Source organism: Paraburkholderia sp. UYCP14C, assembly GCF_004197395.1.
Lineage (GTDB): Bacteria > Pseudomonadota > Gammaproteobacteria > Burkholderiales > Burkholderiaceae > Paraburkholderia.
This window is the reverse complement of the sequence record NZ_SELS01000006.1, coordinates 224,931-281,396: the sequence shown is the minus strand read 5'-3', so window position 1 is coordinate 281,396 and position 56,466 is coordinate 224,931. Positions and strand designations below refer to the sequence as shown.

At 61.7% G+C, this 56,466-nt stretch carries 41 protein-coding genes, 1 tRNA gene and 7 pseudogenes (1 of these 49 cut by a window edge); 30 read left to right on the top strand and 19 right to left on the bottom strand.

Going from position 1 to position 56,466, the window contains the following annotated elements; all coding sequences use genetic code 11:
• Nucleotides 1-532: 532 nt before the first annotated feature.
• Together EVC45_RS08330 and EVC45_RS08325 are read left to right on the top strand one after the other, a co-directional pair.
• Nucleotides 533-838 (top strand): hypothetical protein, encoded by a 306-nt coding sequence (locus tag EVC45_RS08330; protein ID WP_129957520.1) that lies wholly within the window; start codon nt 533-535, stop codon nt 836-838.
• A 488-nt stretch (nt 839-1,326) separates the two neighbouring features.
• The gene (locus EVC45_RS08325; protein WP_129957519.1) at nt 1,327-2,196 is read left to right on the top strand and encodes an SHOCT domain-containing protein; all 870 of its coding nucleotides are present in this window, start codon (nt 1,327-1,329) and stop codon (nt 2,194-2,196) included.
• Nucleotides 2,197-2,486: 290 nt separating this feature from the next.
• Here the strand turns inward: EVC45_RS08325 and EVC45_RS08320 are convergent, their stop codons facing one another.
• Nucleotides 2,487-4,877: a PAS domain S-box protein gene (locus EVC45_RS08320; RefSeq protein WP_129957526.1), complete on the bottom strand. Its 2,391-nt coding sequence runs from the start codon at nt 4,875-4,877 to the stop codon at nt 2,487-2,489.
• 706 nt (nt 4,878-5,583) lie between these two features.
• Nucleotides 5,584-5,964 carry a response regulator transcription factor gene (locus EVC45_RS08315; RefSeq protein WP_129957518.1) on the bottom strand — a complete coding sequence of 127 codons (381 nt, stop codon included), beginning with the start codon at nt 5,962-5,964 and terminating at the stop codon, nt 5,584-5,586.
• A 128-nt stretch (nt 5,965-6,092) separates the two neighbouring features.
• On the opposite strand from EVC45_RS08315, the pseudogene EVC45_RS08310 reads away from it, so the two are divergent.
• Nucleotides 6,093-7,222: pseudogene (locus EVC45_RS08310) on the top strand (ATP-binding protein).
• Between the two features lie 538 nt (nt 7,223-7,760).
• Nucleotides 7,761-8,546 carry a DUF6675 family protein gene (locus tag EVC45_RS08305; RefSeq protein WP_129957517.1) on the top strand — a complete coding sequence of 262 codons (786 nt, stop codon included), beginning with the start codon at nt 7,761-7,763 and terminating at the stop codon, nt 8,544-8,546.
• A 677-nt stretch (nt 8,547-9,223) separates the two neighbouring features.
• On the opposite strand, the gene EVC45_RS08300 is transcribed toward EVC45_RS08305, so the two are convergent.
• From EVC45_RS08300 to EVC45_RS08290, 3 genes are all read right to left on the bottom strand, one after another.
• The gene (locus EVC45_RS08300) at nt 9,224-9,703 is read right to left on the bottom strand and encodes a DUF1348 family protein (RefSeq protein WP_010808884.1); all 480 of its coding nucleotides are present in this window, start codon (nt 9,701-9,703) and stop codon (nt 9,224-9,226) included.
• Nucleotides 9,704-9,849: 146 nt separating this feature from the next.
• On the bottom strand, nt 9,850-10,320 hold the full coding sequence (gene cynS, locus EVC45_RS08295) for a cyanase (protein ID WP_129957516.1): 471 nt from the start codon (nt 10,318-10,320) through the stop codon (nt 9,850-9,852).
• A gap of 63 nt (nt 10,321-10,383) precedes the next feature.
• On the bottom strand, nt 10,384-11,043 hold the full coding sequence (locus EVC45_RS08290) for a carbonic anhydrase (RefSeq protein WP_036661880.1): 660 nt from the start codon (nt 11,041-11,043) through the stop codon (nt 10,384-10,386).
• Nucleotides 11,044-11,195: 152 nt separating this feature from the next.
• On the opposite strand from EVC45_RS08290, the gene cynR reads away from it, so the two are divergent.
• The gene (cynR, locus tag EVC45_RS08285; protein WP_129957515.1) at nt 11,196-12,086 is read left to right on the top strand and encodes a transcriptional regulator CynR; all 891 of its coding nucleotides are present in this window, start codon (nt 11,196-11,198) and stop codon (nt 12,084-12,086) included.
• Here the strand turns inward: cynR and EVC45_RS46625 are convergent.
• A pseudogene (locus tag EVC45_RS46625) lies at nt 12,052-12,417 on the bottom strand (sigma 54-interacting transcriptional regulator); the annotation flags it as partial. The gene cynR and the pseudogene EVC45_RS46625 sit on opposite strands and share 35 nt — an antisense overlap.
• Here EVC45_RS46625 and EVC45_RS46620 point away from each other — a divergent pair.
• From EVC45_RS46620 to EVC45_RS46615, 5 genes and pseudogenes are all read left to right on the top strand, one after another.
• A pseudogene (locus tag EVC45_RS46620) lies at nt 12,418-12,534 on the top strand (helix-turn-helix domain-containing protein); the annotation flags it as partial.
• A 298-nt stretch (nt 12,535-12,832) separates the two neighbouring features.
• Nucleotides 12,833-13,156 (top strand): DUF4148 domain-containing protein, encoded by a 324-nt coding sequence (locus tag EVC45_RS08275; RefSeq protein ID WP_129957514.1) that lies wholly within the window; start codon nt 12,833-12,835, stop codon nt 13,154-13,156.
• A gap of 212 nt (nt 13,157-13,368) precedes the next feature.
• Nucleotides 13,369-13,617: a hypothetical protein gene (locus EVC45_RS08270; RefSeq protein ID WP_129957513.1), complete on the top strand. Its 249-nt coding sequence runs from the start codon at nt 13,369-13,371 to the stop codon at nt 13,615-13,617.
• A gap of 127 nt (nt 13,618-13,744) precedes the next feature.
• Nucleotides 13,745-14,224, top strand: coding sequence for a DUF1348 family protein (locus EVC45_RS08265; RefSeq protein WP_018437280.1), 480 nt, complete (start codon nt 13,745-13,747; stop codon nt 14,222-14,224).
• Nucleotides 14,225-14,425: 201 nt separating this feature from the next.
• A pseudogene (locus tag EVC45_RS46615) lies at nt 14,426-14,591 on the top strand (IS5/IS1182 family transposase); the annotation flags it as partial.
• A 457-nt stretch (nt 14,592-15,048) separates the two neighbouring features.
• Here EVC45_RS46615 and EVC45_RS08260 read toward each other — a convergent pair.
• Nucleotides 15,049-16,860 (bottom strand): annotated as a pseudogene (locus EVC45_RS08260) (ABC transporter transmembrane domain-containing protein).
• A gap of 273 nt (nt 16,861-17,133) precedes the next feature.
• Between EVC45_RS08260 and EVC45_RS08255 the strand changes: the two are divergent.
• The gene (locus EVC45_RS08255) at nt 17,134-18,003 is read left to right on the top strand and encodes an SHOCT domain-containing protein (RefSeq protein ID WP_129957512.1); all 870 of its coding nucleotides are present in this window, start codon (nt 17,134-17,136) and stop codon (nt 18,001-18,003) included.
• Between the two features lie 428 nt (nt 18,004-18,431).
• Here EVC45_RS08255 and chrA read toward each other — a convergent pair whose 3' ends face one another.
• Entirely contained in the window at nt 18,432-19,667 is a 1,236-nt protein-coding gene (gene chrA, locus EVC45_RS08250) for a chromate efflux transporter (protein ID WP_129957511.1), read from the bottom strand.
• A gap of 329 nt (nt 19,668-19,996) precedes the next feature.
• On the opposite strand from chrA, the gene EVC45_RS08245 reads away from it, so the two are divergent.
• The 5 genes from EVC45_RS08245 (at nt 19,997) to EVC45_RS08225 (ending at nt 23,048) form a co-directional block, all read left to right on the top strand.
• Nucleotides 19,997-20,563 (top strand): hypothetical protein, encoded by a 567-nt coding sequence (locus EVC45_RS08245; protein ID WP_129957510.1) that lies wholly within the window; start codon nt 19,997-19,999, stop codon nt 20,561-20,563.
• Nucleotides 20,564-20,565: 2 nt separating this feature from the next.
• A complete protein-coding gene (locus EVC45_RS08240; RefSeq protein WP_373683003.1) occupies nt 20,566-20,991 on the top strand; it encodes a hypothetical protein in 426 nt (141 codons plus the stop codon).
• 544 nt (nt 20,992-21,535) lie between these two features.
• On the top strand, nt 21,536-21,916 hold the full coding sequence (locus EVC45_RS08235) for a hypothetical protein (RefSeq protein WP_129957508.1): 381 nt from the start codon (nt 21,536-21,538) through the stop codon (nt 21,914-21,916).
• A gap of 4 nt (nt 21,917-21,920) precedes the next feature.
• Nucleotides 21,921-22,361, top strand: coding sequence for an ester cyclase (locus tag EVC45_RS08230; protein WP_129957507.1), 441 nt, complete (start codon nt 21,921-21,923; stop codon nt 22,359-22,361).
• Between the two features lie 351 nt (nt 22,362-22,712).
• The gene (locus EVC45_RS08225; RefSeq protein ID WP_129957506.1) at nt 22,713-23,048 is read left to right on the top strand and encodes a cytochrome c; all 336 of its coding nucleotides are present in this window, start codon (nt 22,713-22,715) and stop codon (nt 23,046-23,048) included.
• Nucleotides 23,049-23,227: 179 nt separating this feature from the next.
• On the opposite strand, the pseudogene EVC45_RS46610 reads toward EVC45_RS08225, so the two are convergent.
• Both EVC45_RS46610 and EVC45_RS08220 read right to left on the bottom strand, forming a co-directional pair.
• Nucleotides 23,228-23,305 (bottom strand): annotated as a pseudogene (locus EVC45_RS46610) (integrase); the annotation flags it as partial.
• Between the two features lie 797 nt (nt 23,306-24,102).
• Nucleotides 24,103-24,879: pseudogene (locus EVC45_RS08220) on the bottom strand (transposase); the annotation flags it as partial.
• Between the two features lie 881 nt (nt 24,880-25,760).
• Here EVC45_RS08220 and EVC45_RS08215 point away from each other — a divergent pair.
• The 7 genes from EVC45_RS08215 to EVC45_RS08185 all read left to right on the top strand — a co-directional run bounded on the left by EVC45_RS08215 (nt 25,761) and on the right by EVC45_RS08185 (nt 34,603).
• Complete coding sequence (locus tag EVC45_RS08215; RefSeq protein WP_008918365.1) at nt 25,761-25,856, top strand: potassium-transporting ATPase subunit F; 96 nt, start codon at nt 25,761-25,763, stop codon at nt 25,854-25,856.
• Entirely contained in the window at nt 25,853-27,661 is a 1,809-nt protein-coding gene (gene kdpA / locus EVC45_RS08210; protein WP_129957505.1) for a potassium-transporting ATPase subunit KdpA, read from the top strand. Before EVC45_RS08215 ends, kdpA begins: the two co-directional genes overlap by 4 nt.
• Before the next feature lie 13 nt (nt 27,662-27,674).
• On the top strand, nt 27,675-29,825 hold the full coding sequence (gene kdpB, locus EVC45_RS08205) for a potassium-transporting ATPase subunit KdpB (RefSeq protein WP_129957504.1): 2,151 nt from the start codon (nt 27,675-27,677) through the stop codon (nt 29,823-29,825).
• Nucleotides 29,826-29,870: 45 nt separating this feature from the next.
• Nucleotides 29,871-30,452, top strand: a complete 582-nt coding sequence (kdpC, locus tag EVC45_RS08200) for a potassium-transporting ATPase subunit KdpC (protein ID WP_129957503.1) — start codon at nt 29,871-29,873, stop codon at nt 30,450-30,452.
• A gap of 84 nt (nt 30,453-30,536) precedes the next feature.
• Entirely contained in the window at nt 30,537-33,365 is a 2,829-nt protein-coding gene (locus EVC45_RS08195; RefSeq protein WP_129957502.1) for a sensor histidine kinase KdpD, read from the top strand.
• A complete protein-coding gene (locus EVC45_RS08190; RefSeq protein ID WP_129957501.1) occupies nt 33,362-34,054 on the top strand; it encodes a response regulator in 693 nt (230 codons plus the stop codon). The genes EVC45_RS08195 and EVC45_RS08190 overlap by 4 nt, the downstream gene beginning before the upstream one ends.
• A gap of 132 nt (nt 34,055-34,186) precedes the next feature.
• A complete protein-coding gene (locus tag EVC45_RS08185) occupies nt 34,187-34,603 on the top strand; it encodes a universal stress protein (RefSeq protein ID WP_129957500.1) in 417 nt (138 codons plus the stop codon).
• Between the two features lie 22 nt (nt 34,604-34,625).
• On the opposite strand, the gene EVC45_RS08180 is transcribed toward EVC45_RS08185, so the two are convergent.
• Nucleotides 34,626-35,807, bottom strand: a complete 1,182-nt coding sequence (locus tag EVC45_RS08180; protein WP_129957499.1) for a sodium:proton antiporter — start codon at nt 35,805-35,807, stop codon at nt 34,626-34,628.
• Nucleotides 35,808-36,218: 411 nt separating this feature from the next.
• Here EVC45_RS08180 and EVC45_RS08175 point away from each other — a divergent pair, with 411 nt between their 5' ends.
• Complete coding sequence (locus EVC45_RS08175; RefSeq protein ID WP_129957498.1) at nt 36,219-38,141, top strand: potassium transporter Kup; 1,923 nt, start codon at nt 36,219-36,221, stop codon at nt 38,139-38,141.
• Between the two features lie 342 nt (nt 38,142-38,483).
• Here the strand turns inward: EVC45_RS08175 and EVC45_RS08170 are convergent, their stop codons facing one another.
• Both EVC45_RS08170 and EVC45_RS08165 read right to left on the bottom strand, forming a co-directional pair.
• Entirely contained in the window at nt 38,484-39,716 is a 1,233-nt protein-coding gene (locus EVC45_RS08170; protein WP_129957497.1) for an integrase arm-type DNA-binding domain-containing protein, read from the bottom strand.
• Between the two features lie 153 nt (nt 39,717-39,869).
• Nucleotides 39,870-39,956: transfer RNA gene (locus EVC45_RS08165), tRNA-Leu, on the bottom strand.
• A 414-nt stretch (nt 39,957-40,370) separates the two neighbouring features.
• On the opposite strand from EVC45_RS08165, the gene rnr reads away from it, so the two are divergent.
• From rnr to EVC45_RS08140, 6 genes are all read left to right on the top strand, one after another.
• Nucleotides 40,371-42,866 carry a ribonuclease R gene (rnr, locus tag EVC45_RS08160; RefSeq protein WP_129957496.1) on the top strand — a complete coding sequence of 832 codons (2,496 nt, stop codon included), beginning with the start codon at nt 40,371-40,373 and terminating at the stop codon, nt 42,864-42,866.
• A gap of 236 nt (nt 42,867-43,102) precedes the next feature.
• Nucleotides 43,103-43,846, top strand: a complete 744-nt coding sequence (rlmB, locus tag EVC45_RS08155; RefSeq protein WP_129957495.1) for a 23S rRNA (guanosine(2251)-2'-O)-methyltransferase RlmB — start codon at nt 43,103-43,105, stop codon at nt 43,844-43,846.
• A 245-nt stretch (nt 43,847-44,091) separates the two neighbouring features.
• Nucleotides 44,092-44,787 (top strand): ribose-5-phosphate isomerase RpiA, encoded by a 696-nt coding sequence (gene rpiA / locus EVC45_RS08150; RefSeq protein ID WP_129957494.1) that lies wholly within the window; start codon nt 44,092-44,094, stop codon nt 44,785-44,787.
• A gap of 523 nt (nt 44,788-45,310) precedes the next feature.
• A complete protein-coding gene (locus EVC45_RS08145) occupies nt 45,311-46,528 on the top strand; it encodes a glycosyltransferase family 4 protein (protein ID WP_248295057.1) in 1,218 nt (405 codons plus the stop codon).
• Between the two features lie 212 nt (nt 46,529-46,740).
• On the top strand, nt 46,741-47,031 hold the full coding sequence (locus EVC45_RS45555; RefSeq protein ID WP_168991424.1) for a hypothetical protein: 291 nt from the start codon (nt 46,741-46,743) through the stop codon (nt 47,029-47,031).
• 4 nt (nt 47,032-47,035) lie between these two features.
• Entirely contained in the window at nt 47,036-47,458 is a 423-nt protein-coding gene (locus EVC45_RS08140; RefSeq protein ID WP_129957493.1) for a type II toxin-antitoxin system HigA family antitoxin, read from the top strand.
• 422 nt (nt 47,459-47,880) lie between these two features.
• On the opposite strand, the gene EVC45_RS08135 is transcribed toward EVC45_RS08140, so the two are convergent.
• From EVC45_RS08135 to EVC45_RS08110, 6 genes are all read right to left on the bottom strand, one after another.
• Complete coding sequence (locus tag EVC45_RS08135) at nt 47,881-49,266, bottom strand: undecaprenyl-phosphate glucose phosphotransferase (protein WP_129957492.1); 1,386 nt, start codon at nt 49,264-49,266, stop codon at nt 47,881-47,883.
• Between the two features lie 36 nt (nt 49,267-49,302).
• The gene (locus EVC45_RS08130; protein WP_006048767.1) at nt 49,303-50,037 is read right to left on the bottom strand and encodes a Crp/Fnr family transcriptional regulator; all 735 of its coding nucleotides are present in this window, start codon (nt 50,035-50,037) and stop codon (nt 49,303-49,305) included.
• Nucleotides 50,038-50,666: 629 nt separating this feature from the next.
• Nucleotides 50,667-53,366 carry a glycoside hydrolase family 2 protein gene (locus EVC45_RS08125; RefSeq protein WP_129957491.1) on the bottom strand — a complete coding sequence of 900 codons (2,700 nt, stop codon included), beginning with the start codon at nt 53,364-53,366 and terminating at the stop codon, nt 50,667-50,669.
• 29 nt (nt 53,367-53,395) lie between these two features.
• Complete coding sequence (locus tag EVC45_RS08120; protein WP_129957490.1) at nt 53,396-54,469, bottom strand: DUF1839 family protein; 1,074 nt, start codon at nt 54,467-54,469, stop codon at nt 53,396-53,398.
• Complete coding sequence (locus EVC45_RS08115; RefSeq protein WP_129957489.1) at nt 54,466-55,530, bottom strand: amino acid--[acyl-carrier-protein] ligase; 1,065 nt, start codon at nt 55,528-55,530, stop codon at nt 54,466-54,468. The genes EVC45_RS08120 and EVC45_RS08115 overlap by 4 nt, the downstream gene beginning before the upstream one ends.
• Nucleotides 55,531-56,466: the 3' portion of an acyl-CoA dehydrogenase family protein gene (locus EVC45_RS08110; protein WP_129957488.1), read on the bottom strand. Its footprint extends 363 nt past the window's final position; only the last 936 of its 1,299 coding nucleotides appear in the window; the start codon falls outside the window, past its right edge; the stop codon is at nt 55,531-55,533.

Sequence of the window (56,466 nt, the reverse complement as noted above, 5' to 3'; positions counted from 1 at the left end):
CTCTGTCCAACGCAATCGTGCTCCCCACTGGCCTTCACCAACCGGCTGTTCTGTATGTTTTTACACGGCCTCGGCCGAACTGAGTCCGACAGCGTCCGGCCCAGTTCGACCCGGACCGGCCCCTTCGACTGGCTCCTCGTGGTAGTTGCGAGAGTTCAACGGCTGCCGTGTTTGCGGCGTTAAGGCTGTCAAGCGGCAAGGCTTTGCGCTTCCTGGGCGGCGGAGAGGCTAGCATCCGCGCGCGTTCTTCCCGCCTGGCCTCGATCTCCTGTTGCGTTCGGACCTGGCTTCGCGGTTTCGCAGGATCGTGTCTCGAAGTTTGGTCAGAAGTGATGCTCCGACTATTTGGCGGGGTACCAGCCGTGGTCTGCACCACACTGCGTGTACCCTGACATCTCGCCGGCCTCGCAAAAACGGTCGTCTTGAGGGCTGATTATCATCGCCGCACTGGATATCTAGCGTCGGTGAGCGTCCGGTGCTATTGCCGTTCCTGGGCTACTCTGGCTGCACACGTGTCGCTTCGGGAGACCGCATGCAAACCTACAAGCTCGATGGCCACACCTTCACGGCCGAAGACTGCATCGATGGTGTGCTGATCAATCCGGCACTCCCCGACGAGTTTGATGAAACGCCCCATGATGACCGCTCGAATTCCGAACTGCGTCTGTGGTGGGGACGCGCCTATATCGTGATTTCCAAGTGGCCGGGCGGAACGCGCTATGAGACCCGGTGCCTCGATGGCGGAACATCGGATGGCCCAACGAACTGGGGGGCATTTGCCACGCTGGAGCTGGCAGTTCAGTGCGCGAAAAGCGGCTCCCGGCACCATCGAAGCTGAGAAGCGCAGCGCCGGTGGTTGGCCGGTGACTGCATCCGTCTGCAACACATGAAGTACCCGCATCGCCGCCGCGGCTACGCTCAAATTGGTGAACAATCCGCTGATGGCCCACGAACCGGCGGCGCTTTAAATGACGTGGAACGACGCCGCACAGGCGGTAACATGAGCCCAGTCTCGGATCTCTCCGTCTTGTTTAAAAACGTTGGAGCCGGTGCTTAACCCGGGCGTGCTTGCGTTTACCTCGGTCGAGGACGGTAGCGCAATTGACGCTGCCGTCATCGCGCACGACGGAAATTCGCGACCGACTGCGAGAGCGTGACGTGACGCCGCGTAATCTGTCCCCCGATCGTCTCGCGCCGGTGCACTGAACTGTTCCCCAGCCGCGTTGCCTAATTTTCGCGATCCTCGCTGAATTGCCCCGCCGGCACCGAGCGGGGGGCACTGCAGTTTATATAAGCGATGTTGGAAGAAACTATGAGTGTTTCACCATGCAAAACCTCACCCCCGCCGGCCAGGAATTGATCAGAGAAGTAGCCCTGCGACATGGATTCAGCACGGATGCCGTGATGAGCATGCTGGAGTCTGTGATTCGCGGTAACGGCAGCATGGCCCAGTTCAATCACCCCGAATTTGGTGGCTCCGGCCAGTGGATGCAGGGGGGAATGACCATGGTTTCCGACATGTTCAACAATTACCTGAAAGGCCGGGTCGATGGACTCTGCTTCGAGCTTTCCCGCCTGATTGCAAATCAGCCCGATCTTATTCGCAGCGGCAGCTTTAAGTCGCAGGGCCAGGGTACTCAGCAGCAGGGCAACGTCGGCGGCGGCCAGCAACAACAGCAGAGCGCTGGTTACGGTGGCAGCAACCAGCAGCAGACTCCATCCGGACCGGTCGGACCGGTGAGTTTGTTCGTTCCGCCCGCCCCCGGCACCTCTGGCGACTGGTGGCCCGCTGATCTGGGGCGGCCCAACAGCACCGGCGCGCAGAACGACGTCCGCTATGCCTACTTCGCACAGCCCCGGCGCCTGGCGATCGAAGTGAACGGCAAGGTGACGCTTTACGATACGCTCGATCACCAGATCAGCGGCTTCTCACAGCAGCAGTCCCGCGGCGCCTCCCTCACATTCGCGAGCCAGCACGGCTTGGTTGCTGTCGCCAGCCTGCCGGTTGTCTCGGTCGGTGGGGTTCCGCAGCCGGCGTCGCCGCCGGTGCAGGAGGAGCCCGTCAGCACTCAGTCGGTCGCCCGCGAGGCAGACGTGTTCGCCACCATAGAGAAGCTCGCCCAACTGCACGCGAAGGGGATTCTCAGCGATGAGGAGTTTGCCACCAAGAAGGCGGAGTTGCTGAGCCGTTTGTGAACGTCTCGTCATCGCGCAGCGCGACCGGGGCACGATTTCCACTTGGCTGAAACGCCCACACAGGGACGGGCACATCGCCCTGTTGTGCTCAGTAAGAAGCGACTCGACTTGATCCCGTAGCTCCGGAATCGACCCGATGCCGTCTTTCCCGAGCCTTTAGTGAATGTCCGATGTTCGGGTGTAATCAGGCCCCGTGACTGGGGGCTCGTCAGCGGCTGCATCATGACGTCTTTTCTGGCAGTTATTGGACAATCATCGCTGCGTGGTTTGCGTGCGCATAAGCTAGCGTTCTAATCGTCTCGTTTCTGTTTGACCCGTTCGTGCATCGCTGCGATAAGCGATTGCAATTGTTCCGCAGTGAACGGCTTCCGGAGAGAGGCGAAGTCGAATCCGAGCGTTTCAGGGGAAGGAGCTTCACCGCCAGACGCGAACACGATGAGGATGTCCGGGTTGCGTTTAAATGCGGCCTTGGCGAGTTCAATGCCCGACTGTCCGGGTAGTGAGATATCCGTAAGGAGCACATCTGGTTGCCCCGCCATCAATTGCTGCAGTGCCTCGCCTGCTGTGCCGGCCTGTTGGACGTCATAGCCCATGCCGCTTAGCAGTTCGCTTACCGCCTCCCGCGAGGGAGCGTCATCGTCCACAATAAGGATCGAGGCATCTGCTGGTGCACGGGCGGGAGGAGCCATCGTCCGCTCCTTCGACTGCGGAGCCTGTGCATTGCTCGTTTCCCGAAGGGGGGACGGTCCGAGCAGCCGACGGATCTTGGAGGCAAGTTGCACACGGCTGTAGGGCTTGCTAAGAAGATGCACGCCCGGGTCAAGGCGGCCGCCATGCACGATCGCGTTTTGCGTATAGCCTGACGTAAAAAGAACCTTCAGATGCGGCAGCACGCGCGTCGCGATTTTTGCCAGTTCAGTGCTGCGCATCGTGCCCGGCATCACCACATCCGTGAACATCAGGTCCACGTTCACACCGCTTTGAACGATGACGAGCGCGCTTTGTGCATCGTCAGCTTTCAATACCGTATAGCCTAGTTGCCTGAGCGTTTCGACCACCGTCGTCTGCACGCGCCGGTCATCCTCAACGACAAGAATGGTTTCTGACCCGCCGATGCATACAGCGCTTTCCACGGGCTCAACATTGGCAGCGCGCTCTTTTGAGCGGGGCAAATAGATCTTGACGGTAGTCCCGTGTCCCGGTTCACTGTAAATCTTGATATGGCCTCCGCTCTGCTTGACGAAGCCATATGCCATGCTCAGGCCCAGCCCTGTGCCTTGTCCCTCCGGCTTGGTTGTGAAGAAAGGCTCGAATGCTCGTTCTACAATTTCCGGGGGCATGCCCGTGCCGGTGTCAGTGATGGCGAGCAGGACGTATTGCCCCTCGCGAACGTCTGCTGCAAGTGCACCGTAGTGATCGTCGAGCGTTGCGTTCGACAGCTCTAGCGTCAGTCTACCGCCTTCCGGCATGGCGTCGCGCGCGTTGATCGCAAGGTTCAATACGACGTTTTCGAGATGGTTCGGATCAACCAGGGTATTCCATAGGCCGCCGGCAATGACGGTTTGCACATCGATGACTTCGCCCAATGCCTGTCTGAGGAGGTCGTCCATGCTACGCAACATGACGGCCAGGTTCACGACGACCGGCTGCAACGCCTGCCGACGTCCGAACGCAAGCAATTGGGATGCCAGACTTGCCCCATGCTCGACCGCGTCAATTGCCTTGTTCAGACGCTCCTTTGTCCAATGGTCCCGGCTATGCCGGCCCTCAAGCAGTTCGAGGTTGCCGCGCAATATCTGCAGCACATTGTTGAAGTCGTGTGCGACGCCACCTGTCAGCTTACCGAGGGCCTCCATCTTCTGCGACTGGAGCAACGCCGCGCGAGCCTTTTCGAGTTCTTCCTGAGCAGTCCTGCGCTCCGTGACATCGCGCGTAATCTTGGCGAAGCCGATCAGATCTCCTTGCTCATCGCGTATCGCGTCGATGACAACATTGGCCCAGAACCGGCTGCCGTCTTTCCTGACCCGCCATCCCTCAGTCTCGAAGCGCCCCTCCGTCGCGGCGATGTCCAGGTTGCGCTCTGGCAGCCCCTCTGCCGCATCCTCGGCCGTATAGAAACGCCTGAAATGCGAGCCGATAATTTCGGTCGCTTCATATCCCTTGATGCGTGCTGCTCCCAGGTTCCAGTTTGTCACATGTCCTTCCGGTGACAACATGAAGATTGAGTAATCGGTCACGCCTTCCACCAGCAGTCTGAACCGCCGCTCGCTTTCTTTCACTGCTTCATGGGCGAGACGATTGTCTGTCGTATCGCGTAGGATCTTTCCGAAGCCAATGAATGTGCCATCTGCGGTGGTGAGCGCCGTCGTCAAAACACTGGCCCAATAACGCGTGCCGTCCTTGCGCATCCGCCAGCCTTCGGTTTCGTGGTGTCCCTGCTCCCGCGCGGCCTGCAAACCTGCCTCCGGGACACCATTGCGCCGGTCCTCGTCAGTGAAGAACGCGGAAAAATGCCGGCCGATAATTTCCTCAGCGTCGTAGCCCTGGATGTGCCTGGCACCGGGATTCCAGCTGGCAACCACCCCTCGCTCGGTGAGCCTGAAGATCGCATATTCCCAAACGTGCATGACCAGAGACTGCGGCCATAGCGACTCGATTTCGCGGCACTGCTCGTCTTCCATCGCCCACCCCGTCGATCCTGCGTCCGGTAAAGTTGAAGACTGCACCTTCACCACGCACATCCAGTCGGCCATAGCACATTCGGTTGATGCTTCGGCGCTGACCAACCGGCCCTGTCAAGCAATGTTCCCCGACCGCAAACGCGCCGTCTTTCGAATTATGCATCAGGATAAAATGCGCACGCGGGTCGCGCCACGCGCTGTCCCATCGACATCCTTGGCACGGTTCGTTGTCGTGCTGAAATCGCCCTCTGGGCGTAGCAGTAGGCTGGACGCTGCGGCGCTCGCCGGGCACCTGGTGCTTCGAAGACTGTTAGGAAGGAAGTAGTCGAAGCCGAAGGCGGGCATGCCGCGCCTTTATTCGGCAATGAGCTCGTGCCCGCAACACTGAGTACGGCTTTTACACACGACCCTCGAGAGTAAAAAACACATGATCCGAGGCGCCCGGACCTTGCAACGCCATTCATCGGCATGCGCATGACCGCCATGCGGCGGCAACCGGCCACCCGACCTGATATGACGAGCGTCCCTTCCTGGCCGAGAGCACCAGTTCAGCGAACTTCCCGCCGGGAACTGGCGTGGGAGTCTTCAATGACAGCTTTCGGCGAGGGGAGCCGAATGCGTACTGCCGGCCAAGAGCGGTCGGCTGGAAGTGGCCGCGGAAAGCAGTCGTTCAACGCCGCTTTCGATCTCCCAAGACGTTCCCGTTTCAAATGGTTGGGTGGGACGCTATTGCAGCCAGGATGACCGGCAGTTGGGCCGGTTTTACAAAATGGTGATCGAAGCCGGCCGTGAGCGATTCGACCCGTTCGGATCGCTCACACAGTGCGGTCACCGCCAGCAGCAGCGGCCGGGGGATGACGCTCATGCGCCGTATTTCTCTCGCCACCGCCCAACCGTCCATACGCGGCATCTGGATATCGAGCATCACTACGTCAGGACGCCAAGCGCAGTACGCGACGAGCGCATCTATACCGTCCCCAGCCGTCTGGATGGTGAAACCGTACGCCTCGAAGAACAGCATGTAGGCCCCGACCAAAGCCGGGTCGTCGTCCGCGATGAGCAAGCGCCCCGCTTTGGCAGTAGACATTTTGGTTCCTATAGGCTACCCCTATGTGACGCAAGTTACGGACCCGATAAAATCGGAGCAGATATTTGCGCGTGATATAAATTCAGCGAATACCCCATAGGGACTTTTTTCCCGTCTTCGAGGCGAACATGCGATTGGCTGACTTTATCCTGCATGATATGGAAACCATTCTGGTGCAATGGGAGGCGTTTGCCGGCACCCTGTTGCCGGCGGCCGCAAACATGCAAGCGCTTGCTCTGCGGGACCATGCGCAACAGATCCTGCAAGCCGTAGCGAAGGACCTGTCGACGGCCCAGACCCGGGAAGCGCAAGCCGAAAAGTCAATGGGACGAGCCCCCACCCTGAGCGGAGCTCCGGAAACAGCCGCGCAAACGCATGCCCTTCTGCGGGCGCGAAGCGGCTTCAACATCAGGCAACTGGCCGCCGAGTACCGCGCGTTGCGCGCAAGCGTCCTCCGTTTGTGGATGGACGACTGCCAGCCCGACACGCCTCATCTGGATGACATCATCCGCTTCAACGAGGCCATCGATCAGGCGCTCGCCGAATCGGTCGACCTTTTCAGCGAGCAAGTCGACCAGGCTCGCAATCTGTTGCTGGGATGCTCGGGCACGACATGCGCAGCCCGCTTCAGACGATCCAGGTGACAGCCTCATATCTGGCCGCTCTGAATGCGGGGGACCGCGTTTCGGACGCTGCAGGCCGTCTGATACGAAGTGGCGCTCGCATGCAGTCGCTTCTTGATGATCTGTGCGATTTCAATCGGACCAGGCTGGGCCTCGGTATTAATGTCACACCCACCAGCGTTGATCTGGCGGATGTGTTCACCGATGAGTTAGACCAGTTGCGAGCAGTTCATCCGGACAGGCTGATCGAGATGGAGTCGCAGGGCAATGCTCAGGGCGTCTGGGATGGCCCGCGTCTGCAGCAGGTGCTCGGCAATCTGGTTCTCAATGCGCTCAGGTATGGAGCGCCGAACGCGCCGGTATGCGTGGTGGTGACTGGCGACGAAGCGGAGGTGTGTTTCGAGGTCAGGAACAGCGGACCTGCCATCGAGCGGTCGGAGCTGGAACGCATCTTTGATCCCCTCCAGCGCGGCTTGGATCATCGGAACAGACTAGACGGCGAGGGCAGTCTCGGACTGGGTTTGTATATCGCGAGCGAAATCGTCAAGGCCCATCACGGTGCGATCGAGGCGCGGTCCGACCAGACAGAAACCGTATTCGCTGTCCGCCTGCCGCGCCATCAGCAGCGCTCATGATGTGGCACGCACGGATTGACCGTCGGCGTGCCTTGGGTGCGCACGCGGGCGGTCGCTGATCTTGAGCGTGCGGGCGATCACCGTTCATGACCACGAGGCAAAGTCTTTGCGCGTCATCCGTCTCGTTCGCCTCACCGACAGTAACCGTTCGTTGAGCGGAGGTCCCGGACGTCCGGTTTCGCCGAGCACCGGTGGCTGCTTCGGGTCGACAAGAGCCAGTCGCACTCGATTCGAATAGACTCCATATCATGACAGCGCGCCTCACTACTGATCCGCTTCCGCGCCGGCGCCGGACGGCTTTCCGCACGCGTCGAAGGCGGCGGCGAGACCGAGTGGCTGGAGCCGATCAACAGACCCGCGCTGATCGCCCTGCTCGGATCGGCCGCGTTCCTGTCCGTCAGATCGTCACGGTCCTTGACGCGCCACTACGTCGCGCTGAGGCATTTCACATCGGAGCCGCATCGAGCTACGTCGTCAAATTCTCGGTCGAGCCGATGCAGGGAGGCAAGCCCGGATGAACGGTGCGCGTCTACGCGGTATGTATTACCTGAAGGCAGCCGCGCGCTGCGCGCCACTGGCGGTTGCCGCCGGCTTCGCCGTGGCAACCCCGTTGCCAACGCCGCCGTGCGGGACACCGCCGGTGCCGGCCTACGCATCGCTGGGCGCGCAACCCGCGATGGCGATCCTGCGCGCCGAGGAACTCGATGCGGGCGAGTGGCGGCCGTCCTCGTGCACCGGATGGCCTGCCGCGTCACGCTCCCGGGTTGTCGTCGCGCTCGCAGGGCTGGTCCGCGTCGCCGGCGGTTCCGAGACGCTGTTGGCACATGCCGGGGCAGTCTCCACCCTGAGCACCGTGCGCTACTGGTCCACGACCGACAAGAAATGGCGTCCCTTGTTCCTGGATGCCGCAGCGCTGGCCGGACCCGCCGAGGGCGGGGAACGGCGGGGGGATTTCCGCCCGTCGGAACTGCAAGCCGGTCGAACCTTTTACTACTGGGTGGACGACAGCCGCTCCGGACCCTTGGTGTACCGGGTGCGGGTGCTGGAGCACAGTCCGTACCGGGTGACGCTGGCCGAGGAAAATGTGTCGCCGGTCCGTGCGCTCGGACTGACGCTCTTTCAGCCGGCTGCGCTGCAGACGGTGGTGTTCGCACAGCGCCAGGCGAACGATGTCTGGGGGCTGTACATTCTCGTGCGCATCGACCGACAAGCCAGCAGTTTCATTGCGAGCGGGCACGAGGCCTCGACTGCGAACCGGGCGCTGGCACTGTTCCGGCACCTAGCCGGTGTCCCGACCGACGTGGAGCCACCGGCCGTGCGATGATCTGGGTCGTAAGCGCTGATCGGGACCCCACAAGCCGTTCGTCGATGCATCAATCGCCTGCGGCGCCCTGCGCGCTTTCGTGCAGTACGCGGAGGCTGCGGGCGCGGTGTCCGGCCTCGCATTTCGCAGTGTTGTTCGTCTTATGTCGAAAACTGCGAGTAGGAATTCAATCGTCCCATTTGGGAACTGAATTCCACACGTCCGACCACGAGCCGTTCGCGCAAGCGGGGCGTATTGGCCGCTGTTCTCTACCTGTGGCGGCACCCTGCCAACTGCGGCCGATCGTCGATTCCGCAGACTGGCAATTTGAAAGACTGCTTTGCAGCTGATGCTGTTGAAAAAGTCGCTGCGTGGTTTTCTCAGTTCTGTCGCGAGAAAATCGACCTCACAGATCGGCCCACAAACCGCTCGCGCACACCGGTCAAGGGTAAGAGGACCCCTGAAAACCTAGCGAAAAGGACGGACAGTGACTTTTTCAACAGCATCCAGCTCAGACCTGACACCGGACACAGATCATACGTTCACCCAAGAAGGGCAAACGAAAAGTCGCGAATAATTCAACGACATTTAAGTCGCTACATCCCGACGGCGCGCCGGCGCACGCCCAACAATCCGTCATTCGTCGCCACTGGATTGTTGGGCGCTAATGGCTCATCGCGGCTGTAACGATCCGGGCTTCAAAGTCCCAACTCGCTCAGTCCCGGATGATCGTCCGGCCGACGGCCCAAGGGCCAGTGATACTTGCGCTCCGATTCCTTGATCGGCATGTCGTTGATGCACGCATAGCGACGTTGCATGAGACCATCCTCGCCGAACTCCCAGTTCTCGTTGCCGTAGGAGCGGAACCAGTTGCCCGAGTCGTCGTGCCATTCGTACGCGTAGCGCACGGCAATGCGATTGCCGCCGAACGCCCACAGTTCCTTGATCAGACGATACTCGTGTTCCTTCTTCCATTTGCGCTCGAGGAACGCCTGCGCTTCCGCGCGATTGTTCGCGAACTCTGCGCGATTGCGCCATTTCGTGTCGAGCGAATAGGCGAGCGCGACCTTGGCGGCGTCGCGCGAATTCCAACCGTCTTCCGCGAGACGGACTTTCTCGATGGCCGTCTCCAGCGTGAACGGGGGAAGCGGCGGGCGAATTGCTGCGGGTGAAGTCATTTCGGATCTCCTTGTGGGGTACAGCGCGTTGCTGGTGCTCGACGTGGAGCGCGGCCTCGTCATCGTGCAACCCGAGAGGGCAAGGCCGCCCGAAGCAAGCGCGGCACCGGTGCTGAGTAAGAATTTTCGTCTTTGCATCATTGGGTTCAGAACGGCCTGGTCGGCAGATACTTGCCGTTGAGCGTGATGACGGCACGCTCGCCGCCTTCCGGGTCAGGCACCTTCTGGATATCGAGTTTGAAGTTGATCGCGCTGATGATGCCGTCGCCGAATTTCTCGTGAACCAGCGCCTTCAACGTCGAGCCGTACACCTGCACCATTTCGTAGAAGCGGTAGACGGTGGGATCGGTCGGCACGCCACCTGGAATGCTGCCGCGCACGGGAATGGTTTGCAGCAGGCGAACGGCGTCGTCGTCGAGCCCGAGGCGTTCGGCGACGAGCTTCGCCGCATTCTCCGGCAGCGCATGCTGACCGAGTAGCGCGGCTGTCGTGTATGCGAGGCTCAAGCCCGTGCCTTCGTTGATGGCTTCGAAGGTGAGGTTCTTGCGCACCTTCGCGTCGACGATCGTTTCCGTCAATGCTTCGCGTGCGTTCGGTGTGACTTGCGATTGGGTCATGATGTTGCTCCTTGGGTAAAAATCAACCTGGTGAGATCGACAGTCGGTGTGACAAGCCGGGAATCAGAGCGCAGCCACGCACTCGGCGGGCGTCGCGGTGACATCGGGATGCGCAGCGAGCGGCACGAACTGGCGGGTCGCGGCGTCGAGCGCGTCAATCGAGCCGGATTCGATGTCGTAGACCCATCCGTGCAAATTCAGGCGGCCTTGCGCGAGTCCCAGCGCAACTGAGGGGTGGGTCTTGAGGTTGTCGAGCTGGGCGATGACGTTCTCGCGCACCATCGAGTCGACGCGCTCGCGCTCGCCCGCATGTTCACGCGCCTCGTTGACGAGCCTCGCCGAGTCGGCGTAGCGCAGCCAGTTCGCGACAGCGGGCATATGGTCGAGGCACTTGCACGTCGCGACGGCCGTCATCGCGCCGCAGTCCGAGTGGCCGCATATCACCACATCCGTCACACCGAGCGCGGCCACCGCATATTCGACCGTTGCCGACACACCGCCGGGCTCAGGACCGAACGAAGGCACGATGTTGCCGGCATTGCGGATCACGAACAGATCGCCCGGTTCGCGCTGCGTGACCAGTTCGGGAACCATGCGACTATCGGAACAGGAAATGAACAGTGTGCGCGGCGTCTGACTGGTGGCCAGCTTGCGGAACAACTCCCTGCGCGCGGGCATGATGTCCCGCTGAAACTTCAGAAAACCGTCGATGATCTCTTGCATGGTCTGCTCCATTCAATCTGGCGTTCGTTGCCGTGTCGCTCAGTGCGATGCGTTGAACAGAGAATGAACCTGTTCCGTCATAGTGTCCAAGACGGGTTTATGATGCTCACCATAGGCAACACCAATAGTTATTCGAGGACGAGGAATTCGCCATGCTGTTGCGTCATATCCGTTATTTCCTGGCTGTCGCGGAACACCGCAATTTCACGCGCGCCGCCGAGGCGCTGCACGTTTCGCAGCCCACGCTGTCGCAGCAGATACGGCAACTGGAAGAGACGCTGCGCACGCAGCTGCTAGACCGTTCGGGGCGGAACGTGCAACTCACGGATGCGGGCGCGGCGTGGATGCGCTATGCGAAGCTCGCGCTACAGGATCTGGATGCGGGCGTGCGGGCGATACATGACGTCGGGGAACTGAGCCGCGGCAATCTGCGCCTTGCCGTGACGCCGACCTTCACGGCGTATCTCGTGGGGCCCGTGATCGATCGTTTTTATGGCCTGCATCCCGGCATCGCGATCGACATTCAGGAAATCACGCAGGATCAGATCGAAGCGCAGCTCGCCGACGACAGGCTCGACGCCGGCATCGCGTTCGAGCCCGTCCACACTGCGGAAATCGAAAGCGAGCCGTTGTTTCGCGAGACGCTGAGCCTCGTCGTCGGCGGCGGCCATGCGCGCGCGACGCGCCGCAAGCCGCTGTCCGGGCAGGACTTCGCCAACGAATGGCTGGTGCTGCTGAACAAGGCGTTCGCGACGCGGCGTTACATCGACGAATACTGCGCGCAGAACCAGATCCGCCCGCAGGTTGCCATCGAGGTCAGTTCGATCAGTGCGATCGTCGAGATCGTGCGGCGTGGGCAGCTCGCAACCGTACTGCCCGATGGCATCGCGCGCGCGCATACCGAGCTGCACCCCGTGCTGCTCGACCCGCCGCTGCAGGCGCGCACGGCTGTGCTGCTGCAACGCAAGGACGCGTATCGGACGGCGGCGAGCAAGGCCTTCGTCCAGGTGTTGACGGAATCGACGAAGAACTTCCGACGTTGATGGAGATCGCGTACGTGACGCGCAAAGCGAAGTGATCAACACGCAACGCGCGCTCCGTTAACTCCGACACCTGCGATGCCGACACCACCGGCGTGGGTTGTTGCGAAGCGACGTGCCGCCGCCACACGAAGTGCTCGAGCAGCAGCGGCACGTCTTCGCGGCGCTCGCGCAACGGCGGCAGCCCGATCTGCGCAACGTACAGCCGATACAGCAGATCCGCGCGAAAACCGCCTTCGGCGGCCAGCGCCACGAGATCGGTCTTCGATGCCGCGATCACACGGCAATCGACGGGAATCGACTCGTTCGCGCCGAGCCGTTCCAGCGTGCGTTCCAAGACATGCTGAGGCGTCAAAACGGTAACGTCGCCGAGGCGAGCGATGCGCTCGGCATGTCGAAAAATACGCTGTATCACAAGCTGCGTCAGCTGAAGAGCATGACCGTGCGGTGAGACGGTGAGGAGTGGGCGCTCGACTTCGGCCAGGAACTGAATAAGATTGACGCGGCGTTGAAGACAGCCGGGGTTGGCACTAAGCAACTCGAGCACCGGGCCTGGATGCGGCAATCGGGGGACGGAAGTTAGCAACGGCGCATTCCGAGAACTCTGCAGTCTGGTCAGAGAGCGGGCGTTTCAACCCATCACCAGAACTATTAGCTTAGCCTATAAAGAACATAGGATATCGGTCTTAGACCCTATAGCCGGATTGATGCATTCTTGCTCCATCGTCACTGTTTCTTTGGAGAGAATCATGAAATCTCGCTTCCTTGCGGTACTCGTTATCGCTGCATCTGTCACCAGCCCCGTTTTCGCAGGCACTGACACATCCGGATTGACTCGCGCCCAGGTTCACGCGGAACTCGCGCAACTGCGTGCTGTGGGCTACGACCAGTCTCGTGGAGAAGGCCCCAACTACCCCGCCGAGATTCAGGCGGCCGAAGCACGCCTGGCAGCGCAACGCGGGGATGCGAGCTATGGCGGTGTCGCCGAGGCAGGCTCGTCGTCAGCGGGTGTTCCCAAGACTGCTCGTCACGTCGACAACGACGGCATGCAGCCAATCTATTTCGGCCAATAGCCGTCCAACGGCAGCGCGGATACTAGACGCCACGCGATCTGAAGTATCGCGCAAGTCCTGGCACGTCCGCGTGCTTCATTCTCGCCACATTCAGTTGTAACGATTCGCTCGCTAGTTTGCCTGGCGAACGAACCGAACCCGGGCAATCGCGTCGCCCCTCGGATACAGACCGGTCTACATCATATGAAGGTCGGTACTTCACGGAGACTGTCATGAGCCACTCACATTACGAAGTCGCTGTCCTTCATGAAGCTCTGCAGTCGGACGAGTCAAACTTAGCCACATGGCGCTGGTACAGCGATCTGGTCGACCACCAACGACTCGCGCTACGCCTCAAAGGAGACCAGTGGGTCGTCGCGATTGACGGCAGCGACTTTGCGTGCGCCGAGGGCCTGTACGCGGCCGTGCGTTGGGCGCACATCATGACGCACTCTGGCGGTTACATCACCTTTGCGGCGTAAGCGAGCGAAGTCCACCATGTACACGGGGCTAATCGCCAGAACGAGCGATCAAGGACTCGCAGCACTGCTCTTATCCAACCTTCGGCCCGGTCTCGGGTCTTCATCGACCAACCACTGAGGTAATACCATGTCGACTAATACTGAAATCCGTCCGCCGCTCCCTCCTTTCACACGCGAATCCGCCGTCGAGAAAGTGCGCCTGGCCGAGGATGGCTGGAACACCCGCGACGCTGCCAAAGTGTCCCTCGCATATAGCCTGGATACTCGCTGGCGCAACCGTGCTGAATTCGCAAACGGCCGCAATGAAGCCCGAGGGTTCCTTGAGCGCAAATGGTCGAAGGAGCACGAGTATCGTCTCATCAAGGAGCTGTGGGCGTTCACTGGTAACAGGATCGCCGTGCGTTACGCCTACGAATGGCGTGACGACTCTGGTAACTGGTTCCGGTCCTATGGCAACGAGAACTGGGAGTTCCGCGAGGACGGTCTGATGGTGAATCGCTACGCTTGCATCAACGATTTGCCAATCAAGGAAGAAGAGCGGAAGTTCCATTGGCCGCTCGGCCGCCGTCCGGATGATCATCCCGGCTTGTCAGATCTCGGTCTCTAATAGCCAGGCTGATCGTATCGCTTCGATTGGATGCACTCGGGGAAGCAAAGGCAAAGGTGAGACAGCTTCTGCGACGGCCTCCCGAAGCTCGCAATGAGGGAGCAACCCCGCCCCCGCTTGGGGGTTCCTGGTCGTCTCGCTGTCCTTCTCACCTAGTCCGCCCTCAAACGATTGCTGCCCACTCGATGTGGGCAGCAAGTCTTGCAGCCCTTGCTTCTGGAATCCCCTGGGCGTCCTCGTGTGGATACCGGCACGGGCTGAACGGCGTCCTGTTTGCATTGGAAACAGAGATTCCTGATGCGATGAGCTTCCGCAAGAACTAGTCTTCGGCAGCGGGATGGCTTGTTGGCGCAGGCCGTGCGAGTGGTTACCAGGCCGGATGACCGCTCATAGACCCAATTCGCTCTCTCAACTCGAATCCAGGGGATGACCGAGAAGGGTCGTGAAGACTCGTTCATTGGCGTGAGAAGTGTCATTCGCCGACGCCGGGTCGCGAGCGGCAGCAAACCAACCTGCAGCCGACGCACAGCTCCTATCTCCGGGCGTCTCCTATGGCCGACAACTGCGCGTTGAGCATCGGGCGGGTTTCGGAGTGGACCGGTCGTTCGAGCGACCACCGCATGGCTCAGGCGAGCGGCAGAAAGTGGCCGCTGGCCCCTTACCCAACCTCGCCATGTCGACCCGTTTGGGCCATTCAGCCGTGGCTCTTGATAAGCCGCTTGCGGGCCACCATGCACCTGTCGTTCGCGAAGCATGTATCTGTGGCTGGTCGGTCTTTGCGGACGGTTGTGGATCGCGGCCGTTGGGCAATCTCGATTGTGTCTTCACGCGGAGTCGACGTGATCGCGCAAAGCGCCCCGCTGCACCGTCTGCCCTGGCGGCTCGCCGAACTGCAGGGCGGCAAGCTGCGCATAGAGCGGCGAGGCCTGAAGGAGATCGGCGTGACGGCCCTGCGCGACGATGCGGCCTTGTTCCAGCACGACAATGCGGTCGGCTTGTTGTACTGTAGCGAGGCGGTGTGCGATGACCAGCGTCGTGCGATTCTGCGCGGCATTGTCCAGCGCCAGTTGTACCAGTCGTTCACTGGCGGCGTCGAGCGCGCTGGTCGCCTCGTCGAGCAGCAGGATGGGCGGATTCTTCAGGATCGCGCGGGCGATCGCGATGCGCTGACGCTGTCCTCCAGAAAGCCGCACCCCGCGCTCGCCGAGAAATGTGTCATAGCGTTGCGGCAGTTCTTCAATGAAGCTGGACGCGGCGGCCATTTCGGCGGCGTGCTGAACTTGAGCGAGTGTGGCTTCGGGCGCGCCGTAACGGATGTTGTCGAGCACGCTGCCGGAAAAGATCACCGATTCCTGCAGTACCACCCCGATTTCCTAGCGCAACTCCGCAAGCGGCACATGCCGTGTCGGGACGCCGTTGATCAGAATGCTGCCGGCCTGCGGGTCGTAAAAGCGCAGCAGCAGTTGGAACAGGGTGGTCTTGCCGGCGCCAGACGGTCCGACGAGAGCGACGTGCTCGCCCGGGCGGATATCGAGCGACAGGTCGGAGAGAGCGGCGATGCCGGGGCGCGACGGATACGAAAAGCCGACGTTGTCGAAGCGGATGCCGTCCCCGTGCGTCGGCAGCCGGACGGCGGCCTCGGCCTGCGCCACCGGCGAGCGCGCTGCCAGCAGTTGTAGCAGTCGCTCAGTGGCGCCGGCAGCCCGCTGCAGGTCGCCCCAAACCTCGGCGACCGCCCCCACCGCCCCGGCGGTGACGACTGCATAGAGAATGAACTGGGACAATTGGCCGGCCGTCATGTGCCCGGCCAGCACGGCCTGCGCGCCCAGCCACAGGACGAAGACCACCGCCGCGAACACCAGCACGATAACCACGACCGTCAGCCAGGCGCGCGCCCGAATGCGCGTGAGCGCCGTCTCGAATGCGGTTTCCACCATGCCGGCAAACCGCTGCGCCTCGCGCGGCTCCTGCGAAAACGATTGCACGGTCGGCATGGCATTGAGCACCTCCCCCGCCAGGGCGCTCGCGTTCGCCACCTTGTCCTGGCTTGCGCGCGAGAGCCTGCGCACGCGCCGCCCGAAGATGACGATGGGCGCGATCACCACCACCAGCGTAGCCATGATGTAGCCCGACAGCACCGGGCTCGTCACCACCAGCATCGCCACGCCGCCGGTAAGCAGGAAGAAGTTGCGCAAGCCCATCGACAGGCTGGTGCCCACCACGGTCTGGATCAACGTGGTATCCGTGGTAAGTCGCGACAGCACCTCGCCGCTCTGGGTGGTCTCGAAGAATTGCGGACTCATCCCCAGCACGTGTTCGTAGACCGCCTTCCGCAAGTCGGCCGTGACCCGCTCGCCGAGCCATGACACCAGATAGAAGCGCAGCGCCGTGGCCCCGGCCAGCACCAGCGAAACGGCGAACAGCGCGAGAAAATAGCGATCGATGTGCGCCCGGTTGCCGCCGGCGAAGCCGTGGTCGATCAGATATTTGAACGTCACCGGCAACGCCAGCGTCGCACCCGCCGACGTCACCAGCGCCATGAAGGCAAGCGCCCAGCGTCCGGCATAACGGCGCAGGAAGGGCAACAGGGCGAACAGGGGACTGATATGCGCAGTAGACGGGGCGACATCTGGCATGAGGATTCCTGAGTGGCTCGAGAATCCCCTTGATTGTGCCAGTCCTACCAATCGCGCAGGTGATTGTACGCCTCCACGTGATACGGGCTTCGCTCGCGACGCGCTGGATTGCATCCCCCGATCGTCTCGTGCTGGTGCACTGAACTGTTCCCCAGCCACGTTGCCTAATTTTCGCGATCCTCGTTGAATTGCCCCGTCCGGCCCCGTCCCGCACTGAGCAGGGGCGCTGCAGTTTATAAATCCGATGTCGGAAGAAACTGTGAGTGGAACAACATGCGAAAACTTACCCCCGCCGGCCAGCAATTGATCGAAGAAGTAGCCCAGCGACATGGGTTCAGCACGGACGCCGTGATGAGCATGCTGGAGTCTGTGATTCGCGGTAACGGCAGCATGGCCCAGTTCAATCACCCCGAATTTGGTGGCTCCGGCCAGTGGATGCGGGGGGGAATGACTATGGTCTCCGACATGTTCAACAACTACCTGAAAGGCCGGGTCGATGGGCTCTGTTTCGAGCTTTCCCGTCTGATGGCAAATCAGCCCGACCTTATTCGCAGCGGCAGCTTCCAGTCGCAGAGCCAGGGTACTCAGCAGCAGGGCACCGACGGCGGCGGCCAGCAACAACAGCAGAGTGCTGGTTACGGTGGCAGCAAGCAGCAGCAGACTGCAGCCGGACCGGTCGGACCGGTGAGTCTGTTCGTTCCGCCCGCCCCCGGCACCTCTGGCGACTGGTGGTCCGCTGATTTGGGGCGGCCCAACAGCACCGGCGCGCAGAACGACGCCCGCTATGCCTACTTCGCACGGCCCCGGCGCCTAGCGATCGAAGTGAGCGGCAAGGTGACGATTTACGATACGCTCGATCACCAGATCAGCGGCTTCTCACAGCAGCAGTCCCGCGGCGCCTCCCTCACATTCGCGAGCCAGCACGGCTTGGTTGCTGTCGCCAGCCTGCCGGTTGTCTCGGTCGGTGGGGTTCCGCAGCCGGCGTCGCCGCCGGTGCAGGAGGAGCCCGTCAGCACTCAGTCGGTCGCCCGCGAGGCAGACGTGTTCGGCACCATAGAGAAACTCGCCCAACTGCACGCGAAGGGGATTCTCAGCGATGAGGAGTTTGCCGCCAAGAAGGCAGAGTTGCTGAGCCGTTTGTGAACGTCCCGTCATCGCGCAGCGCAACCGGGGCACGATTTCTACTTGGCTGAAACGCCCACACAGGGACGGGCACATCGCCCGGTTGTGCTCAGTAAGAAGCGACTCGACTTGTTCCTGTAGGTCCGGAATCGACCCACTGCGGACCTATGACTGCTCACCATTCCAATGACAGCTTCCGGAGGTCGAACTGCCATTGACGCGAAGATCACCACTACGGCCACGGATGGATTGGAACTGGCTGGCAAAGTCGTTGTCAGATTCGGACGGTCGCGCCGTCATGCGAATCACATGCGGACGATTGCTTTGCGCACCGTGGTCCAACTGACGCTACCGGCTATAACCAGTCCGGACCGTCGGTAGTCCTGCGCCAAAGCACATTCGGAGGCCCGAAAAAAATGCCGTCTCACGCGCCAAGGAACAGAATCATCTCAGCGTAAAGCGGCTTCAGCGATACCGGCTGCCGCGCAGAACACTACGACAGCGAGCGGCGGTACCTTCCAGCGCGTCAACAGGAAAAAGCCAATCGCTGCGATGGCGAAGTCAATCTGGGAAAGGACTGCGCTGGTCCAGACCGGCGAGTAAAGTGCGGTTGCGAGTAATCCCACGACCGCAGCATTCACCCCACTCAACAGCGCGGCCATCGATGGGCGAGCGCGGAGCGATTGCCAGTAAGGCAGCGCAGCGAGCACGAGCAGCAGACCAGGCAGAAAGATGCCTGCGGTGGCGAGCAACGCGCCGGTCCAATGATTGGGCGTTGCCGCCATCATCCAGCCAAGGAACGCGGCGAATGTGAACAACGGCCCCGGAACCGCTTGCGCGGCGCCGTAACCGGCGAGAAAGTCGTTCGAGGTTACCCAGCCGGTTGCGACCGTCTGCTGCTGCAGAAGGGGCAATACGACGTGGCCTCCGCCGAATACGAGCGCTCCGGATCGGTAGAATCCCTCGAACACTTTAACGGCTTGGTCCGAGTGGAGCCCCACCAAGGCAGGGAGGCCGAAAAGCAAGAGACAAAAGACTGCCAACGCGAGTGCGCCGACCACACGCGGAACGCGGATTTCAGCAGTGTGTATATGTAATCGACGCCCGGCCGGCAATTCCTTTGGTTGACATAGTGCAAGTCCGAGCACCGCGCCGATGGCGATGACGATGAGTTGCGCATAGATCGTAGTCAGAACGCTCAACGTCGCGATTGCGATGAGTGCGATGATCGCACGACGGCGGTCCGGACAGAGGCGTAGTGCCATGTCCCAGACAGCTTGGGCGACGACGGCAACTGCCACCAGCTTCAGGCCATGGATCAAGCCGCCGCCGATCGTGCCGTCCAAGCTCGGCGCGACGGCGGCAAAGCCAAGTAACAGAGCCACCGACGGCAGCGTGAAACCGCACCACGCCGCGAGCCCCCCGAGCCAGCCGCCCCGCAAGAGACCAATTGAGAATCCCACCTGGCTGCTTGCCGGACCGGGAAGGAACTGACAGAGGGCGACCAGATCGGTGAACATTTCGTCATCGAGCCAGCGGCGCTGCTCGACGAATTCTCGGCGGAAGTAGCCGATATGAGCTATTGGGCCACCGAAGGACGTGAGCCCGAGTTTCAAGAATACGACAAGGACCTCGAGAGCGGCACCCAGTCGAGTCGAGCGCGATGTGGTCAGTCCAGTTTCCATAAGTTCCGACGTTCAAATCGAGAAGATCAGCAGCTGAGGCCGCGCCGGGCTACCGGGCACGAACAATTTTCCGAATAGAGCACCGACCTTATGCCGGAGGTCAACGCTCGCTCCACTCGGGGCAATGCGACGGGCGTGATGGACGCTTCGGCCGGAGCATTCCCGCTCGGGTTCTAGTCACACCTTCTTTTCCGCGTTGAAGGAGCGGTCTCCGGTTGAGGAGGGTTCGCGGGGCGAGTGATTGTACCCCCCTTGACTTACGTCAATGTTGCACTCAGGAACGGTGCCACGCTATTGCGAGCAAAACCATGTCGATATGGAGACCTGCCATGGAAATTTCCCTGCGCGACTTAATGACGGTGTTGCACGGTATGGGGTTCGGCGCGCTGTTCATGCTGGCGTTCTCGGGGGCGGTTGCCGAGTTGTACAGGATGTCCGCGCCAGGAGCACCGACGCAGCCGACTGCAAGGGAGCACAGATTGCTCGTGCTCTATCTCTCTGTCATGGTGGTCTTCGCATGGGCCGCGGTGCTCTCCGGTGCATATGTGGTTTATCCGTGGTATCGGGCCGTCGCACCAGCCGGCGTGACAGATCTGGCGGACTACCCTCGGCAACTGTTGCTGTCGAGCCGCAACACGTCCGGCTGGCACAGCCTGGGCATGGAGTGGAAAGAGCATGTCGCATGGCTCGCACCGATCGCCATGACCATGGTCGCCTATGTGTTCTCGAAGTACGGGCCCGCCATTAGCGGGATGCGTCAGATACGAGGCGCCGTGCTGGCCTTCGTTCTCGTGGCTTTCATCGCGACCGGCGTTGCCGGGGCGTTCGGCGCCTTCCTGAACAAGTACGCACCGGTTCGCGGTGGCGCAACCATCCACATCATGAACGGAGAATAGCGATGAACACCCCCGACATCCGGAACGCCGCACAGCGGAGCGCCGACGCGGCTCAGCAGCGCGAGTCATATCCGTCCACGACGGCCCCTCAAACCAAGGGTGCTACCGGCACTCTCGTCAACGGTCCGGCGGCCGCAGCGATTCTTGCTGCGGGTATCGGCTGTTTCCTGGTTGGACTGTTCGCGCTGGCAGGCGATGCTTCGCCTGCGATTTCGCGCCTGTTCACGTTCTACAAGCCAACCGGCGCGCTCTCTGGCGTGACGACGACCGCAATCGTAATCTGGCTGCTCACATGGTACGGGTTGTCGCGTCGCTGGGGTGACAGGACAGTGCAACTCGGCCGCATCATTCCGGCCTCATTCGTATTGCTGGCTCTCGCTGTCCTGCTTACCTTTCCGCCATTCATGGATCTCCTTCAAGGTAAATAGAGGCACACGTCCGGTTCGTGCTCTCGCTTAACAGGTGAACGGCATGATCGCCGCACTGACTGACATTGCATCTGTGAGTTCGGGTCTTCTGAATTTCGACCGAGCGCCTGCGAGGATGAGGAGAGATCGCTACGTTTGTGCGAAGGTCAGCTATCTGGGGCGGATTCAACCGGTCGATGCAACACAATGAACGCCGGATGAGCGGCGGGAGTGTTGCATCGACCGGTTGAATCCGCCGAGTCGAGCAGTCGCTCGGTACTGCCACCCGCCGACAATAAGTCGGCTATCGCCGACGCTCGCCCGTGATTGCTGACGTGACCGCTTCGAATTGCGAACCTTAGGAAACGCAATTTTGATCCGCGTCAATGCGACAGCGTTGTCGCACGTGCATGCTAAAGGTAAGTGCCATTCATCCGGTCAGCGTCAGTTCAGCGCGGCTGGAGCGCATTCTGCGAGCGACATTCATGGAATGTGTGACCGCCCGCCAGATCGTTCCGGGTGTGACAGGATGTGAGGGACGCTTGCCGCCGAGAAGGGAGGCGCTATGCAAGCCATGCACCACTTTCGTCTGGGACCGCGGTACGCAACGATACCCACCTACGTTGCCAGTTATCTGTTCCCGTTTCTTCTATTCGTCTACGAAACTCATCGCGTCCGCAGGTGGATTTTCGACTACGGGCCGAATTTCTCAAACCACAAGTTTATGGGCTATGAGTATCTACTCATGGTCGTGTTCGTCGCACTCCAGATCACCGTCGAAGTCGCTTTCCTCCTGGGAGCCTGGCTGGAGCGACATCACGATCTCGATCATCGAATTTCGAATGTCCTGGAAGGGGTGGGCTGTTCCATTGGCATCCTCGTCTTCGATTTTGCCTTCAGCACGCCCTCTAGACCGGGCATGTCGTCTTCTGTCGGTGAGAGGTGATGCCATGGTCCAAGCGAACGAAGTAACCCGCGATCTTGCGCAGCGGATCATTGGCCGCTTTTACCACGCGCACGCTCAAAAAGACGTTGCGCTTCTGCGGACGGTTGTTACGCCCGACTGGCAATACGTGCCTGCGTCTTTCGGGCCGGCCGCGGGGCCAGAGCAGATGATTCCAGTATTTGGTGACTTAGCTTCTGCGTTGCCGGACATGGATATTCAGATCTTGGATCTCTTGATCCACGGAAACATGGTTGGCGTGCGGGCAAAGGTCAGAGGAACGCAGTCTGGGTCTCTGATGGGCATCGCAGCGACATCCAAGCCAATCGAGTTTGCGATTCACTCTTTTCACGAGTTCCGCGGCGAACGTATAGCGAAAACCTGGCATCTGGAGGACTGGCTAAGCGTCTTCCATCAGCTCGGAACGCTGCCGCCCAGTCTCAAGTGAACAAGCATTGTCGGCAGGCATGCCGCTTTTGTGCGGCATTTCCGTTACGCAGCAAGTTCGGATTGTATCGAGACTGTAACGTTCAATTACTGTGGATTTTTCATAGCGCGGCCGAGGTCATCACGGGAGATCATTTTGCTTCCGGCAACGGTGGCGAAATTGCGTGACGCCCGCGAGCTGCAAGAAATCCCTCGTGCACAGACTAGACGCATGGCACACACTGCCACCGAACCTGATCGCGGGGAAAGAGGGTGTTTGAGTATTTTTAGAATACCGTGCTCGATGAAGTTGACGTTGCCGACCATAGCTCGGCGTAGACGAATCCGATCTAGGCTTACCCGGGAGCTTGTCATGAAGCGTACGTTTATCGCAGCCACAATGCTGTGGTTATGCGCCTCGGTCGTGGCTGCGCCACCAGACGGGAAAGCCCTCTACCAAGAAAATTGCGCCCGTTGTCATGGCGAAAACGGCAAGGGCGACACGGGACCGAAGCTCGTTGGCGATGCGAGTGAATGGAAGACAAAACTCTTTGAAAGGGCGGTGCTAAATGGCATCGACGATCAGGGAAAACCGCTCAAATCCCCTATGCCACACTGGTCAGGCGCCAGTTTCAATACCGACAATGGTGTCGCGCCCAGTAAAGCTGAGGTTGATGCCGTCCAGCAGTACCTGCACACGCTGAAGTAGTGGGCACCCGATCCCCCGGGGCTGCGCTGTAACGCACGGCTCCGTCGATTTGCGAACGGTTGCAATCGAGTAAATCGAAGGCCCGTTGTCTGGGCAGAGAAGAGGCCGAATTTCCGACCGACGATGCAGGCGGATAACACTTCATGGCCGCAAGCGTCCGCTCGCCGGCTTTGGTTCCATCAGACTTCAGTCTGCTCGGCCATCTCGAGCGCGTCATCTACCTCGATTCCGAGGCATCGCACCGTACTTTCGAGCCTATCGCCTGCAGGCAATAGGCTCGGCTATGTCCCGCGCTGAACTATGTCCCGTGATTGGTGGAAGCGTCAGACCATAGTGGATTTGCGACATGGTCGCTAGACATTGGCATTCTCCCTTGTAAGCACTTGCCTGAAAGGAGAATCTCGTGGAACATTCTTATGAGAACGCGGACGCGCTGGTCCCTGCTGTCCGAAGCGCAACTGCAGAACCGCTTGTAGAGTTCGTTGACTCGCTGATCAAGCAACAATACGCATTCAGCTACGTATGCCAACTGGCGCAGCACGCACTTGCATTTGAACGCTGGTGCGAGGATCGTCGCATTTCCTTCCACGCCTTGATGGACGACGACATTGCACGGTATCAGCGCTTTCGTTCGCGACATCGATCGCGATGCTTCGAGACGCGACGCCGTGAACTGCACGCGTTAGAACTGTTGATAGACTACTTGCGTGACCGCGGAGTATTTGCTGCCGCGCCAGCAACGCTACAACGCCTTTTCGACGCTACGTGTCGCACCTGGAGCGTGCTGATCTTCAAGGTCTGTTTCGCGAGCGTAGGAGACATTCGAGAGTCTATCCATGGTCGTCGGCGAATGTCCCAAAGTGGCCGATTCTGTTGAAAAAGTCGTGTTTTGGTAAGGCGCGTGGGCTTTGGCGGTACGTTTCGAGTTGCTGAGATAACCGAGGCGCCAGCTTCGCTCGGACCACGCAGTCGCAAGCGATCGAGTTTGAGGATGCGCTTGAGGTGGGCGAAGAGCATTTCCACCGTCTTTCGTTGCCGGCGAGACTGTTTGTATGGTTGATTCGACCTCCTGTGACCGGTTCGCAGGCGTCGCCTCAACATCCATAATGATCCCTGCCTGCAGATCAATCAGATAATTCGTCGAGTAGGCAAAGAACGCCGGACCACCCGGAGCAGCCGTCCACCGTGCAGCAGGATCTGTCAGCGATATCTTCTTCGGAGGGGGTGAAGACTGGGCTGCTTCAGACGGATCTGTATCCACTGGATTGGTTTGCTCCAGTGCCTCAAGATATTCCCGCACGGCGCGGCTCTGTCCGGCTGCAACTTCCCAGTCGATGGGCTCTGTTCCCGGCACTCCGTTGGCGGGACTCGCGTCGGCCTTGATGATGCTTGCGTCGATGGCGAAACCCTCGCCCTTGACGAGGCCCTCAGCCATGCAACGACTCAGCACCGATTCGAATACGTGTCGCAACAGGTCGCTATCGCGAAAGCGACCGTGACGGTTCCTTGAGAACGTTGAGTGTTCCGGCACGGCGTCCTCAAGACCTAGCCTGCAGAACCACCGGTAGGCCAGGTTCAGATGTACCTCTTCACATAGCCGTCGCTCGGACCGGACGCCGAAGCAGTAACCCACAATCAGCATGCGGATCATGAGCTCGGGGTCGATCGATGGCCGACCCATCGAGCTGTAGAACGGTGCGAGGTGCTGGCGCAGATCCCGAAGGTCAAGGAAGCGATCGATGCCTCTCAACAGGTGCGATTGCGGGACGTGGTTGTCGAGGTTGAAAGAGTAGAAGAGCTTGTCCTGTCCGCTATCCAGTCGACCCATCATGACGATTCGCTCCCATCGCTTGATGTTTCCCAGGATACCCAACATTTCGCCTCTGCAGCGACTTTTTCAACAGAATCGGCCGGGCACTGCCCGCCGCGTCGGACCCGTGCCGACCCACAACTGCCTTTTGACCCAACGCGAGGCCTATGGCCGGTTGAAAACTGGAACGGCCATTCGCGCGGCGTATCGGCCGGCAAGTCGTTGGCCAAAACCGACATTGGATCGGACTGGGATCTACTTCAGCAATGCGGCGGGTTGCCGACGTTGTCGGCGTCGAGCAGAGCAACAGTTGGTTCCGGTATCAGCTTAGCCGCGTCGAGCACGTGACCCATCTCACGACATGCGCCGTCGAATGGTCACGCTCATTTCTGTTCGCTCCTTGAGCACGTTCCGCCACGGGTCGGCGCAGCGAGTACAGAACGGGTTGTCCGGCGTCGGGAGTCACAGGCCCACTCGCAATGGTGCGGGATTGACCTTGGTCAATGGCAGCCAGTACGGGCGACCTAGCATCAAACGACACGGTTCACCGCAAAACGATAAGCGGTGTCGATTGCTGAGCGCTTCGATTGGGTACGTGCGGTGGCGTCTGCCCATTATTCGTTAAAAGGTTCATTTATTCGTGCCTTCGGCAGTTCCCAACCGGCCGGGTTTCCGGATCCAGGTCCAGAACTGGGTAATCCTTCCAAATTTGCACAATTTTTACTTCGCATCGCCTAGCTTTTGATTGGCAACTCTCGCTGCGTTCTGGCTGTGCTGGGTCAGCTACGGAGGACGAAGATGGACGTGATTTATATCGCCGGCATTGCAATTTTTTGCGCACTTTGCCTCGCGCTTGCCCACGGCTGCGAGAAATTGCACCGCCGCGTCTCAGGAGGCCGGCCATGAACGCATGGATGATCTGGCTGGCCTCTGCTGCGACGCTACTGCTGCTGGTCTACCTCGTGTATGCGCTGCTGCGTGCGGAGGATCTCGAATGAACTCCTATAACCTTTTCCACCTGACGCTGTTCATCGTGGTGCTGGTCGCGGTCGCGATTCCGCTTGGCCGCTACATGACCGCCGTCCTTGACGGCTCATCGGTCGTTGTGCGCAAGCTAGGGCAACCGGTCGAACGGCTTCTTTACCGGCTTGCCGGGGTCGATCCCGACGCCGAAATGTCGTGGAAAGAGTACGCGTTCGCCGTGCTGATTTTCAATGCACTGGGCGCGCTCGCCGTATATGGTTTTCTGAGGCTACAGCAATGGCTGCCCGCCAACCCGCAGGGTTTTGGCCCGATGACGCCAGACGCCGCTTTCAACACGGCAGTGAGCTTCACGACCAATACGAACTGGCAGAACTACACGCCGGAAACGACGGTCAGCTACCTGACCCAGATGGCGGCGCTGACCGTGCAGAACTTCCTGTCCGCAGCGACGGGTATTGCCGTGGCCATCGCGATGATACGGGGTTTTGCCCGTCACACTGCGAAGACGATCGGCAATTTCTGGGTCGATGTGACGCGCACCACGCTGTTTGTCCTCATACCCATTGCATTCGTCATCGCGCTGGTGTTCATCAGCCAGGGAGCGATCCAGAACCTCAGGTCGTATGTCGACGTGCCGACGGTTCAGGTCACGACGTATCAGGTGCCCAAGACCGACGCCCAGGGCAATGCTGTCAAGGACGCGAACGGCAACCCCGTCATGCAGGACGTAAAGGCCGACAAACAGACCATTGCCATGGGTCCGCTCGCGTCGCAGGAGGCGATCAAGATGCTGGGCACCAATGGGGGCGGGTTCTTCAATGCGAATTCCGCGCATCCGTACGAGAACCCGACACCGCTGGCCAACTTTGTTCAGATGGTGGCGATGCTTTGCATCGGCGCGGCCTTATGCATCGTTTTCGGCAGAACGGTCGGTGACCAGCGACAGGGTTATGCGGTACTCGCCGCGATGACGATCGCGTTCGCGGTCGCGTGCTGGGGTGAGATTGTCTTTGAACAGTCCGGTAATCCATTGTTCACGTCGTTGCATGTCGATCAAACCCGGTCCGCGCTGCAGCCGGGCGGGAACATGGAGGGCAAGGAAACGCGCTTTGGCATTGCCGATTCCGGCATCTTCACGGTTGCCACCACTTCCGCATCGTGCGGCGCGGTCAATAACATGCACGACTCGCTGACGCCAATGGGCGGCTTCGTGCCGCTCCTGATGATGCAACTGGGCGAAGTGGTGTTTGGCGGCGTGGGATCGGGCCTCTACGGGATGCTCGTGTTTGCCTTGCTCGGCGTATTCATCGCGGGACTGATGATCGGCAGAACGCCCGAATACATCGGCAAGAAGATCGAGTCCTATGAGATGAAGATGGTATCGATCGCGGTACTCGTCATGCCGATGATCGTGCTGGTTGGGGCCTCCATCGGCGTGCTGTCTCCGCTCGGGACTACCGGCATCAGCAACCCGGGTGCACACGGGTTCTCGCAGATCCTCTACGCGTTTACGTCGGCTACCAACAACAACGGTAGCGCGTTTGCTGGACTCTCTGTCAATACGCCGTTCTATAACGTGCTGCTCGCTATCGCGATGTGGCTTGGCCGGTTCGTTCCGGTTGTTGCGGTGCTGGCGATCGCCGGATCCCTCGCTCAAAAGAAGCGTATCGCGACCACCGAGGGTACGCTGCCCACGCATGGACCCTTGTTCGTCGTGCTGTTGCTCGGCTCCGTGTTGCTGATCGGGGCGCTCACCTTCGTACCCGCGCTTGCATTGGGCCCGGTCGTCGAACATCTGTCGATGATTTCAGGTCACTGAATTCGAGGAAAGCATGACCACTTCCATTCAACCGCCTGCCCATCGTCCTGATAATCTTGGCCAGGCACGTACCGCGGCGCGCTCGATGTTCGATCCGGTGCTCGTGAAGCCGGCGATCGTCGATTCGTTCAGAAAGCTGACGCCACGTACTCAGTTGCGCAATCCGGTGATGTTCTGCGTGTACGTGGGCAGCATTCTTACGACCATCCTCTGGTTCGCGGCGCTCGCCGGGCAGGCCGAGGCGCCTGCTGGATTTATCCTCGCCATTACGTTGTGGCTGTGGTTCACCGTGCTGTTCGCCAACTTCGCCGAGGCGCTTGCGGAAGGGCGCTCGAAAGCGCAGGCGGCGTCGCTGCGCAGCGCCAAGCACAACGTGATGGCCAAGAAGCTCAACGAACCGCACCCGAAAGCACCCGTGCGCGTCATGGCATCGACCGATCTGCGCAAGGGCGATGTCGTGCTGATCGAGGCAGGAGACACGATTCCGGCTGACGGCGATGTCATCGAGGGCGTTGCGTCGGTCGACGAGTCGGCGATCACGGGCGAGTCCGCGCCGGTCATCCGTGAGTCCGGCGGCGACTTTTCGTCGGTGACGGGCGGCACGCGCGTGCTGTCGGACTGGATCGTCGTGAGGGTGTCGGTCAATCCCGGTGAAGCCTTCCTCGACCGGATGATCGCGATGGTCGAAGGAGCCAAGCGGCAGAAGACCCCGAACGAGATCGCGCTGACGATCCTGCTGGTTGCGCTGACGCTCGTGCTTCTGTTCGCCACCGCGACGCTACTGCCGTTTTCGATGTTCTCCGTCGAAGTCGCGAAAGCGGGTCAGGTGGTGACGATCACCGCACTTGTCGCTCTTCTGGTCTGTCTGATCCCCACCACCATTGGCGGTCTGTTGTCGGCGATCGGGGTCGCGGGGATGAGCCGGATGATGCAGGCGAACGTGATCGCGACGTCGGGCCGCGCCGTCGAGGCGGCCGGCGACGTCGACGTGCTGCTGCTCGACAAGACGGGCACGATCACTCTCGGCAATCGCCAGGCGTCTGCCTTCATACCGGCACCCGGTGTGTCGGAGCACGATCTGGCTGATGCGGCGCAACTCGCGTCGCTCGCGGACGATACGCCGGAAGGCCGTAGCATTGCGGTGCTGGCGAAGCAGCGCTTCAATATCCGCGAGCGCGACATGGCGTCGCTGCATGCGACCTTTCTCGGATTTACCGCACAAACACGGATGAGCGGCGTGGATCTGCCCAACCGCGAAATCCGCAAGGGTGCATCCGAGGCCGTGAAGCAGTATGTCGAGGCGCACGGTGGCCGTTATCTGGCGGAAGTCAACAACGCTGTAACGGATATTGCGCGGCGCGGCAGTACCCCGCTGGTGGTCGCCGACAAGCCGGGCGGTCACGACAGCGCGGATAGTGGTCCAGCCCGCGTACTGGGTGTGATCGAACTGAAGGATATCGTCAAGGGTGGTATCAAGGAGCGCTTTGCGGAACTGCGCAAGATGGGCATCAAGACCGTGATGATTACCGGCGACAACCGGCTGACGGCTGCGGCGATTGCAGCGGAAGCCGGCGTCGATGACTTCCTGGCCGAGGCGACGCCCGAGGCCAAACTGAAGATGATTCGAGGGCATCAGTCCGACGGACGGCTGGTCGCGATGACAGGCGATGGCACCAATGATGCTCCCGCGCTCGCGCAGGCCGACGTTGCGGTGGCGATGAACTCCGGCACCCAGGCCGCCAAGGAAGCCGGCAACATGGTCGACCTCGACTCGAATCCGACCAAGCTGATCGAGATCGTCGAGATCGGCAAACAGATGCTGATGACGCGCGGATCGCTGACGACGTTCTCGATCGCCAATGACGTTGCGAAATACTTCGCGATCATTCCGGCCGCATTCGCTTCGACCTACCCGCAACTGCGTGTACTGGACGTCATGCATCTTGCGTCCCCGGCGTCGGCAATTCTGTCGGCGGTGATTTTCAATGCGCTGATCATCGTGTTCCTGATTCCGCTTGCGCTCAAGGGTGTCAGATATCGTGCACTGGGTGCCGCCGCCCTGCTGCGGCGCAACCTGCTGATCTATGGCCTCGGCGGTATCGTTCTGCCGTTTCCGTTCATCAAGTTGATCGACATGGTGCTGGCTGCGTTTGGATGGGTCTAAGGCGCGTGGAAAACCTTGGCTGAAAGAACGATTGAGTAGACGACCATGAAGAATTCATTGCGCCCCGTGCTGGTTCTCTTTTTGTTCCTGACGGTGATCACGGGCATCGTCTATCCGCTCCTCGTCACGGCGGTCGGGCAGTTGCTGTTTCCGCATCAGGCCAACGGCAGCTTCATCGACAAGGACGGCAAGCCGGTCGGCTCGGAAATCATCGGCCAGCAGTTCGATGCGCCCTATTACTTCTGGGGACGGCTGTCGGCCACGACGCCGAACCCGTACAACGCGCAAAACTCGGGCGGCTCGAACCTCAGCGCCACCAACCCGGCGCTCGCCGATGAAGTGAAGGGACGCCTCGCGGCGCTTCACGATGCCGATCCGTCGAACACAGCTCTCGCGCCTGTCGATCTGGTCACGTCGTCGGGTAGCGGCCTCGATCCGGATATTTCACCGGCTGCCGCTGCCTATCAGACGGCTCGCGTGGCGAAGGCGCGCGGGTTGTCCGAGCAGCAGGTCGATGCGCTGATCGCACAGAACACGTCGGGGCGGCAACTTGGCGTGTTGGGCGAGCGGCGAGTGAACGTGCTGAAACTCAATCTCGCGCTCGACCAGCTCAAGCCGATGCAGTGAGTTTTTCCACGCGAACAGCGCATGGCACATGGCCAGCGTATGAGCCTCAACGACATGATGACGGGATAACCCGCAGGGGGTGCGATGAACCGGCCCGATCCCGACGAACTGCTGGACCGCATCCAGCGCGATGAAGAAAAAAGCCAGCGCGGCCGGCTCAAGGTGTTCTTTGGCGCATCGGCCGGAGTCGGCAAGACGTTCGCGATGTTGCAGGCCGCCAGATACCGTAAGGATGAAGGCGTCGATGTCGTCGTCGGGGTCGTCGAGACGCATGGACGCAAGGAGACGCTCGCGCTGATCGAGGGGCTGGAGGTCATTGCGCCCGCGCGGATCGAATATCGCGGGCGGCTGCTTGCCGAGTTCGATCTCGATACCGCACTCGCACGCAAGCCGCAGCTGATTCTCGTCGACGAGCTGGCGCATTCGAATGTCCAGGGCAGCCGGCATCTGAAGCGCTGGCAGGATGTGCAGGAGTTGCTCGACGCCGGCATCGACGTATACACGACCGTCAACGTTCAGCATCTCGAGAGCCTGAACGACGTGGTCGGGCAGATCACAGGCATCCGCGTGTGGGAAACGGTACCCGACCGCGTGTTCGATCTCGCCGACGAAGTGACGCTGGTCGACCTGCCGCCAGAGGAACTGCTCGATCGCCTGCGTGAAGGCAAGGTGTATATGGCGCAGCAGGCCGAGCAGGCCGTGCGAAATTTCTTCCGCAAGGGCAATCTGATCGCGCTGCGCGAACTGGCGTTGCGCCGCACCGCGGACCGCGTCGATGCGCAGATGCGCGAGTATCGTGCGGATCAGTCGATCGAGCGTATCTGGCAGGCCCGCGAGCGCATCATCGTGTGCGTCGGTGCCGGACCGGAGAGCGGCAATCTCGTACGCGCGGCAGCTCGCCTCGCATCGAACCTGAAGGCCGACTGGCTGGCCGTCTATGTCGAGACGCCCAAACTTCAGCGGCTGCCCGACGCAATACGCGGACGAACGCTCGACGTGCTCAAGCTTGCCGCCGAACTCGGCGCAGAAACCGTTACCTTGCAGGGCGAGCAGGTTGCCCAAACGCTGGTTGCCTATGCGCGCATGCGCAATGTGTCGAAGCTTGTCGTAGGAACGGTCGAGTTGCGTGGCTGGCGCGGCTGGCTCGGATGGTCCACGGCCGAGCGTGTGATCCGGGCCGCGCGCGACATTGATGTCACGCTGATCAATTCAGGCGCGGCGCGCGAATCCGCCGCGCCTCGCGGCGCGGCGGGCAGCTTTGCCGCGCCGGGTGAGAACCGGCGCGGCGCCCCGGTCACTTCTTACCTGTACGCGGCAGCGATCTGCGCGGTGATTACGGCTTTCGCCAGTGTGTTCGTCGACCACATCGCGCTTGCCAATCTCGTCATGCTGTATCTGCTCGGGACGGTTTTCGCGGCGGCGCGTTTAGGGCGCGGACCCGGCGTGCTGCTTTCGTTTCTTGGCGTCGCGGCATTCGACTTTTTTTTCGTACCACCCCGGCTGTCGTTTTCCGTATCGGACACACAGTATCTGCTGACGTTCGCGGTCATGCTCGTAACGTCACTGACGATCAGCCATCTGACGTCCAGTCTGCGCAGACAGGCCCGTATGGCGACGATGCGTGAGCGCCGGACCGACGCCATGTTCGCGATGACGCGCGAGCTGGGCGCAGCCCTCACGACCGACCAGATCCTTGAGATCGGTACGCGGCATGTCGTCGAGGTATTCCAGGTGCGCGTCGCCATCCTGTTGCCCGATAGCGCCGAAAAGGTGCGGCAGAAGGTCGAAAATCCGGACCCGACTGTCACGCTGACCGGGGGCGATCTCGATTGTGATATCGCGCAATGGGTTTATGACCAGCAAAAGCCTGCCGGCCACGGAACCGAGACGCTGCCCGCAGCCGCGGCACTCTATCTGCCGTTGCGCGCACCGATGCGCACACGGGGCGTCCTCGCGCTGCTCTCTGCAGGCACGGGAGAATTTGCAATACCGGAACAGCGCCGAATGCTCGACACGTTTGCGGCCCAGATCGCCCTCGCGCTCGAGCGCGTTCACTATGTCGAGATAGCACAGGACGCGCTGATCAGCATGGAATCGGAACGTCTGCGAAATTCATTGCTGTCGGCGATCTCGCACGATTTGCGTACGCCGTTGACCGCGATCGTGGGCTTCGCCTCTTTACTGGCGGAACCGGGCCGCGGTGAGAAGGCGAGGCATCCGGATACCAATGAACTCGCCGAAGGGATCTACGACGAGGCGATGCGGATGACGGGCATTGTGACCAACCTGCTCGACATGGTCCGTCTGCAGGAAGGCAGCATGCGCCTGAACCGACAATGGTCATCGCTGGAAGAGTTGATCGGCGCCGCGCTGGCCGCTTCGCGCCGTCTGCTCTCGGGCCGTCAGGTGACTACACATGTGCCGCACGGTTTGCCGCTGGTCCGGCTCGATGCCGTACTGGTGGAACGGCTCCTCGCCAATCTGTTCGACAATGCCGCGAAGTACACACCCGCCGGTTCACCCCTCGCCGTCAGTGCCGCGGTCGTCGAGGAGCACGAGCACCGCTACGTGAAAGTCAATGTCGAAGACAGCGGACCGGGTCTGTCCCCGGGCATGGAGTCCCGCGTATTCGACAAGTTCACCCGCGGCGAGAAAGAGTCGGCGTTGCCCGGCATAGGACTGGGTCTTGCCATTTGCCGCGCGATCGTCGATGCGCACGGAGGAAAGATTGGCGCGGCGAACCGCACCGATCCGAACGGGAGCGTGCTCGGCGCCTGTTTCTGGTTCATGTTGCCGGCCGATGAGACACCCCCGGCGGGACCCGGGGCTGCCGATGCTCTCAGTAAAGGCACGTCACAGGAGACGTCGCGGACCGTCTCCGGTGATGCCATCAATGACGTCCCAGCGTCATGAGCGATCCAATCGCCACAGTGCTGCTGATCGAGGGCGACAGGCATTTGCGCCGCTATGTGCGAACCTCGCTGGAAACCGAGGCGATGCGCGTCCTGAATGCCGACACAGGACCGCAGGGTATAGCCATCACGGCGAGTGTGCGACCGGATCTGGTCATTGTCGATCCCGGACTGGAGAATCTCGGCGGGATCGACGTAATTCGTCAACTGCGCGGCTGGTCCGACGTGCCGATCATCGTGCTGTCGGATCAGGCTGGGGATCAGGAAAAGGTTACGGCGCTAGACGCCGGGGCGGACGATTATCTGACGAAACCGTTCAGTATTGCCGAGCTGGAGGCTCGCATTCGTGCCCTGCTGCGCAGATATAACCGGTGCGTGGTCGCGCAATCCGCCAGCGTCTCGTTCGGTTCGGTCACGGTCGACCTGTCGGCCCGAATGGTGCGTTGCGGCCGTGAGCACGTCCATTTGACGCCAGTCGAGTACCGGCTGCTCGTTGCGCTCGTTCGTCACGCAGGTCTCGTGATGACGCATTGCGAACTGCTGCAGGAGGTCTGGGGACCGGCTCATGCGCAAAGTCTGCACTATCTGAGGATCTACATGGCTCATCTTCGGCAAAAGCTCGAGCGTGACCCCTCAAAGCCCGAGCACCTCGTGACCGAGACGGGGATTGGGTATCGCCTGATCGTTTGAGCGCTACCGGCTTGCAATGCTGCCTGTTTTGACGACATTTTTATGCGTTGCACCCGTGCTTTTACAGCATTCCGGGAACGTCCGTGCTTCAATCAGGGTATCGGCGCTCGATACTTGGACTGGAGGCCTGCTTTGCTGAAACTGCTTATTCCCGTGCTAGGTGACAAGGACGCAACCGAAGCGGCTCGTCATGGAGCGTTCCTGTTTGCCGAGAAGTGCGTGTCCGAGGTGGAAGTGATCGAAGTGCTCGATGACCTGGCGCAAGGTCGCTCAGGAGCGTTTCATTCGCGCTCGGAGTTGCATCGATCCGAGAAGGAGCGAGCACGTGATGCACTGATGCAAACCTGTGCGGTCCTCGACGATGCCGGTGTTCCCTACACCTGGAAGCGCGTTTTCGGGCCACCTGAGCGAACCATCGCTCAATACGCGGCCAAAGATCATGCCGACATCGTAGTGCTGGACGCAAGCCACCTCGGTTTTTTTCACAGATGGACTGTACTCGCGAGGTTGTGGCGCTGGTCTTCGATACCCGTCACGATGCTGCACTGATTCGATACGCGCTGCTGGGGCGCTATATGATCCTCAATCGCCGGAGAAATGCTGTCATCGTCGTGCCCTGAACGAAGATTGAAAAGGCCACCACCGCAAAGCACACCGTCACGATTTCCTCACGACGAGGAACGCCGGACGACAGACTCATGGCGAGAGCCAATGCCAGAGCGCCGCGCAGTCCTCCCCAGAACAGTATATGTTGGTGTCGCATTTCTATTTGAAGCGTCGAACGCGAGAAAAGAACACAACACAGGTACACGGCTACAGCGCGTGCCAGCATCACGACCACCACGGCGATGGCTATCGATACCCATACAGTGTCGTACTTCCGGTGCACCTGCTGAATTCCGATAAAGAGAAAAATGAAGGAATTCGCGGCAAAGACCGCGTACTCCAACACGGTCTCAACGGCTTGCCGTCCTCGCTCTGTCATCGGATCAACCGCGTTACGGCTGCCCATCACAAGGCCCGCGATCAGCGTCGCCAGTACGCCGGACAAGTGAAGGCTCTCAGCCAGCAGAAACGAGCCATAGGCCGCGATCATTGCAAACGTAATCTCGACGAGGTGATCGTCGGCGCGGTGAAGCAGCGATAGCGCTATATTGCCGATCAGCAGTCCGCAAAAGACCGACCCAAGAATGACCACGCCAGAAATCTTGAGCACGGCGACCAGGTCGACGTGCGCGCCGGCAACAAATGCGAGTGTGACCCGGAAAGCGGCGGCTGCAGTCCCGTCGTTGAAGAGGCTCTCCGCTTCCATCAGATGCCTGAAGCGGCCCGCTACGCCGGTGTCCTTGAACAGTGCAAGGACGGATACTGGATCCGTGGCGGAAATCAACGTGCCGAAAAGCCACCCGCTAATCCATTCCCAATGCAAGAGGTAGTGCATGCCTATCGCGGTCACGCCAGCCGACAGGAGAACCCCGATGATGGCCAAGGTCTGGACGACGGCGAAATCTCTGCGTACTTCGTCCCACCGCATGTGAAACGCCGCCTCAAAGATCAGCGGTGGCAAGAGTACGTTGTAAATGAAATCCTTGTTGAGGGGAGTATCGGGAAATCTGGAAGATGCCAGAAAGGAGAAGCTGATGCCTGCTATGACCAAACCAACGCTATACGGCATATGCAAGCGCCGCACGAGCATCGCCACCAACGCCGAAACCAGCAACAGCACTTCGAAAAGCCCAACGTTAAAGTCCATCCGAACGGCTCCGATAAAGGAAGAAAGAGAGCTGCGTCATGGCTACGTTGGACGACGACTTCCGTTCGGCCGCTGGGGAAACGGCCGGTCTCTTGCAGGCATCCATATCAGTGTAAATATGTTTGGCGAGGTAATGAAGTTGAGATCCCATGGAGTGGCGTTTCAGCTCATCGGCGCTGCACCGTTACCTTTCAATTCGCTCCGAAGGTCGTTTCCATCCGGAACACCATTTAATTAACGACGCCTGGAATTAGAGAGCCATCTGCGGTCAGTTCGTGCACTTTCCGGGACCAGGTGTTCTACCAGGCATTCTGTGACTGTGCTAGTCGTACCCGGCGCGCGCAGGCAACATGGAGACTCGCTACAACGCCGGGTCAGATTTCATCCGGCATCTTTCGGAATGAAAGTTCCATGAACAACATGTCCACCATGCAGGCTTCGCCGTCTGCGCATCGCGCGACAGGAACGGCAGCACTCGCACTCTCCGCGCTCGGTATCGTGTTCGGTGACCTCGGCACGAGCCCCTTGTACGCATTGCAGGCCGCTTTCGGCGGCGCGCTCGGCGTCGCGCCGACGTACGCGAACGTGATCGGCGTCGTTTCGCTGTTCCTGTGGTCGCTGCTGCTGATGGTCAGCGTCAAGTACGTGCTGGTGCTGATGCAGGCCGACAACCGTGGCGAAGGCGGACTGCTCGCGCTTCTCGCGCTGCTGGTCGGCGAGCGCACCGGACGCGTGACGCGGGCCGGCGCGTTGCGCTGGGTGTTCATGGCCATGTTCGGCACCGCGATGCTTTACGGCGACGGCGTCATCACGCCCGCGATCTCGGTCCTGAGCGCGATCGAAGGGATCGAAGTGGCGACGCCCGCCTTTGCGCATTACACGGTGCCGATCACGGTGGTGATCCTGGTCGCGCTATTCGCGGTGCAGCCGCTGGGGTCCGGACGCGTAGGGGTCGCATTTGGTCCGATACTGACAGTCTGGTTCGTGGTCATCTTCTGCTTGGGGCTGGTGTCGCTCGCGCAAACTCCGGCCATCCTCGCCGCGTTCAACCCATTGACCGGTATCGAATTCTTCGCGCATAACGGCTTCAAGGGTTTCGTCGCGCTGGGCGCCGTCGTGTTGTGCCTGACCGGCGGAGAGGCGCTGTACGCGGACATGGGCCACTTCGGCGCGCGGCCGATCCGTCTCGCGTGGTACGGGCTCGCGTTGCCCGCGCTGACCGTCAGCTATCTGGGTCAGGGCGCATTGCTGCTGCGCGATGCGAGCGCGGCGGCCCGCCCGTTCTACACGACGGTGCCGTCCTGGGGCCTCTATCCGATGGTGGTGCTGGCCACGTTGGCGACCATCGTCGCATCGCAGGCGCTGATTTCCGCAGTGTTCTCATTGACGCGCCAGGCGGCGCAGCTTGGCCTGTCGCCGCGCGTGAAGGTCAAGCACACGTCGTCGAGCACAGAGGGGCAGATTTATCTGCCGGGCCTGAACTGGGTGCTGATGGTCGCGACCATCGCGGTGGTGCTAGGCTTCCGCACCTCGGACAGTCTTGCGGCCGCTTTCGGTATAGCCGTATCCACGACAATGTTGATCACGACCATGCTGTTCGCCGCATTCGCGCGCGTGCGGTGGAACTGGCCGATCTGGCGCGTCGCGCTCGTGGCCGGCATCTTCATGGTAGTGGACGTGGCGTTCGTCGCGGCGAACGCGATGAAGTTTGCCGAAGGCGGCTGGCTGCCGCTCACCATCGGCACATTGACGTTCCTTGTGTCGACGTCATGGCTTATCGGATTGCGAGCGTTGCAACGCGCTCGCAGGGATACGCAACTGCCGCTGAACTCATTTGTCTCAAGTATTGTTTGGGCTCCGCCGCACCGCGTGCATGGTACGGGTGTATTTCTGATGGCCGCAGGAGACTCGGTGCCTACCACCATGCTGCATCACCTCAAGCACAATCAGGTGCTTCATGAGCAGGTAATTCTGCTGACCTTATTGACGGAGGAGATTCCTCGTGTCGCAGAGATAGAACGGTTCAAGGTGGAACGCCTTGAACAAGGCTTCGTGCGAATCGAGGGACGCTACGGCTATCTTGAAATGCTGAATGTGCCGCAACTTCTCGAACAGGCACTCCGGCACGCGGGATGTACGTCTTATGACCCGATGACAACCACCTTTTACCTCGGGCGTGAATCGTTCGCCATACAGAGGAAAAAGAGCTTAGGACGTTACGTGCTGCTAGCCCTCTTTACTGTGCTGCGCAGGAATGAACTGGATGCGACTGCTCATTTGGGCTTGCCTCCCAACCGGGTCGTGGAGATGGGGGCGCGGCTGGATCTTGTTTAAAGTTTGGGCAGCAATGACCGGATCGGTGAATGTCCGTGATGCGGCGGCCGTCAGCAGCCGCACAACGTCTGATCGCCGACCGTCAGCTGTGGCCGACCTGCCGCCGGTCGGCTCAGTTAGGCAGCTGTGACCTGACGGTATCAATCTCCGAAGTCATCTGGAGATGCATTGGCTACGACGATCTTTCTTAAGCACGCGCCGCTGATTTCCGATGCGGCCCGCCGAAGGCCGTTGAGTGCTGGGCGGAAATGTCGGTATCGCTGACGGTGTCGGTGGGCGCGATGGGACCTGAATCAGGCCCAGCGCTAGGTTTGCGGCAGATGGTTGTCAATCGAGTGGGGCTCAAATTTCGCGGCTCTTCGCCACCTGCGTCGTTTCAAGGCATAGCCGATCGATGTAGTCGGCCCACTCTTGCATCACTCTGCGACGGTCGTCGTCAAACGTCGTTCGATCATAGGCTTTTTGCACATCGCCGTGCTTGGCATGCGCCAGCTGTGCCTCCAGCACATCGATGTCGATACCGAGCCGTTCACGTCCGACCGTGCGGAGCATGCCGCGAAAACCGTGCGTCGCGTGCTTTCCTTGAAATCCCATCTCGCGGAGCGCTTTGCTCAGCGCGTCCCGATGCAAGTGAGGGGTCCTTTGACGGGCAGGAGAGGGAAAGACGTAGATGCGCTTCCCAACGATCGATTGCAACTCTTTCAGCACGGCAACCGCCTGCTTTGGTAGCGGCACGATGTGAGCGTGTCGCGTCTTCATCCTTTCCGCCGGCACTTGCCACTCGGCCGCCCCGAGGTCGATCTCGTCCCAAGGTGCCGCTGCCACTACCCCTGGGCGAAGGCCTGTAAACATGGTAAGCAAGAGCGCTGCACGGGTGATAGGTGACTTGTAGGCGTTGATAGCGATGGCCAACGGTCCGATATCTGCAGGCCTCGTGATTGCCGGGATGTGTCCTTTGTTGTGGCGGGGCACAACGCCTCGAAGCATCAAGGCTGACTTATCTTCCCGCAAGCCGTTTTGGACCGCATAGGTTACGATGCCGCCGACATACTGCCGCGCTTTGGTTGCGAGGTTGGGAGCGTGTGATGCGATCGCCTCAATTATCGGTTTGACCTCTGGTGTAGTGAGCGTCGAGATGGGTTTGCTCTGAAGCGCGGGTATCAGATATTCACGCACGACGAACTCGGCTTTGCGATAGGTCTCGTCAGCCCATTCCTTCCGTTTGAACTCGAGCCATCGTTTGGCGACCAGATGGAATGCGCCTTCCGCAATACGTTTGCGTGCAGTGGATTCCGCTCGGCGGTGCTCTACCGGGTCGGTGCCTTCGCGTACCTGGTTGCGTGCAGAGCTGGCGGCCTTTCGGGCATCAACAAGAGAGACGTCGGGATAGCGGCCGAGGCTCAAGAAATTTTCTTTCTTGGTGCTCGGTCGACGATACCGAAGCAACCAGGTCTTAGTCCCATTGGGCTGGACTCTCAAGGCAAGGCCGTTGCCATCAGTAAGCAGGTAGGGGCGCTCGCGAGCCTTCGCGGCGCGAAAAACGACCTCCGACTTCGGTTCGACGCGTCTGGGCATGGCTTCGCCCTCCGGATTTCGTATACGCAACAGTATACGCAAAAACGATCGATGTCAGCGGAACGTAGTGGAGTTACAAGGAACAAAAAACCCCGTAAGCTTTTGAACTTACGGGGTTTTCTGGAACGTCCCAGCTTACGCTGGAACGTAAATTGGTGCCCAAGAGAGGACTCGAACCTCCACAGTGTTGCCACCGCTAGGACCTGAACCTAGTGCGTCTACCAATTTCGCCACCTGGGCAGGTGATGAACAGCAAAGACCGCCATTATAGCGACCGATTTCGACCTGTCAAGCAATTTGCCAAAGACGATTCATGCTCGCGGCAAGGCGACCCGCAGCGCGCCCGAACCACCGCGTGAGGCCCGCCTGGCGGTCGACACGGGTGTTAGAATGCCTCGCAGTAGTTCGTTGGTACGATGCATCTCCGGTATCCCGGCGCGAGTGTCGACCTGCGGTCAGCCAGACGCGCGTCGGCCTGGCGTTCAACGAGCCGGACCCAGGCAGTTTCCGGTGCAACTCGTAGTAGAGCAGAAGAGCAGCAAGCAGCAGGTGCAATGACCGAGGCAGCGCAGCCGCCCTGCAGATGCAGCCAAGCGCGACTGCGCGCATTACGCAAACGCCTTCCAGGCCGGACCACATCGCCGACCGACGTCCATGCAACGAGAAAAAATCATCGACAAGCCCTTGAGCAAATTTCCGTATCCGATTCCAAGCCGCGAAGAAATCCTCGGCGTGCTGCGCACGAGTGAAACGCCGCTTGCCGCGAACGACATCGCCGAAGCCCTGTCGATCAAGCGCCAGGAGCGCGAAGGATTTTTCAAGCGTCTCGGCGCGATGGAGCGCGACGGCCAGATCCGGCTCGATCAGCGCAATCTCTATCAACTCACTCATCCGTCGAACTTCGTCGCGGGCCGCGTGCAGGGCCATCGCGACGGCTACGGTTTCCTGATTCGCGACGACGGCCAGGACGACCTGTTCCTGCCCAACGGCGAGATGCAGAAGGTCATGCACAACGACCGCGTGCTCGCGCGCATCGTCGGCTATGACCGGCGTGGGCGGCCGGAAGGGCACATCGTCGAGGTCACGGACCGCGCGAACAAGCGCGTGATCGGGCGTCTGCTCAACGAGAACGGCGCGCTGATCGTCGCGCCCGAAGACAAGCGCATCGGCCACGACATCCTGATCACGCAGAACACCCGCAAGGCGAAGGTCGGCCAGGTCGTGGTGGTCGAGCTGACCGATTTCCCGAGCCGTCATTCGCAGCCGCTCGGCCGTGTGGTCGAAGTGCTCGGCGATATCGACGATCCCGGTATGGAAATCGAAATCGCGGTGCGCAAGTACGGCGTGCCGCACGAGTTCGGCGAGGCGGCGCTGGCCGAAGCGGCCAGGCTGCCCGACGAAGTGCGCCCAACCGACATCCGTCATCGCATCGATCTGCGCGACGTGCCGCTCGTCACGATCGACGGCGAGGACGCGCGCGACTTCGACGACGCCGTCTATTGCGAGCCGGTCAAGGTCGGCCGTGGCGATGGCTTCCGCCTGATCGTCGCGATCGCGGACGTGTCGCATTACGTGCTTCCGCAAAGTGGGCTCGATACCGACGCGATCGAGCGCAGCACCTCGGTGTATTTCCCGCGCCGCGTGATCCCGATGCTGCCGGAAAAGCTGTCGAACGGCCTGTGCTCGCTGAATCCGCAAGTCGACCGCTGCGTGCTCGTCTGCGACATGATCGTCACCGCGCGTGGCGACGTGAAGGGGTATCAGTTCTATCCGGGCGTTATGCATTCGGCCGCGCGGCTCACGTACACCGAAGTCGCCGCGGTGCTGAAAAACACCAAGGGCCCGGAGGCGACCCGCCGCGCCGCGTTGCTGCCGCAACTGCAGAATCTGTATGGCGTCTACAAGGCGCTGTTCGCGGCGCGCCAGAAGCGCGGCGCGATCGACTTCGATACGACCGAGACGTACATCGTCTGCAACGCGCAGGGCAAGATCGAGCAGATCGTGCCGCGCACCCGCAACGACGCGCACAAGCTGATCGAGGAATGCATGCTGGCCGCGAACGTGTGCGCGGCGGACTTCCTCAAGCGCAACAAGCATCCGGGCCTGTTCCGCGTGCATGCGGGCCCGAGCGCGGAAAAGCTCGAGAACCTGCGCACCTTCCTGCGCGGCATGGGCTTGACGCTCGGCGGCGGCGACACGCCGCATGCGAGCGACTACGCCGCACTGATGGCGCAGATCCGCGACCGGCCCGACGCCTCGATGCTGCAGACGATGTTGCTGCGCTCGATGCAGCAGGCGGTCTACAGCCCAGACAACATCGGCCACTTCGGTCTCGCCTACGAGGCCTACGCGCACTTCACGAGCCCGATTCGCCGCTATCCCGACCTGCTCACGCATCGCGCGATCTACGCGATCCTGCAAGGCCGCAAGTATCAGCCGCAGCCGCCGCACGGCGTCGAGCTCAATACCGCGCTGTCGCCGCGCGCCCGCGCGATGCAGCAGGCCGACGAGGAAAAGCGCGGCGCCCGCGCGCGTGCAAACAACGTGGCGATCTGGGAAGAGCTCGGGCTGCACTGCTCGGCCAACGAGCGCCGCGCGGACGAAGCATCGCGCGACGTCGAAGCATGGCTCAAGTGCTATTTCATGCGCGACAAGCTCGGCGAAGAGTATGGCGGCATGATCAACGGCGTCACGTCGTTCGGCATTTTCGTGCAGCTCGATTCGCTGTTCATCGAAGGTCTCGTGCATGTGACCGAACTCGGCTCGGACTACTTCCAGTACGACGAGATCAAGAACGAGCTGCGCGGCGAGCGCACCGGTATTCGCTACCGGCTGTCGGATCGCGTGCGCGTGCAGGTGAGCCGCGTCGATCTCGACGCGCGCAAGATCGACTTCCGCCTCGTGCGCGATACGCCGATCAAGCCGCCTGCGGCACGCGGCATGGCGGCGGACAAGGGTGACGGCGCTGGCCCGCGCGTGCGCGCGTTGCCGCCGGCGGAAGGCGGCGCCTCGATGCCGGGTCCCCGGCGCAAGCGGGCCGCGCCCGCGCAGAGCGCGGCGGTCAAGGAAGCGCGCGCGGCGCGTGGCGCGGCGAAGAAGCACGGTGCCGCGACCAAGGCGGCGTCGAAGCAGGCACGCAAGAAGCGCTGAGGCTTCCACAGCGCCGGGACCGCGCGTAGCGGGCACGCACGCGTGCCGGTTGCGCGCGGTCTCGCGTTTTATCGCGGGCAGTGCGGGGTGGTTCGGCGGTGTCGGGGCGCGAGCGTGAATCTCAGCATCACGCACCGACGCTTTCGAGGCCGCACGAATCGACGCACGGGTATCCGGTTTCATATTCATCACAGTGGCGCGCATTGACTGCGCGTCCAATCAAAGGTTGTTCAGTCATGGCACGTCACAAGGTTTTATACGGTTTCCACGCAGTGACCGCGCGTATCCGGCACGATGCGTCGACGGTCGAGGATGTCTATTACGACGCGACGCGCAAGGACCGCCGGATGACCGAGTTCCTGCAGGCCGCGAAGGACGCGGGCGTGCGTCTGATCGCCGCCGACGAAACGCGTCTGTGGGGCCTCGCGCGCACCGAACGCCATCAGGGCGTGGTCGCACGCGCGGGCGATCTGCCGCTCGCGCAGAACCTCGCCGAACTGCTCGACGGCATCAGCGGCTCGCCGCTGCTCCTCGTGCTCGACGGCGTGACCGATCCGCACAATCTCGGCGCCTGCCTGCGCGTCGCCGACGCGGCCGGTGCGCACGCGGTGATCGCGCCGCGCGATCGGGCGGTGGGACTGAACGCGACCGCCGCGAAGGTCGCGAGCGGCGCGGCCGACACCGTGCCGTACATCACGGTCACGAACCTGGCGCGCGCGCTGCGCGAGCTCAAGGACGCGGGCGTCTGGGTGGTCGGCACGGCCGGCGACGCGGACAAGAGTGTCTACGAAACGGAACTCGACGGGCCGGTGGCGCTCGTGATGGGTGCCGAAGGCGAGGGCATGCGGCGTCTGACGCGTGAAACCTGCGACGTCGTGATGAACATTCCGATGGCGGGGACGGTGGAGAGTTTGAATGTGTCCGTGGCTAGCGGCGTGTGTCTGTTCGAAGCTGTGCGGCAGCGGGCGGTGAAGAAGTAGGTTTCTGAAATCGCGCCTGCTGTTGGCGGATTGTCGGCGCCCGGAACGCGATAGGGGTTCCGGGCGCTTTGCTTTGGGGACGGGGATGCCAGTTGCGGCGCGCTCACCACGACGCGCACGCCGTCTCCAGCGGCAAAGGGGTCCAGCAAACCAGCACGCTCGACGGCACAAAGCCGGCCCAAACCGAACCGTCCCCACGCCACTCCGGTAAACTATCGGTTTTTCACGCTTCTCCCGCCTCTCCCATGACTCAAGACGAACTCAAGCAACTGGTCGGCCAGGCCGCCGCCGATTACGTGAACGCCAACGTGCCGCAAGGCTCGGTGATCGGTCTCGGCACGGGTTCCACCGCGAACTGCTTTATCGACGCGCTGGCCGCCACCAAATCCCGCTATCGCGGCGCAGTGTCGAGTTCGCTCGCCACCACCGCCCGTCTGCAATCGCACGGCGTCAAGGTGTTCGACCTGAACGAGATCGACTCGCTGCCGGTGTACGTCGATGGCGCCGACGAAATCGATCGCAGCGGCGCGATGATCAAGGGCGGCGGCGGCGCGCTCACGCGCGAGAAGATCGTCGCGTCGGTGTCGGAAGTGTTCGTCTGCATCGCGGATGCGAGCAAGGTCGTCGAGACGCTCGGCAAGTTCCCGCTGCCGATCGAAGTCGTGCCGATGGCGCGCACCGCGATCGGCCGGCGCGTCACGGCGCTCGGCGGCGTGCCCGTCGTGCGCGTGACGAAAGAGGGCGTGCCGTTCATCACCGACAACGGCAACGAGATCATCGACGTGAAGGGCTTGAGCATCAGCGACCCGCGCACGCTCGAAGCGCATATCAACTCATGGCCGGGCGTCGTCACGGTCGGCCTGTTCGCGGGCCGCGGCGCGAATCTGTGCCTGCTCGGCACGGACACCGGCGTGCAAACGATCACGTACGGCCAGAATTAAGCGGATTGCGTTTCTGTTCGCTCTGACGCGTGTGAGCCGTTCCAACGGTTCACACGCGTTTTTTATTGCCGCCGCGGCGCGCCGCACGATCCCGGTGACGCTCTCCGCCGCGGCGGCGATCGCGCGCGCCTGGCGGAAAATGCCTGGCTCCGTGCTCAGGCACGCGCGGCACAGTGCCCGGCGAGTTCCAGCAGCTCGAACCCGGCACTTCCCCACCGACCGCTTTGATCGCCAAACGGCACGCAGCGCACGGCGGCCGCCGACGTCGCGGGATCGTCGCTTGCTGTGCTCCGATCGTCCAGGGTGGTCTGAACTAGCGAGAGGAGGCGTGCGGTGATACGTCAGGCGTTCTGTACATACGAAAGCGCGGGAATGATGCTGATTTTGCAGACGCGAACGGGCTCTGCGAATTACTCGCGTACTGTCGCACCTCGAATGTGGGCACGCGCACGCACAGCCTGAAACGCGGCACATACACTCTTCTCTGAGGCCAGGTGGCGTTTCGTGACAGACAGGACGAGATATGAGAGTGGCGATCGTGCACGATTGGCTGGTCGCTCCCGGCGGCGCGGAGAAAGTGCTGGAGCAGATCATCGAGTGCTTTCCCGACGCCGATGTTTTCAGCGTCGTCGATTTTCTCGAAGATCGCACGCCGCTTGCCGGTAAGCCGGTTACTACGTCGTTCATTCAACGCCTGCCGTTTGCGCGCACCCGGTTTCGCGCGTATCTGCCCTTGATGCCGCTCGCGGTCGAACGGTTCGATCTGTCGAGCTATGACCTGATCATAACCAGTTCCCGCGCGGTCGCGAAGGGCGTATTGGTCGGACCCAATCAGACGCACATCAGCTACGTGCATTCGCTGATGCGTTACGCGTGGGATTTGCAGCACCAGTATCTGCGCGAAGCGAATCTCTTGCGCGGGCCGAAGTCGTGGGCCGCGCGCGTGTTGCTGCACTATCTGCGCGGCTGGGACGCGCAGTCCACGAATGGTGTCGACCGGCTGATCGCGAATTCGCAGTCGGTCGCGCGGCGCCTGATGAAAACCTATCGGCGCGATGCCGCGGTGATTCCGCCGCCCGTCGACGTCAACGAATTCGAACTGCGTACCGAGAAAGACGATTTCTATCTGACCGCGTCGCGCATGGTGTCGCATAAACGCATCGATCTGATCGTCGAGGCGTTCAACGCCACCCCGCAGCGCAGGCTGATCGTGATCGGCGACGGGCCGAAGATGGCATCGATTCGCGCGAAAGCCGGACCGAACGTGACGATTCTCGGCCATCAGCCATTCGGCGTACTGAAGGATTATCTGGCGCGCGCGCGAGCCTTCGTGTCCGCCGCCGAGGAAGATTTCGGCATCGTGCCGCTCGAAGCGCAGGCCTGCGGCACGCCGGTCATTGCGTTCGCTAAGGGCGGGGCGCTCGAAACGGTGGTGCCGGTCGGCGACCCGCATCCGACCGGCGTCTTCTTCGCGCGCCAGACGGCAGTGTCGATGCTCGACGCGCTCGACCGCTTCGAGCGGCTGAGCGCTTACATCACGCCGGCGGCGTGTCGCGCGAATGCCGAGCGGTTTTCGGCTCTGATGTTCCGGCGCGCGTTCATGGCCGAGGTCACGCGCACGATTGCGGCGGTCGCTCAGGGTCTGCCGGCGACGGAGCTGGGGGATCGGGTGGCGTGGGCGGAGCCCGATCTCGCGACCCGGGAACTCGGCATTGGCCAGCGACACAGCGCCGAAAAGTAGGTGGAGGCACCGAGGTGAGGGTCTTTCTCTGTTCTCGCCTCGGAGAGTTAGCAATAGGAGAGCAAAAGGGTTTCGTCGTCATGCAGTGATTTCGCAACGGGCAGTAACGAGCCGTTCTGACCAGCGCGTCCGGGCGGCTATTGGTGTGGGTGCGTCCGCTTCGCACTTTGTGTGGGCAGCGTGTATCGCGTATCGCGCGATACGTGCCGCGCGTGCAAGGCCAGCGGCGGCGGGCCATTGTCAAGCAGCAGGGCTGGACTTCAAAAAACGACATCGGGGTGCGCGCCACGCGCTACAGGCGAGATATTCGCTGGCGCGGCATGCCTTCGCGTGGCCATAACGACCTGAAGCAGACGTTCGCCATCGTGACCGCTGAAATGCCGCACTGCGAAGTTCGCGGTGCTGACAGATCGGCGTTCCGCGGCGATTCACTACAACAGGCAGTCGTCATTCGCGCGTCATCGACCAACGCGCGGACGGCTTTTGGACGAGGACGAATTTAAACTCATGAATGCCGATCGCCTTCCGGGACCGTTTCCCGACATTACCGCAGCCTGGTCTGCACTGAAGAGCCAGTTGCCGCTTACGCCGATTCGCACCGAAGAGGATTATCACCAGATGGTGCGAGTCGCAAATTCGCTGTCCGATCATCTAAGTGGTAACGACAACGATCCGCTCGCGGATCTGCATGCGATCGTGACGGAACTGATCGGCCACTGGCAAGCGCGCAACCTGACGATTCCAAAAGCGGAGCCCCGCGAGGTGCTGCGCCATCTGCTCACCACGCATGGGCTCAAGCAGAAGGATCTGGCCGGCATCGCGTCGCCGACCGTGGTCAGCGATATTCTCGCGGGGCGCCGCGCGATCAGCAAGAAGGTTGCCAAGGCGCTAGCGGTGCGGTTTCAGACCGACGTCAGCGCGTTCCTGTAGAGCCGGTGTCGCGCGGCGGACCCGTTCACGACGTGGTCCGCCGCGGCTGCTCGTGTTGCGTCAACGACGGCGGCTGTCGAGCGGGCCGCCGGGTTTGGCGTTTCCATTTGCAGTGAGGTGTACGAGTTGTATTCATTTCGGCGATTCTTCAGCGCGCCTCTTCCTGCTACGCCCCGTGCATCGCGTCAGAATCGACGCGCCATTTTCGTGGCGCAGGTGCAGGGCCGCCGCGTTAGAACGTGAGCGACAACGCGCGCAAGAACCCTGGATTCTCGCAGTTGCCGATCAGCGTCGGGTACACGACGAACGCCCGTCGCGTGGGCGCCGTCAGCTGTTCGCAGATGACGAGCCAGAGATTGAACGAAGCGTTGTAGAAGGCTAAGTGGTCGCGCAGCGACGAGAGCTCAACCTCGCCGGCATGCTCAGAACGCGTTGCGGCCGACAAATCCCTTGAAGATCGTGATGAAGACGATCTTCATGTCGAACCAGAACGACCAGTTCTGGATATAGAAGAGATCGAACTTCACGCGCGCTTCCATCATCTCGACCTTGGTGGTCGCGCCGCGATAGCCGTTGACCTGGGCCCAGCCGGTGATGCCGGGCTTGATGCGGTAACGGTGCATGTAGCCGTATACCTGGTCCTTGTACAGATCATCGTGTTCGACCGCATGCGGACGCGGACCCACTACCGACATCTGACCGAGCAGCACGTTCAGAAACTGCGGCAACTCGTCGAGACTGGTGCGGCGCATGAAGCTGCCGAGCTTCGTCACGCGCGCGTCGTTGCGGGTCGCCTGCGTGATCTGGCCGTGCTCTTCCTTGTGCACGCTCATCGAGCGGAACTTGTAGATACCGAATGGATGGCCGTCGACGCCTTTACGGATCTGCCGGAAAAACACCGGTCCCGGCGACGTCAGCTTGATCCCGATCGCGAGCACGACGAACACCGGCGCGAGCGCGACCAGTGCGAGCGCGGCGAACAGGCGGTCGAATATCAGCTTGGGCCACATCTGCAACGGCGAGAGCGGCGTCGCGCTTAGATTGAGCGTCGGCAAGCCGACGACATCGGCGATCTCGTGATTGAACAGCGACAGACCGCGCACATCGGGAATGAAGCGCAGATTGACGAAGTCGTTTCTGAGGGCGCGGGTGAAGCGGTAGATCGTGTGTTCCTCGGAAAGCGGCAACGCGAGCCACACTTCGTTCACGTGTTCGTCGCGCACCTTGGTGGCGAACGCTTCCAGATCGGTCAGCACGGGCAGGCGGGTCAGACGCGCACCATACGCGTCGTCGCCTTCCATGCTGGTGTCGAACACGCACACCGGTTTGAAGCCCGCTTGCGGCGCATGCTTGAGATGCGCGAGCAGCGTGCGCGCAAAGCCTGGTGCGCCGACGATCGCGACGGTGCGGGCGTTCATGCCGCGCAGGCGTACGAAGCGCAGCACCACGTGCATCACGCAGCGAGACGCGATGATCAGCGCGCCGGAGAACAGCGTCGCGTAGCCGAGCCACAGGCGTGACACCGCATCCATCCGATGCAGCGTGAACGCGAGCACGAGCGCGGTTGCAACCACCACGAGCCACGCCGCGGCGATTCTCCCGAGCATCGGCGCGAGCGCCTTGCCGCGCCACGTCTCATAGACCCCGAAGCCCGGAAACAGCAGCAGAACCAGCACACAGTTGAACGCGATCAGAATGCGCTCGGTATCGGCCAACGCGGTTGGCGCGGGGAAGCGCATCCAGTGGGCGAGCAGGCCGCCCGCAATCACGAAGAGTGCATCGAGACATCGAGCAGTTGTCCTGAACATAGGCAAATCGACCCCGGTCATCGAGCGGCGTGCCGCTTATTCAACAGTCTCAGCCTGGCGCAGACGGGGCAGCAGACGATCGAATTCGCGCTTCACGAGGCCGTAGCATTCGCACGCGCGGGCTTCGAGGCCCTTGCGGTCGAGCACCTTGATATGGCCGCGGCTATGATGAATCAGGCCTTCGTCGTGCAGCTTGCCGGCCGCTTCGGTGATGCCTTCGCGGCGCACGCCGAGCATGTCGGCGATCAGTTGCTGCGTGACGGTCAGATCGTTCGACGCCACGCGGTCCACTTCGATCAGCAGCCAGCGGCACAGTTGCTTGTTCAGAGCGTGATGGCGATTGCACGCGGCGGTCTGAGCGACCTGGGTCAGAAGCGCGTGCATATACAGCAGCATCAGGCGGCGCAGAAAGTCGGACCGTGCGAACTGCTGCTTGAGCGCCTGTGCGCTCATCCGGTAGGCGAAGCCCGCGCATTGCACCTGCACGCGGTTGGGCATGGTTTCGCCGCCCGTGAGAACCGGCACGCCGGTCATGCCTTCGCGGCCTACCGCGGCGATCTCGACGGAGCTGCCGTCTTCCATCGTCGAGAGCATCGAGATGATCGCGGTGGTGGGGAAGTACACGTGGTGGATCCGTTGACCCGAATCGCACAGCAGTTGCTCGGTACGCAGATGAACCAGTTCGAGATGAGGAGCTAGCGCCTGCCATTCGTGCGACGGCAATGCGCCCAGCAGATGGTTACCGTGCAGATCGGATTGAAGTGTCAACATGATCGGTCCTCGCTTGAGAGTCGTGCCTCGCGTGACTCTCTCCGTTTCTTTGATCCGATGCCCCCATCCTCGGGACTAGCTGCCCCGGCGACCAGCTAGGATGAAGAGCATCGGCCCCGTTTTAGGCCTGTCTGCCACCGCGTCTGTTGTTGCGCTCGTGTGCGGCGGCACACTGTTGCACCGAGGTATTAGCGAGGACCGTGCCAATGTTCGGGAAAACACGTGCTGATGCGGCGCAGCGAAGAATGCCCAAGCCCGTGTGGAGGGGAAAGGAGGCTTTTTGTTTCAATTCTGCACACCCCCTCCGCTTGGGGAATGCATCGTATGAAAGCTTTGAGTTTCGGCGAATCCCTTGATATCAAAGGCCTCACGGCTAAAAGCAAGGGGGCTGTCGAAGCTGTCTCAGATTTGAACCTGGCGCCGCATGCACGTTTTGAGGCGCTCCTCGTGAAATGCCGGAAATGATTCAGAAGTGTTAAATGCAGTGCGTGCGCTGTCACACGCAAGGCCTTTCATAGCGTGCAACAGTCGCGTGCGAGCCAACAGTGACTGAGCGAAGCAGACAGTTCGAGACGTGCGAAGCGCGCTTTGGCGCGTTTCGGGGGCATGGTCCTAGTACGGAATAACCACTAGCCGTAGAAGATGGCGGAAAGCGCATTGATCGCGCGGACTTCCCCCTGGGGTGCCCCGCATGTTTCATTCACTTTAAAGGCCGCGTTTGATGAAGCTGCAACGACTTCTTGCGGCGACGCCGCGAACGCGCCCGGCAGCGGCGGTTCGAGCGCATGCAGCGGCACGATGCAGCGCCGGTTCGGCGCTAGATGGAACCAGTCGCGCGCCGCGCGGAAACGCGGATCAATGATATGAACGAAGCGCGCAAAGCGCTTCGTTTCGATCGCGAGCTGCCAGCCGTCGCCTTCGCCGTCGCCGGTACGTTCGAGCTCGACGGTCATACCCAGGTCATCACGCGCGTGCACGCTACGCTCGGGCAGATGAAACGCCTCGGACACGGCCTCGCCGCTCGCGGCATCGTATAACGTTGCAATCGTGACATCGTGCGCGCGCGGGCCGAAGCGGTACGCGTGCGTGAAATCGAAGAACTGGCCGAGATACGCGGCCGCGCCGATGCGCTGCAGGCTGCGTGGGGCGAGCGTCAGCGCTTGGCGCACGGACGCGACCTTCACGCTGCCGTCGCGCAGACAGACCAGTTCGAGTTCGCCGCTAAACGTTTGCGCGCGTTCGTTGATCAGATGAATGTCGAGACCGTTCAGGCCTTCGTCGGTGAGCGTGACCTGCAACGGCTGCAGTGTCTGCGCGAAGCCGTGCAGCGCGCTTTTCGGCCGTCCTGTCGCGTCGATCACGCCCCAGCCCGCGCCCGCGCGCAGATCCTGCAACTGCCACACGAGGCCGCCGCCGCACGATGAGCCCGCGCGCCGCCACTCGGCGAACACGTCGCCGATCAGCTCGGCGACCACCGCGCGCGACAGATCCAGATAACGGGCCGGGTCTTCATAGCGCAGGCGTGCCGGCTCGACGCCATAAAGCGCGTGCAGATAATGATCGCGCACGTCGTCGAAATCCCAGCCTGCGCCGCAATCGCGCGGCACGGCGGCTTTCCAGCGCGGATCGTGCGTGTGGATTGTGCCGAGCGCGTCGTGCAGCGTCGCGTCGTCGGGAACGTTGGCGAATGCCAGGCATTCGGCGGCGAAGCGCACTTGCGCGCGGCGCACGTCGGCGAGCGGACGCTGATACGCGCCGACGCCGTAGTAGTGCGTGACGCCCTCGTCGGTCGAAAAGGGCCACGCGCCGCCCGATGGCGAATTGCCGACGTAAGGCACGTCGGCGCGTTCGCGTGCGACGAGCGCGGGCAGCAGCTCGGTGAACAACGGTTGGGCGCGCCGCGCCGCGGGCAAACCGAACATCGCCGCCTGCTGGTCGACCTCGCTGCCGCCGCACAGCACCGCAAGTGACGCGAAGCGACGCGTGCGAGTCAGCAGTTGGCTCGCTTCGCGCTCGATCAATGCGCTGAACGCGGCATCGTTCGGGTAATCGAAATTCGCCAGTGCGAAGTCTTGCCAGATCAGCAGCCCGTATTCGTCGGCGAGTTCATAAAACAGATCGGACTCGTGGAGCATCGTGCCGCCGACGCGCAGCATGTTCATGCCCGCGTTGCGCGCGAGCTCGAACGTATGGCGCAATTGCGTTTCGGTGCCTGCGAGCGTGACGAGATCGGCGCTGGTCCAGCACGCGCCGCGACAGAACACGGGCACGTCATTCACGCGCAACGCGAAGCCGCCGCCATCGGCGCCGCGGTCCACTTCGATACGACGAAAGCCGGTCGACCCCAAGGGCTCGGACATCACCCCGTTGCCGTCGGCGAGCTGCAACGTCAGAGGATATAAAGTGGGCTCTCCATGTGTATGCGGCCACCAGCGTTTCGCGTGGGACACGCGCACGTCGCCGGCGAGTGTATATGCATCGTGCCATTGCAAGGACGAAACATGGTCGCCGCAATAAAGTGTCGCGTGGCAGGCGGCGACGTCGTGGGGGTGTACGAAACGTAACGTCAACGAAACAACCCCATCCTCGTGCTCGAGCCGGCTTGTCAGATCAATCGTGTCGAAGGCGTGCGGCGCGTCGCCGAGCATCTCGACCGGACGCCACGGACCGACCGCCTGAATCGACGGGCACCAGCCCGGCATATGGCCGAGCAGCGTGGTGCGAACGTTGCGAAGAGTCGGCGGCGACACGAGCCGTGGCCGCCAGCGCGCTCGCGAACGTTTGGCCGCCAGCGCCGGCGTCAGGGAGCGAAAGCACAGCACGAGCGTCGCGCGGCCATTCAGTTCGATGTCCAGATCATGGGCGATGAACATCGATTCGGAATCGAGCCGCTTCACCTCGTCGAGCCACACTTCGGCGAGCGTCGCGAGTCCATGAAAACGCAAGCGGCGCCGCCCCGTGCCGAGCAGCGTGACGCGATACCAGTGATCGTCGAACGCGAGCGGTGGCGGATGATCGACATCGAGCAGACCCGCGGCGCGCCGCGCGCTCGCGACGGTGCCGGGCACGGGCGCGGCGAGCCAACCTTGCGCGGGCAGATCGGCCGGCGACTCATAGGCATGCGGCGCGGTGCTCAGACATGCCCAGCCGCTGTCGAGCCGTTGCGGCCGTAGCGAAGGCGCGGCGAGGGCGGTGCTGGTGTCTTGCGCTTGCGTGAGCGCGCCGGCCGCGTGAGGACGGCCGGGGCCGCCCTCGTCCGCCGCCGGATCGAGTATCGATACATCCACGGTCAATTCCCGGAGGAGTTGCGCGGCACGAAGCGCGCGCACCAAGGCATCAAGGCAAAGGCATCAACGCATCAACGCACCAGAGCGGCTAGCGGCGGCAGCGTATTTTCATAAGCGCTTTCGAGCACATCGAAGCAGTCTTCGCAGCTATCGCGACGGCCGCGTGCGATCGCACGAATGAGCCGGAACTGCATCACCATCGACTCCGACGCGATGCGTTGCGCGGCGGCCGGTATCGTCGGCGCAATCTCGAAGCCTTGCGCGGACAGCCAGAGCAGATACTTCGATAGAAACTCGAAGTTCGCGCCGAGTTGCCGCATCAGATTGAACGAGTACAGATGGAAGTACGCCTCGTCGCGCTCGAACAGCGTATCGAGATGCGCGGGAAACGCGGCACGCCATTGCGATATCGGGTTGGTCAACGGGCGCCGTTCCAGATGCGCGCACAGCAGTTCCGCCGACGCCTCGGCAAGCGCGGTGCCCTCGAGCGCGGGCCGCGCCTGCTTGGCGAACTCGACGTAGGGAAACAGCAGATCGGGTTGCCCGGCGAATTGCGGCAGCTTGCGAAACACGCCGTCGTAGTCGTCGCCCTCGAGACGGTGGTAGCCGGTATTGTGAAAATAGCCGAGGCGGCGCGCGGCGGTGTCGACGAAATCGATGCCGATCGTGGTCTTCGGATGCTCGCTGCGATATGAGGTCGCGCGCGTATCGGGCAGGTAGTAGCCGTCGACTTCGACGAGCACGGTGTGGCCGCGCAGTGTCTGCGCGAGCACACGTTGTTCGAGCGAGTCGTAGATCGCGAGCTCCTGCACCTGGGTGCCATACAGACGTTCGAGATCGTCGAGCGGAAACTTGAAGAACGTGAACTGGTCGCCTTCGAAATCCTGCGTCACCGTAAACGCGAGCGCCGCGCGCGGATCGAGTCCGAAGCCGTGCAGCAGTTCGATCCACAGATCGACATAGCAGTTGGTCTCCTGCCACACGCGCTCGCCCTGATGCAGCGCGTGCGCTGCGTGCTCGCGCAACTGCGTGCCGGCGAGGGGCGCCGCGCGGGTCTGCTGATGCGTCGGCGGATCGCCGGCGCGTCGCCGCAGCGACGAGTTCGCGAGCGCGCCGGCAAGTATCGGGGTCGGGGATGGATTCATGCGCGCTCCCCGGCCACGGTCGCCGTGTGAGTCGCTTGCTCCGCCTGCAGCGCGTCGGCGACACGGGTTTCGGTATCGCCCCACAACAGCGCGCGCACGTCGTCGGGCCATGCGTTGACGTCGAGCCCATGATGACGGAACAGCGCGAGCGTGATGCGTTCCATGCCGAAGCCGACACAGCCCGTGTGCGCGGTCGTGCCGTCTTCGCAGGCGATCTTCCAGATCGCGCCGAAGTGGTCCATGTGATAGTTGAACGACAGGCAAGCCGTCTTGCCGCGCGGATCGGCGAGCGCGATCAGCAGCTCGAACTTGAGCGCCTGCGCGCGCTGACTATCGGCGACGATCTTGCCGCCGCGGCCGAAGAACGGATCGTTCGCGAGATCGACTTCGACCGGCAAGCGCAGCAGCCGGACGAGCAGCGAACCGCGCTCGATCCACATCTGCCGGAATGCCATTACCTGCTCGGGGGTGCCGAGGCGTACGTATTCCCGTTGGCGAAACATCTGCATACGGCCCGGATCGAGCGACGGCTCGTGGCGGAAACAGTACGACAGCACGTCGATCGTGCGGCCGTCGGCGGGCAGCGCGCCGCGCCGCGCCATCACCGGATAGATCGGATAGCAGGCGGCCGGCGTCAGCACGACGCGCGTCGGTTTCTGCTGCGCGAGCCATGCGTCGCTGCGATCGTCGTCGCTCTCGGCCATCGCATCGTCGAGCGCGCGCAGCAGACGGTGGTGACCCATGTCGTTGCCGCAGAACGAATGGATGGTGCCCGCGAGATTCGGGAAGCTCTTCAGGTATTCGCTATCCTCGAAGTCGGTGCGGCGCATCGCGGGTGGAAAGCGCAATACTTCGGGTTGCTGATCTTTGCCGAGATGCGTAATCGCCACGTTCAGCCGGTCGATCACGTCCTCGAAAATCTGGCTGCGGCCATACAGCCCGTTTTCGCCGGTGTCGATCAGCAGGCCGGCGGACAGCATCTCGTCGCGCAGCGTGAGCGACGGCTCCACGTCAGCGGCCGCGGCCGGAGCGACGGCGGCGGTGTCGGTCATCAGCTTCATTCAGGGTCTCCCCGGCGCGGCAGGACGCTGCGCGAGCAGCAGGCTCGCGGTGTTCTGCGCGATGCGGTCGTTGTTGATCATCAAGGGCGCCGAGTGCAGGTCGCGCAAATGGCGGCCGACGCTATAGGGCGTGCCGTTCTTGTAGCCCGCCATGCCGCAGATCATCAGCACTTCCTGCACGACCTGCAGCGCGGTGGTCGAAATGCTGGTCTTCAGCGTGTTCATGTCCGACGCGAAGCCGAGCAGCGCCGCGAGCGGGGCGTCCGCTTGCGTCGCCCCATCGCGTGCCTGATGCGCAACGCGCGCAGCCTCGAGCGCGACCGACAGACGCGCCTGCATCATCTGCAGCAACCCGACCGCTTCAGCAAGCCGCAGGCCCGCCGGCGGCATGGTGCCGGGCTTGGCGCGTGCCTGCGCGCGAAAGAACGCTTTCGCGCGATTGACCGCGTCGATCGCGATGCCGGTCCACACCGATGCCCACAGCGTGTGCGACACGGGCAGCATGGTCTGATCGGCGATGTCGGCGAACGGAGTCGCGAGGATCTGTTCGGCGAGTCCCGTCGCTACCAGCCGGAAACCGTCGCTGCAGGTGCCGCGCATGCCCATCGCGTCCCATGCGCCGCGTTGCTCGAGCTGCGTCTCGGCGCGTAGCGCGACGATCAGCACCTGGTCGGACGCGGCCGCCTCGGCGGTGCGCCGCGCGGTCACGAGGATGCCGTCGGCGTGCGCGCCGTACGAGATCGTCGGCGCGAGTTTTTCGATCCGGAAGCGCGCGCCATCGAGCTCGACCGAGCACGCGCTCGTGCGCATGTTGCCGCCGATCGTCTCTTCCGACGTCGCCGACGCGAGCAGCCATTGCTGCTCGACCAGTTGCGTGAGCAGATGCGCATGCCACGCGGAGTCGCCGCGATGCGCGTCGATGCACGCGACCTGGAT

Bases quoted from the DNA above. Each gene is read 5' to 3' on its own strand.
- EVC45_RS08330 (WP_129957520.1), top strand. From the start codon at position 533: ATGCAAACCTACAAGCTCGATGGCCACACCTTCACGGCCGAAGACTGC.
- EVC45_RS08325 (WP_129957519.1), top strand. From the start codon at position 1,327: ATGCAAAACCTCACCCCCGCCGGCCAGGAATTGATCAGAGAAGTAGCC.
- EVC45_RS08320 (WP_129957526.1), bottom strand. From the start codon at position 4,877: ATGGAAGACGAGCAGTGCCGCGAAATCGAGTCGCTATGGCCGCAGTCT.
- EVC45_RS08315 (WP_129957518.1), bottom strand. From the start codon at position 5,964: ATGTCTACTGCCAAAGCGGGGCGCTTGCTCATCGCGGACGACGACCCG.
- EVC45_RS08305 (WP_129957517.1), top strand. From the start codon at position 7,761: ATGTATTACCTGAAGGCAGCCGCGCGCTGCGCGCCACTGGCGGTTGCC.
- EVC45_RS08300 (WP_010808884.1), bottom strand. From the start codon at position 9,703: ATGACTTCACCCGCAGCAATTCGCCCGCCGCTTCCCCCGTTCACGCTG.
- cynS (WP_129957516.1), bottom strand. From the start codon at position 10,320: ATGACCCAATCGCAAGTCACACCGAACGCACGCGAAGCATTGACGGAA.
- EVC45_RS08290 (WP_036661880.1), bottom strand. From the start codon at position 11,043: ATGCAAGAGATCATCGACGGTTTTCTGAAGTTTCAGCGGGACATCATG.
- cynR (WP_129957515.1), top strand. From the start codon at position 11,196: ATGCTGTTGCGTCATATCCGTTATTTCCTGGCTGTCGCGGAACACCGC.
- EVC45_RS08275 (WP_129957514.1), top strand. From the start codon at position 12,833: ATGAAATCTCGCTTCCTTGCGGTACTCGTTATCGCTGCATCTGTCACC.
- EVC45_RS08270 (WP_129957513.1), top strand. From the start codon at position 13,369: ATGAGCCACTCACATTACGAAGTCGCTGTCCTTCATGAAGCTCTGCAG.
- EVC45_RS08265 (WP_018437280.1), top strand. From the start codon at position 13,745: ATGTCGACTAATACTGAAATCCGTCCGCCGCTCCCTCCTTTCACACGC.
- EVC45_RS08255 (WP_129957512.1), top strand. From the start codon at position 17,134: ATGCGAAAACTTACCCCCGCCGGCCAGCAATTGATCGAAGAAGTAGCC.
- chrA (WP_129957511.1), bottom strand. From the start codon at position 19,667: ATGGAAACTGGACTGACCACATCGCGCTCGACTCGACTGGGTGCCGCT.
- EVC45_RS08245 (WP_129957510.1), top strand. From the start codon at position 19,997: ATGGAAATTTCCCTGCGCGACTTAATGACGGTGTTGCACGGTATGGGG.
- EVC45_RS08240 (WP_373683003.1), top strand. From the start codon at position 20,566: ATGAACACCCCCGACATCCGGAACGCCGCACAGCGGAGCGCCGACGCG.
- EVC45_RS08235 (WP_129957508.1), top strand. From the start codon at position 21,536: ATGCAAGCCATGCACCACTTTCGTCTGGGACCGCGGTACGCAACGATA.
- EVC45_RS08230 (WP_129957507.1), top strand. From the start codon at position 21,921: ATGGTCCAAGCGAACGAAGTAACCCGCGATCTTGCGCAGCGGATCATT.
- EVC45_RS08225 (WP_129957506.1), top strand. From the start codon at position 22,713: ATGAAGCGTACGTTTATCGCAGCCACAATGCTGTGGTTATGCGCCTCG.
- EVC45_RS08215 (WP_008918365.1), top strand. From the start codon at position 25,761: ATGAACGCATGGATGATCTGGCTGGCCTCTGCTGCGACGCTACTGCTG.
- kdpA (WP_129957505.1), top strand. From the start codon at position 25,853: ATGAACTCCTATAACCTTTTCCACCTGACGCTGTTCATCGTGGTGCTG.
- kdpB (WP_129957504.1), top strand. From the start codon at position 27,675: ATGACCACTTCCATTCAACCGCCTGCCCATCGTCCTGATAATCTTGGC.
- kdpC (WP_129957503.1), top strand. From the start codon at position 29,871: ATGAAGAATTCATTGCGCCCCGTGCTGGTTCTCTTTTTGTTCCTGACG.
- EVC45_RS08195 (WP_129957502.1), top strand. From the start codon at position 30,537: ATGAACCGGCCCGATCCCGACGAACTGCTGGACCGCATCCAGCGCGAT.
- EVC45_RS08190 (WP_129957501.1), top strand. From the start codon at position 33,362: ATGAGCGATCCAATCGCCACAGTGCTGCTGATCGAGGGCGACAGGCAT.
- EVC45_RS08180 (WP_129957499.1), bottom strand. From the start codon at position 35,807: ATGGACTTTAACGTTGGGCTTTTCGAAGTGCTGTTGCTGGTTTCGGCG.
- EVC45_RS08175 (WP_129957498.1), top strand. From the start codon at position 36,219: ATGAACAACATGTCCACCATGCAGGCTTCGCCGTCTGCGCATCGCGCG.
- EVC45_RS08170 (WP_129957497.1), bottom strand. From the start codon at position 39,716: ATGCCCAGACGCGTCGAACCGAAGTCGGAGGTCGTTTTTCGCGCCGCG.
- rnr (WP_129957496.1), top strand. From the start codon at position 40,371: ATGCAACGAGAAAAAATCATCGACAAGCCCTTGAGCAAATTTCCGTAT.
- rlmB (WP_129957495.1), top strand. From the start codon at position 43,103: ATGGCACGTCACAAGGTTTTATACGGTTTCCACGCAGTGACCGCGCGT.
- rpiA (WP_129957494.1), top strand. From the start codon at position 44,092: ATGACTCAAGACGAACTCAAGCAACTGGTCGGCCAGGCCGCCGCCGAT.
- EVC45_RS08145 (WP_248295057.1), top strand. From the start codon at position 45,311: ATGAGAGTGGCGATCGTGCACGATTGGCTGGTCGCTCCCGGCGGCGCG.
- EVC45_RS08140 (WP_129957493.1), top strand. From the start codon at position 47,036: ATGAATGCCGATCGCCTTCCGGGACCGTTTCCCGACATTACCGCAGCC.
- EVC45_RS08135 (WP_129957492.1), bottom strand. From the start codon at position 49,266: ATGTTCAGGACAACTGCTCGATGTCTCGATGCACTCTTCGTGATTGCG.
- EVC45_RS08130 (WP_006048767.1), bottom strand. From the start codon at position 50,037: ATGTTGACACTTCAATCCGATCTGCACGGTAACCATCTGCTGGGCGCA.
- EVC45_RS08120 (WP_129957490.1), bottom strand. From the start codon at position 54,469: ATGAATCCATCCCCGACCCCGATACTTGCCGGCGCGCTCGCGAACTCG.
- EVC45_RS08115 (WP_129957489.1), bottom strand. From the start codon at position 55,530: ATGAAGCTGATGACCGACACCGCCGCCGTCGCTCCGGCCGCGGCCGCT.